Here is a 57671-nt window from a genome sequence, read left to right as displayed (position 1 = left end):
AGCTCCTACTGGAACTTCACCTAATTTCAACCCTATTTTTGCCTGCCTTATGGCTTCCAGCATAAAGTCTTTCATAAAATGCCTCAAAAGTTTAAGTATTTATTGTATTATGACACATATAAATTGAATAAATAAAATATAAATATAAAATAAGGATATACTATAAAAAACAATGGAAATCCTCATAAAATAAACGTCCTGCAAATATAATATTTACAAGACTTATGGTGCGCCCGAGAGGAGTCGAACCTCCGGCACGCGGTTTAGGAAACCGCTGCTCTATCCTACTGAGCTACGAGCGCATATATATAATCGCTACTTAACTATTTTATTATAGTTTATAATAATTGTCAATTTTTTTTAGTTAATAATTGAAAAATTAAATATATTAGTGATTATAACCTAATTATAAGGGAGGAAAAATATGATTAATGAATTAAAGAGTTTATTCTTAGCTGGGGTAGGTTCAGCTGCATATACCTATGAAAAAGCAGTAAATCTAATTTCCGAAATGGTGGAGAAAGGGAAAATAACAGTAGATGAGGGAAAACAATTATCCGAAGAATTAAAGAAAAATGCTTTAGCTAAAAAAGATCAAATAAAGCCATTAACCAAAAATGAAGTTATATCTATATTAAATAACATGAACTTTGCTTCCAAAGAAGATATCGCATCAATAAATGATAGATTAACTAAACTTGAAAATAAAATAAACAATAATGACTAAGGCCATTTCAGGCTTTAGTCATTTGAGCTAACTTATGAGAAAAATATATTCGCAAAGATTTAAGGAAATAATGAAGGTACTAGCTAAGTATGGTTTTAAATTCTTAATAGAAACTAAAACCTCCAATAAGAATAAATCTCCTGAAAACCTAAGAAAAGCTTTTGAGGAACTTGGACCTACCTTTATAAAAATAGGCCAAATACTTAGTTCAAGGCCAGACATATTGCCTTCATCCTACATTAAAGAACTTTCAAAGCTCCAAGATGATGTACTTCCAGAGAAGTATGAAGATATAGATATAGTATTTTTCAATGAATTTAATAAAAATATAAATGAATGCTTTTTATATTTTGAAAGAAATCCTATAGCCTCTGGATCAATTGCACAAGTACATAATGCAACTTTAAAAAATGGAGAAAAAGTCATTGTAAAAGTGCAGAGACCTGATATAAAACAAAAAATGGAAACAGATATATCCATATTGTATAAAATCATGAAACTTACTAAAAACAAATTTAAAGATGCACTAATAGATCCAGAAGAAGCTTTAAAAGAACTGCTCTCTTCCACTAGAAAAGAGCTGGATTTCAACCTCGAAGCAGACAACATGATAAGATTTAAAGAACTAAACAAAAACGTAAAATTTTGTTATGTTCCCTATATAATAAAAGATTTATGCGGAAGCAAAGTACTTACCATGGAAAAAATTTATGGATTTAAAATAAATAATATAGAAAAACTAGAAAAAGAGGAGTACTCCTTACAGGACTTAGGCAAAAAATTAGCCTTATGTTTTTTTAAACAAGTTTTCACAGATGGGTTCTTTCATGCAGATCCTCATCCAGGTAATTTATTGATACAAGATAACAAAATATGTTTTATTGATTTTGGAATAATGGGTTCCATTTCTCCTAGATTAAAATTACTTTTAAACGATGCAATTATGTCCATTGCATATAAAGACACGGATAAGCTTGTATCTGTAATTATGTCCATAGGTATAAAAAAGGAATTAACTGATAGAAATAAATTGTATGAAGATGTAGAACTGTTTCTGTCAAATTATCTGTTCACTTCTCTCAAAAACATAAAAATTTCCGTACTTATAACAGAAATCTTTAAATGTGCAAAAAACAATAATATCACTTTACCTAGGGATTTAATATTATTAGTAAAAAGCTTAATTATAGTAGAAGGCTTAGTAGCTGAAATAGCTCCTGACATAGAAATTTTAGATATAGCAATACCCTTTGTGAAAAACAATAATGAATTTTATTTTTTGAAAAACTTTGATCTAGAAAATATACTTATAGATTCTGGTAACTTCACAAAAAATTTTTTCAAACTTCCTATGAAAACTGTAGAATTAATAGACAGCATATTAAATGGAAGAGCTAAAATTCAACTAAAATTTAATAAAATAGATGATTCATTAAATCAATTAAATAAAATGGTAAATAGACTTTCTATCTCACTTATATTATGTTCTATGATTATAAGTTCTTCCTTAATTTTAAATTCAAATACAGGTCCAAAAATACATGCTGTACCTTTACTGCATGTTATAAACTTTTTATTTTTTATAGTAATCGGCATTACTCTAATAATTTCAATAATTAAATCTGGAAAACTTTAAAGAGAGATTCAACTTAGGATCTCTCCTTTTATTCCATTTAAAATTCTGTACATAAGATTATCTATCATTTCATTTAAATCTTTGTTTTTTTCATTTATCAATTCATAAATAGCAACAGAACAAATTGTCCCAAATAAATCATATGCTAAAAATAAAGAATTACATGTTTTTATGTATCCCTTCTCCATAGCATCATCTAAGTAAGATTGTATATATACTATGTATTTTCTTATATATTCCCTTAATTCCAATTGTCTTACTTCTTGGCCCCAAAGTTGGCTCATAACTACCTTAAAGAAATCCCTGTTTTCATAAACTAATCCCCACTGAACTTTACATACAATTTTTATTCTGTTTAAAGGGTTTGTTTCATTTTGGGATTCCTCTTCTATGCTTTTTCTTATTACATTCATGCCCTCTTCTATAATATATTTAAATATCTCTTCTTTACTTTTAAAATGATAGTATAATGTTCCCTTTGCTACTCCTGCATCTGCTGCTATAGCATCCATAGTAGCACCACTGTATCCATTCTTGGAAAAGACTTTTATAGCAGATTCAAAAATGGTTCTTTTAGTATTACTCATTAATACCACTCCAGATTTTTATTATATAACGGCTGACTGGTCAGTACAATTATATTCATTTACATTATACTTTTGTTGTTAAAATAACTCAATAGTTTTTAATACATTATTTTTACAAAAATTATTTCTATATTAACATTATAGTGTTAAAATAAGCTGTAAATAAAATGTTTTAAGGTAGGAAAAAATGATTAAATATTTTAATAGAAAAAGTAAAAAATATGAAATAGAAAAAGTAGCAGGAGGCACTTATTTAAATTGGACTTATTCTTCCCCTTGTGGAATGAAATTATTAGAGCTCATAATTAAGAAAAAAGTTTTTTCCAAATTATATGGGAACTTTTGCAATAGTAAATACAGCAAAAAGAAAATTAGTCAATTTATAAAAGATTTTAATATAGATATAAATGAATTTAGAGAAAACTATAAGAATTTTAGATGTTTTAATGACTTTTTTTCAAGATCTCTCAAAGATACTGCAAGACCTATTGATAGCAACAAAAATATATTAATATCTCCCGGAGATGGAAGATTAATAGTATATGAAAATATAGATTTAAACAAAATCGTTCAGATTAAAGGATATACATATAGTCTTTTTGATTTAATAGATGATCCCAAAATAGCTGCAAAATTTAAAAATGGTACCTGTTTAATATTAAGACTTTGCCCTACAGATTACCATAGATTTCATTTTATAGATTCCGGTATATGTGAATCTACACATAAAATTAAAGGTAATTACTATTCTGTAAATCCAATTGCCTTAAAAAATATTGCTAATCTTTTTTGTAAAAACAAAAGAGAGTGGAGCATATTTCATTCAGACAACTTCGGTGATGTACTCTATATAGAAGTAGGTGCTACCTGTGTAGGTTCTATAATTCAAACCTATTTGCCTGAAAGAACTATTAAAAAAGGTGATGAAAAAGGTTATTTTAAGTTCGGTGGATCTACAGTTATATTATTTTTTGAGCAGAACAAAGTAACTATAGATAAAGATTTGCTAAAACAATCAAATCTAGGGTATGAAACCAAAATACTTATGGGAGAGACTATAGGAACCAAATTTACTTACTAAGGATTATTTTATTTGTAGGCCTTTAATTTACAATACTTCCTAATTTTATAATGGACATTATAAAATTAGGAAGTATTGTATTATATTAAAATTTGAGTTACTATAGCAAATGTGAATAAAATACTATTTAATAAGAGGGTGAGGTGATTATAATAGAAAAAGATGTTTTTTCTTTAATAAGAACTAATTATAATAATTTATCTCCTACTCAAAAAAATATTGCGGATTATATCCTTTCAAATCCTGAAAAGGTTATTTTATATTCAATTAGCGATCTTGCAAGTGAGTGCAATACTAGTGAGCCAACTATATTTAGATTTTTAAAAAAAATCGGCTACGAATCGTATCAGGTTTTTAGAATTAAAGTAGCTCAGCAAATTTCAGATAATTCAACAAAATCTATATATGGAGAAATACAACCGGATGATGATATAAATACAGTCAAGAGAAAAGTCATAGATTTAACAACTGATTCCATAAATGATTTAAATAACATCGTGGATAAACAGCAGGTTAATTTATTTATTGATACCATCATTAAGGCTAAAGAAATTATTTTTTTTGGTGTAGGTGCCTCAAATATGATTGCTGGAGATGCATATCATAAATTTCTCCAACTTGGTTTTAACGTGAAATTTTGTAACGACCCACATATTATGAACATGATAGCTTCTCACTGCCATAAAGAAGACTTAATAGTTGCCATATCACATTCTGGAGAAAGCCGTGAAATAAAAGATGCTGTTGATTTTGCTAAAGAAAATAATGCTACAATTGCTTCTATAACTAGTTATCCGCATTCAGCTTTAGCTAAAAAATCAGACATACTATTATTGAGCTCTTCTCGTGAAACAGAGTATCGTTCAGATGCTATGATATCCAGAATAAATCAGCTTGTAATAATTGATATTTTGTATGTATCAGCAGTTTTACGTGTTGGCCAAAAATGTATAGATAGTATAAACAAATCAAGAGTTGCTGTGGCAAAAAACAAAACTTAAACGAAAAACTTATTTTACAATAATTAACTTTAATTATTGTAAAATAAGTTTTTTTATTGCTAAATTGCACCCTAAAATTTGATAAAAACTTAACTATTATTGACATAAAAATTTTGAGGTAGTATATTAATCATAGTAGTAAAATTACTACTATGATTAATATAAAAGTAGAAAAAATACTATCATGTTTATAAATTTAATTGTTTTTACCATCAAATTTATAAACTATATTTCTTAGTTTTAAGTAAACGTTTCATTAAAAACAAAATATATTTATAGATCAATTATTATTTAAATTGGAGGGAAAAAATATGGGAAAAAATGTTGGATTTATAGGACTTGGAATAATGGGAAGACCTATGGTATTAAATCTTATGAAGGCAGGCCATAAGGTAACTGTATACGATATAAACGAAAGTGCTGCTCAGAAGTTAGTACATGAAGGCGCAATTGGTGCCAAATCTCCAAAAGAAACAGCAGAAAATAAAGATATAATTTTTACAATGCTTCCAAATTCAAAACACGTAGAAGAGGTTGTTTTAGGTGAAAATGGTGTAATTGAAAGTGCAAAAAAAGGTTCAGTTATAATTGATATGAGTTCAATATCACCAGTAGTTTCAAAGAAAATTGCATGTAAAGTTAATAAAAAGGATATTGAAATGTTAGATGCTCCAGTAAGTGGAGGAGAAACAGGAGCTATAGATGGCACCCTTGCAATAATGGTAGGTGGAAGTGAAGAAGTTTTTGATAAAGTTAAAGATGTACTTCATGATATGGGAAAGACAATTACATTAGTTGGCGACAATGGCTGTGGCTGTACTGCAAAATTAGCTAATCAAATTATGGTAAACTTAAACATTGCTGCAATGAGTGAAGCACTAGTTTTTGCTGCAAAAGCAGGTATTGATGTTGAAAAAATGTATAACGCTATACGAGGTGGACTTGCTGGAAGTGCTGTATTAGATCAAAAAGTTCCAAGAATACTTGATAGGAACTTCATACCAGGTGGAAAAATTTCTATCAATCTTAAAGATATAACTAATGTCATGGAAACTGCACATGATATAGATGTTCCACTTCCTTTAACAGGCGAATTATTAGAAATATTCCATGCTCTTAAAGCAGATGGGAAAGAAAATGATGATCATGGCGGTATAGTTCAGTTTTATGAAAAAATCGCAAATGTTCAAGTTAAAAGGAGCTGAGATTATGAGTGATAATAAACTATTAGCTAAAGAAGCTTTTAATAATATACCTGAAGTAAGTACGGAAATTGTAGATAAAATGCTTAATAAAGAATTGAAAAATTTAAATAAAAAAATAGTAGTACTTGATGATGATCCAACAGGTGTACAAACTGTTCATGATATTTCAGTTTACACTGATTGGTCGTTAGACAGCATTGAAAGTGGCTTTAAAGAAAAAAATCCCATGTTTTTTATCTTAACAAATTCAAGAGGTTTTACTGCAGCTGAAACGGAAAAAGCACATAAGGAAATATCTTTAAATATTGCAAAAATGGCTAAAAAACTTAATAAAGATTATATTATAATTAGCAGATCAGATTCAACCCTTAGAGGACACTATCCTCTTGAAACAGAAATTTTAAAACAAACTGTAGAAGCAAATTCTGATGTTAAATTTGATGGAGAAGTATTAATGCCATTTTTTAAAGAAGGAGGTCGTTTCACCATTGGCAATGTTCATTATGTTCAAGATGGTGAATACTTAATACCAGCTGGTGAAACTGAATTTGCAAAAGACAGAACTTTTGGATATACAAAATCTCATTTAGGCGAATATATTGAAGAAAAAACAAAGGGCGCTTTTAAAGCAAAAGATACAACTTACATATCACTTGAGGATATTAGGGCTTTAAATATAGAAGGTATTACAAAACAATTGCTTGATGTGAAGAATTTCAATAAAGTAGTAGTGAATGCTGTAGATTATATAGATGTTAAAATATTTGCCACAGCTTTAGTAAAGGCAATAAAGTCAGGCAAAAACTTCATGTACAGAAGTGCAGCTGCTTTAACCAAAGTACTAGGTGGCGTAAGTAACAAAAACTTACTAACCAGAGATGAACTTATTAAAGTAGATTCTAAAAATGGAGGATTAATAATAGTTGGTTCTCATGTTAAAAAAACTACTGAACAGCTGGAAGAATTAGAGAAATGCCCATTCATAGAATTTATTGAATTTAACTGTCATCTTGTTTTAGATTCTGAAAAGTTTAAGGCAGAAGTACAAAGAATTATTGAAAAAACTGAAAAACTTATTGCATCTGGTAAAACTGCAGCAGTTTACACTTCAAGAAAGAGGATAGACCTTGGTGAAAATAAAAAAGAAGAAGAGTTAAAACTTTCTGTTAAAATTTCAGATGCAGTAACAAGTATTGTGAAAAAATTAAATGTAAGGCCTAATTATATTGTCGCTAAAGGTGGAATTACATCAAGCGACGTAGGAACAAAAGGTCTTAAAGTAAAAAGAGCAACCGTAGCCGGACAGATAAAACCAGGAATACCTGTTTGGACTACAGGAGCTGAGAGTAAATTTCCTGGTATATCATATGTTATATTTCCAGGGAACGTAGGAACTAAGACAACTTTAAAAGAAGCAGTTGAAATTTTAAATAAATAAGTTAAATAGAATTAGGAGAGAAAATATGTTAGTTAATATGAAACCGCTCCTTGAAGATGCAAGGTTAAAAAAGTATGCTGTCGGTTCATTTAATGTATATAACTATGAAACTATAAAAGGTGTAATCCAAGCTATAAAAAATCAAAAAACACCCGCTGTAATTGCTTTTGGTGAGAAGTATTTAAAAAATATGGATGTTCATTCTGTATATAACCTAGTGAACATCTTGTCAAAAAATATTGATGTACCTTTTGCCTTACATTTGGACCACTGTAAAAGTTTAGAAAACATATATAGGTCTATAAGGGCAGGATTTACTTCAGTAATGTATGATGGTTCAGCATTACCCTATGAAGAAAATATTACAAATACTTTAAAAGTAGTTGAAGTAGCTCATGCATGTAATGTATCCGTAGAAGCTGAGTTAGGTTCTTTAGCATCAGGATTAAATTCTCATGAAGGAAAACTAGATGATGAAGAAATTTATACAAATCCTGCCAAAGCACAGGATTTTGTAATAAGAACGGAAATTGATGCACTTGCAGTATCTATAGGAACAGTACATGGAATGTATAAAGGTGTTCCAAATATAAGGATAGATATCTTAAAAAAGATAAAAGAAAAAGTAAACATTCCATTTGTACTTCATGGAGGTTCAGGTACACCTGAAGAAAAATTAAGAGATTGTATAGCAAACGGAATATGTAAAGTAAATGTTAATACTGAAATATCAATGTATACTGTAGAAAAAATAAAACAAGCATTAAATGACGGTAAAAACTATCATTTATCTGATATATCCTTGATGGAGATAAATTTCGTTGAAGATATTGTAAGTAAGTATATGAAAATTTTTAGCTGATATTTAAACATTTAAGGAGAAACTAATTATGCTTAAATATAAATGGTGTGTATGCGACATGGATGGAACACTTCTCAATTCCAAGGAAGTTATATCAGAAGAAAATGAAGCGGCTTTAAAAAAGCTTCAAAAAAACGGAGTAGAAGTGATTATTGCTTCTGGAAGAATAGATCTTTTAATGAAGTCCTTTATAAAACAATTAAATTTAGAAGGAAATATAATATGTTGTAATGGAGGACTCATTAAGAATATAACGACAGGAGAAATTGTTTATTCAAAAACAATAGATAAAAATATAGTAAAAGAAATAATATTATATTGTTTTAAAAATGATATTGGTTTTCTAGTTTATACTAATAATATGGTATATTCCAGTAAGAAAAATTATAAGGTAGAGAACTATGAAAATATAAATAAATCTGTACCTCCTAGCTTGCAGATACCAATAGAATACATAGATAATTCTACAGTTGAATATCTAGAAAAAGCGGACGTATTTAAAGTTTTATTGATTTCTGATACTGAAGGTGTAAAATTATTAAAGGATTATTTTTCGAAATATAAAAGCCTTACTGCCGTTAGTTCGCTTGATTGTCTACTAGATATAATGGCGTCGAATATTTGTAAAGGCAGTGCATTAAAGATTTTATCTAAAAAATTCCGAATGGATTTAGACAAGGTTATTGTATTTGGTGACAATTATAATGACCTTGAGATGTTTGAATGTGCTGGAATGCCTATAGCTATGGGAAATGCTGTAGAAGCTATTAAGATGAAGGCAAAATATGTAACTAAGTCCAATAATGAATCTGGAATAGCCTATGCTATCAATAATTTTATATTAAACAAATAGTTTTATACAAAGCGGATAGTTAAATTTATCCGCTTTTGTATGTTACAAATTTAGAAAATATATAAAAGAAGTTTATGAATTAATACATTTTCTTTTTACAGGAATCCATACTTCACACTTATATTCCCCCTGATTTTTATCATTCCAAAGGTTTTTTTCAATACATGGACCTTCCACTTGTTCAAATCCAGAAGAAGGAAACCATTCAGAATATATACGTCTCCATATATCCTGTATAATCAAGTTATCTGGCGTAGTTCCATGACCCTCAAATACTGCCCATGTAAGTTTAGGTATCTCAAGTATGGTAAATTCTTCTGACATATCGGTTTTAGGTATTTCATATCCCATCATATATTTTCTTGTACCATCTTCTTTAAAGTCATAATGAAATCCATCCAATAAGGTACCTTTAGGATTACCTAGTATTTCATTAATTCTGTCATGTGTTCCATCTTCAAAAATCTTACTTATGAATTTCGGTATTTCTCTATAAGCGACATCATTAACTTTAGTTGTCATAAAACCTATTCCAAAAACTTTAAAAGCTTCCTTTTCTACTATTCTATAAATCATTTCACATTCTCCTTTTATTGATATTTGAAACGAGATTTTTGGAAAGGCTTTAATTTTCCCATTAAACTTTTTTAAAGATGATGGGGATATTCCATGAAGCCTTTGAAATGCTTTAGTAAACGCTTCTGGACTCTCATAACCATATTTTAATGCCACATCAATAACTTTTTTATCTGTTGAAGCTAATTCTTCTGCAGCAAGAGTTAGCCTGCGATTTCTTATATATTGGCTTACAGTGACCCCTGTTAATGCATAAAACATACGTTGAAAGTGATATCGTGATGAACATGCAACCTTTGATATATCTTCTATATTAAGTTCCATATCTAGATTGTTTTCAATATATTCAAGTGTATTATTTAGCAGCTTAATTGTCTCCAAAGATCTCATCTCCTTTTAAAATCATTATATAAGAACTATAGAATATACTCCTGTGTTTTTGTGCTTTACTTTGTCTTATGACATGAAACATACTTTTGCTTATTTATCCTTTATACCATATTCAAGGATATATTTAAAATACAAACATAAAAAACACTGTAAAATTCTTTTGAATAATACAGTGTTAAAATAATTGTTTACTTTTTTACGTAATTAGTACTAATCTTTTTCAGCAGCTTGTGCATCTGCTTTAGTAACATGAACTGTATTTCGCGGATGCTGAGGAGGTGCATAAATAGAATATACTTTAAGTGCCTTATCACCTGTATTGATAACATTGTGCCATGTACCAGCAGGTATCATTATTGCAAAGTCATCGTATACTTTTCTCTGAAAATTCAAATTGTATTTGCTTTTTCCCATTTTAACAAGCCCCTGACCTTCTTCAATACGTATAAATTGGTCAACATTTGGATGAATTTCCAAACCAATATCATCACCAACATTGATGCTCATTAATGTAACTTGCAAATGTTTTCCTGTCCATAAAGCAGTACGAAAAGTATTATTTTGCTTAGCTGCCTTATTAATATCAACTACAAAGGGCTGTGGTCCATAATCCTTCAATTGAATTGATCCATTACTCCTAGCTAATTGTGAAGATTCAAATCTTGAATCATATTTAATTTCATCATCAAAAGGAATATAGGGATCATTAAATCGCCTCAAATAATCCGGGTCATACAAAGGACACGGATAAGCATTATGCATTTGCGTATTAATGCAATCATAACATGGATACTTTCTATAATTATTATACATATTGTTCCTTTCTTTCATAGTCTTACGAAATTATAATATGCTCTAGGTGTTCAAAACGTGATTAAATATAAAACCCTTGGAATCACAGCATTTAGATTTCAAGGGTTTTGTGTTATTAGTATTCAGTTTTATTAAGTTAATAACATTAGACATTACTAAATAAAATAGTTATTCAGATTCTACTTAATATCAAACAAACATATTCAATATCAAAATACATATTAATCCTGTTACTGATAAAATGGTTGACAGCAAAGTCCAGGTTGAAAATGTTTCCTTCATACTGAAACCAAAGTATTCTTTAACCATCCAGAATCCTGCATCGTTTACATGAGAGGCTATTGCACTTCCACATCCGGTCGCAAGTGTTACTAAAGCCAAATTAACATGGCCACAGCTAGCAAGCATTGGAATAACTAAACCTGATGTTGATAAAGCCGCTACAGTTGCAGACCCTAATGAAATACGTAAGATTGCTGCAACTACCCATGCAAGTAGTATAGGCGATATAGAACTTCCGCTAAATAATGTAGCTATATATTTACCAACGCCTCCATCAATAAGTACTTGTTTAAAAGCGCCACCGCCGCCAATAATTAAAATCATCATCCCAATTGATGCAGCTGCAGCTGAGCAGGAAGCTCCCACCTGTTTAATTGGAATTTTTCTTCCTATTCCCATTGTATATACTGCAACTATTAAAGATATAAGCATTGCAGTATCTGGATTACCAATAAAGTTAACAACAGTAAAAAACGAATTTCCTTTAATTCCTGCTGTTTTTTGTATCATTGAAATTATTGTGGAAATCATCATCAAAATAACAGGAAACATTGCTGTTAATAAACTAATTCCAAAACCAGGTGTTTCTTCTATTTTAAATGTTTTTTGTTCGCCTAAAGATTCAATATTTCCGGTTTTTTCAAAAGCACTTGGTATAATTTTTTTAGCAACTTTAGTGAATACTGGTCCTGCCATAATAACACATGGTATTGCTACAATAATACCATATAATAAAACTGTTCCAATGTCTGCTCCATATGCTCCAGCTATTACTGTTGGTCCTGGATGTGGAGGTAGAAAGCTGTGTGTTACTAATAAAGCAGCAAGCATAGGAATGCCTAAATATATTGGAGGAATTTTTAATTCTCTTGCAATAGAAAATACAATTGGAATTAATAAAACTAATCCTACTTCAAAGAACATTGCTATACCAACAACAAATGAAGCAACTACAACAGCCCACTGAATTCGTTTTACACCAAACTTGTTAATTAAAGTCATGGCAATACGATGTGCTCCGCCTGAATCAGCAACTAATCTACCAAGCATGGCACCAAGACCAAATATTAAAGCTATATGGCCAAGCGTTCCACCCATACCGTTTTCAATGCTTGAAACAATTTTACCAAGTGGTATCCCTAACCCCAAAGCTACAGCAAATGAAACAATCAGCAGTGAAAGAAATGTGTTTAATTTAAATTTAGAAATTAATATAATTAAGAACAATACCCCTAATCCTACCATTAATAATGGCATAATATATTCCCCCTAACCTATTTAGTTTTTAAACATAAAACCATGATTACTTTTTAGTTAACGCTTTCTTACCAGCTTCAATAACCTCAATAATTTTATCTACATCATATACGCTTCCTCTCCAGGTTCCACCGCTGACAGATTGAAGTGCTGCCCACAATCTTGTATCATCTGGAAGATCTGCATCAGGTTTAAGATCTGGATGAGGCTTACGTGATTCTAATACTTTAGCTGCTTCTTCATAAGAAAGCTTGTTATCTTCAGTTCCAATGAAATTAATTGATCCCTCAAGTTTATTAGTATCAACTATTATTTCAATAACATCTTCATCTCTTAATTTTCCGATAGGACCTCCTGCTAATGCTTCAGGACCTACATGTCCAAAACAAGCACCTGTAGAAACACCAGAAAAACGTGCATCTGTGATTAGAGAAACATGTTTACCAAAAGATAAATGTTTTAAAGCAGAAGTTAACTGATATGTTTCTTCCATCCCAGTTCCCATTGGGCCTCCGCCCATCACAATCATTATGTCACCAGCCTTGATCTTTCCCGCATCTTTAAGTGCTTTAATAGCTGCCTTTTCAGATGTGAAGACTTTAACTTTTCCAGTATGTCTAAATACTCCATCATCACCTATAACTGATGGATCAATAGCCGTTGATTTTACTACTGAACCTTCAGGGGCAATGTTTCCTACAGGAAAAGTTACTGTTGATGTTAATCCTCTTTCTTTTGCCTGGCTTGGGTTCATGATAATTTCATCAGGATTAATTTTATCCACTTCAAGCAGACGTTTTCTGCACTCAGCACGTCTTTCGGATTTTTCCCACCAATCAAGGTTATCTCCAAGTGTTTCTCCTGTAACAGTAAGAACATCTTCATGCAGCAGACCAAGTTTTCTCAAATGAAGCATAACTTCAGGAACTCCACCTGCTAAGAATGCACTTACTGTTGGATAATTAACTGGTCCCATAGGAAGAACACTCACTAAACGAGGCACTTTCTTATTAATTCTTGCCCAATCTTCCACAGTAGGAATTTTGCAGTTAGCAGCATGTGCAATTGCTGGGAGGTGAAGAAGCAAGTTTGTTGATCCCCCAAAAGCAGCGTGAACTACCATAGCATTCTCAATTGCTTTATCTGTAATAATATTCTTTGTGGCTATTCCATTGTCTGCCATATCTAAAACTGCTTTAGCTGACTGTCTAGCGATTTCTTTCCATATTGGCTGACCAGAAGGTGCTAAAGCAGAATGGGGCAATGCTATTCCAAGTGCTTCAGCAATAACTTGAGAAGTACCAGCTGTGCCCAAGAACTGACATCCTCCACCAGCAGAAGCACAAGCATTACATCCACGTCGGCAAGCATCTTCTAATGAAAGTTCATTATTTGCAAATCTGACTCCAATAGTTTGAATAGTTCCTGCATCCTCTCCATCTATAGCTTTAAGTGTTGCACCGCCAGGAACAATAATAGTTGGCAAATCATGCATAGATACTAGTGCCATCATCATGGCAGGCAGTCCTTTGTCGCATGAAGCTACTCCCATTACCGCACGACGTGTTGGCAGTGAACGAATTAAACGGCGGCATACTATTGCCGAATCATTACGATAAGGTAGTGAATCAAACATTCCAGTTGTACCCTGACTACGACCATCACATGGATCTGTTACATATGCAGCATAAGGAACGCCTCCAAGTTTCTTTATTTCTTCAGCTGCTGCTCTCATTTGTAATCCTAATTCAAAGTGTCCTGTATGTAACCCTACAGCAATTGGAGTACCATCATTATCACGAATTCCTCCTTGATTACTAAGTATCAACACGTCACCGCCCAGGAGTTTAGATGGTTCCCATCCCATACCAGCATTTAAAGTCATTCCAAATATGTTTCCACTGGGTGAATCTTTTAGCAATTGCGGGGTAAGTGGAAGTGAACCTTTTGGTCCTTCTGCGTGAGTATTAATTTCATATAAAGACGAGTCTTCTTCACCATAAATTGATTTTAATGACATAATAACCATTCCTCTCTATAATTTAAAAATATTTTTGTAGATTAACCTTTAAAAATTGCAGTAGATTATTTTGGGATTATATGATCAATCTCTTTCATAAGCTTTTTAATTGAATTGGTTTGTTTTTCATCGGCCTGCAGAAGAGGAGTTTTGCAGTAGTCTTTAATATCCAAACCTTTTAACATCATGGCTTTTTTTACAATTGGAATAAAGCATTTACTGATTTCATATAAAGCTGCTAACTTATCAACACAATTTTGAATTTCAGCTGCTTTATCCATATTTTTCTCATTAACTGCTTTTACCCAATCTACAAAAATCTCTGGATAAAGATTGGAAAGTGCGCTAATACATCCGCTGCCACCAGAAAGAATATTACGTACAAAGTTTTCATCAAACCCTGAAAACACCTCAAAATCAGGGAACTCATTCTGTACTGTTTGAATTAATTTTCTAGTATGTCCCATTTCAGATACTGTATCTTTATAACCAACAATGTTGCTGTGCTTTCTCAGTAAATTAAGTGTTAATTCCGGCGATAAATCATGTCCTGTTCTGTCAGGGTAATTATATAAATAAATATTACCTTTTACAGATTCTGCTACTTTTCCATAGTAATATTCCAAACTTTCATCCGTTAGACTAAAGTAATATGGACTGATGATTATAATATCATCTGCTCCAGCATCAATAGCATAATTGGAAAGTTCAATTGTATCTTCTATTGTCATGCAGCCTGTCCCGATAATAAGTTTTGTCCTTTTATTTACATAGGAAACAGCAAGATCAATTAATTCCTTCCTTTGTTCAGTAGACATAGCATAGAACTCACCTGAACTTCCCATAATAAGCAGGCCGTCTATTCCTGCGCTTATGAGATAGTCATAAATATTTTTATTTGCCTGGATATCTAAGTTTCCATTAGTATCAAATGCAGTAACAACTGGTGTTATAAATCTAGCTTTTTTCATATATGTTTTCCCCCTTAGTAACAATTAGACTAAATACAAAGCCTAATTTGTAATTGTTTACATGTATTTCAAATAGTTAACTTAACTACTTAATAATTTATAAAAATAGTTAAAGCTTTTATCTATACTTAAGTAATAATTTAAAATTTTTAGTGATGACTTAATGACTTATGAGATTATTCCTTTTTCCATGTTTCCGTATATACAAACCTTATTTGCTTATACGAATGTTATAGTTAAATAATATCACAATTTTTTGTCATGTCAAGGTAATATTTGGACATTATTGTAGAATTAAAAAAAATAGATACATTTTTCTTGATATTTTAATTGAAGTGCTTTTATAGAAATATTTATTTTTATATGTGTAAATGGAGATTGAATATTACTAATAAGGCATTTATAATTGTTATTGTATAACAAAGTTTTATAAAAATTTGAATGGTGGTTGTAAATATGGCACATAAACCAACGGAAAGAGTGTTAAATATATTAAATCTTTTGTCAGTCAAGCCTAAAGGCTTAACATTAACAGAGATTTCTGAAGCAATTGATGTACCAAAAAGCACTCTTTATCCTATTATCCAGACAATGTTAGAACGTAATTTTCTTTCTCTTGAAAAAAGCTCTCTAAAATACTCAATAGGAATTTCCACTTTTTGTATCGGAGCATCCTATTCACGAAATAAAAACATGTTAGATTTTATACAAAAAATAATGAAGAACATTGTCAGTAATATCAATGAAACCTGTCAAATGGGCATTCTTGATGGGTACAATGTACTTTATATATTAAAAGAAGATCCTATAAAAGATATTGATATTCGACTTATTTCATATGTAGGGAAACGAATACCCGCTTATTGTACAGCATTAGGAAAAGCCCTATTAAGCGAATACAATATTGAAGAAATAAAAACACTTTATCCTGATGGCTTAAAACCCATTACCAAAAATACTATAACGGATTTTTCTGTTTTAGAAGAGGAATTAAAAAAGATTAGAGAAACTCATGTTGCAACAGAAGTTGAGGAAGTAACAGAATTTTTACGCTGCTACGCTGTTCCCCTGACCTCAAAAGGAAAAACAACCGCAGCTATCAGCATAAGTATTCCAACTTTCCGAGCTACTGAGGAGAAAAACAAACTGGCAATTGAATTATTATTAAAAGCAAAAGAACAAATTGATGCTGTTAATTTGAATTAAGCATTATTAGCACTAATAATGCTATTTAAATGAATTTGCTGAAACATCATATTACTTTAAAAGATTTTACGGTGTTTCAGTAAATTACTCAATTTTTAATGTTAGATTTTAATTATATATATAAATCCCAGCGTTCTTCTTTAACCAAATGATTTGTCCATGTAGTATTATCCATTGATTCGGTCAATTTAAATCCATAATTTCCATAAAGATAACGAGCTGTTTTAAGTACATCAGCAGTCCATAAAAATATATGTTTATAATTCTTGTCTTTACAAAAATTAATTGCAGTATCTAAAAGAATATGTCCTAATCCGCTATTTCTCATATTAGGTTCAACTAAAAACCATCTAAGCTGTGCTAATGAAGGATCAGTTTTGTCTGCAGCTATGGCTATTACACCTACAGGTTTATTATTTTGTTCTGCAATCCATATATTTTCTAAGTCTGAATTATACTTTCTATGAAATTCGATTAAATATTTCTTAACATAATCTCCAAATATATTAGAAAATCCAAACTCATTTTTATATAACTCTCTATGTTTTTCAATAATATATTCTATATCACTTACTCTATATGTTCTAATATTAAAAACTTCTTTACTATAAGATAGCGATTTTATAATATATCTCATTGAATTAACCAAATTTTCTTTTTCATTCTCATCTAAATGATCTATTAGTTTAGAGATTTGATTATCAGATTTTTTTGAAAGACTTGATAGAATATTCTTGCCGTTTTCCGTTAGTTTAAGAAAATTCAAACGTCCATCACTGGAACATTTTTCTTTAATGATTAGTTCATCAGATTTAAACCGATTTAAAATTCTGCTTAAATATCCCTTATCGATATCTAATTTATCAATTAAAATATTGGCAGTACATTCTTTAGTTTTATTAATCTCAAAAAGTATACGAGCTTCCGTTAATGAATATGAGCTATCTAATATATCTTGATTTAAAAGTCCCAATATATTTGTATAAAAGCGGCTAAAATTTCTTACTTCTGATATTGTATTTAAGTTTCTATGTTTCATAAAACCACCCCAATCTAATTTATTTATACTTGTAAATATAAGTATAAATAAATTAGTTGACTTAGTCAACTAATTTTATATAAGTAATCATTTTTATATCACATAATAAGAAGAATGCATGTCCCTCATTTTTTGTTTTCGAAACCTTTTTACCAAATTAACGGAATCAAACGATAAGGAGTCTTTATACAATATTCTTTATACCCTGGAAGATCTCGTAAAAGCACTTCTTCCTCATTTTTTATCCTGAATATATTCATTGGCACAGAAAGAAGAAAAGGTAGTACTGCCCAATAAGAACCAAGCGCAAGAGGAGTAATTAATAACATTAATAACATCCCTAAATACATTGGATTGCGAACTATAGAGTATGGTCCTGTTGTTATAACCTGCTGTTCTTTTTCGACCTGTATAATAGTAGAGGCATAGCTGTTTTGATTAAAAACAAAGATAATAAAAATATAACCTAATAAAACAATAATATTTGATATAATTACAATCCAAACAGGCACGCTTGACCAATGAAATCGGAAATCAATTCCAGGAATAATATAACCAACAAAAAACAAATTAAATATGGCTGGAGTTTTTTTCGTAGTATCTTTTTCTCTATACTTCATCCGTCTTGATAAAAGTTCCGGACTTTTCTTTAAAAAATAGGCAGCAATAAAAAATGTAATTATAGAAAATTCTAACCAATAAATCCATGCTTCCCAAAACATTAACGTACCTGCCGGAAGGAATAAAACAATTACCTCCTAATCATATTATAAAATTACCTCTATCCGCTTGCTCTATATTTTATACTTATATCCCATAAAATATTCTATACAGATATTTATGCAGTTGTATTTCATAGCAACAAACCCTGTTGAATAACAGCTATTTATTTTCTCTAAAAAGTTTTTAAATTTAAGATGTTGGATGAAGCCTGTGGTATTCTAGACACGAAAAAATAAAGAGTCAATATAAATGACTCTTTAAGACTCTTTTTAATCTATTCAACTGTTGTTTCAGCCTTATTTACAACATCTGAAAGTTGTTCAGTAGGTGAATCATAAGGATTATTCCAACCTCTGTTTATAACCAACTCAGTAAGCGCTGAGTGACCACCAACTACTTGATTAAGACTAGATGCGTAAAGTGCTCTTAATTCTGGTGTTGTACTTGTCATTGTTGCATTCAAATAAGCATCTGCTGCACCTTTAGCAGAAGAAAGCATACTTCCTGATATAACTTCGTCATTTATATCAGTAGTATTTTTAACTATGTTGTTTAAAATACTTGCCATATAATTTTACCTCCTTTATTTCCTTGTAACATCATTTTCATTAATAAATTGCTCCAACCCTTTAATTCTACCTTCAGCTGCCAATATACCTGATTTTGCTTGCTTTTTTAATTCATCATCTTTTATAAGTGATTGCATTGCTCGTGAAACTGCTAACCCATCACTCTCAAGCTTCAATAGTCCTGTTAATGAAAGTATTTCTCCTTCAGCAAGTTTTCTCATTTTCAAACCTCCATTCTATAGTTAATACATTGATTTCTCCATTAGTATGTGTAATTTATGTAATACTAAACATAGAACTAAGATTTATAATTTTTTACGTGGAAATACAAATACATTTTGAACAAACTTTATTACAAAGTATCACTCTTTATTTCAACCTTATATTAAAATACTTCGTCCAAAACTTTGGAGGTGAAATTATAATTTTAGATAAAATAAAAAACACTGAAAGTCAGTGTTTGGAATGGATTATGGTGCGTCAGAGAGGAGTCGAACCCCCGGCACGCTGGTTCGATTTTTAAAATTTATAACTTTTTAGTGTTTTTTACATTGCTTTAATTCCAATGGTTTAGGTGTTATTATATATTATTTAAAAGTACTATTTTTTATGTTCATTTAAAACTTTGGGGACAATATGGGGACAATTATCTATATATGCAATCACTGTGGTACCAATGGTTTATAAAAATATATTTATTTTATAACTACAACTTTAAATCTATAAATTTTATCTTATAACACATAATTTTATATATTGCATCTTCCACACAGCTTATATAGTTAGCATCAAATTACTTATAGGTATAATTCCATTTCTAATTATAAATTGCTCTTAAAATGGCTATATACGCAATATAAAAGGTACATATCATTTCGTTATCCACCTACACAAGTGGGATTTTCCTTTTGCAAGTTTTCAGTAATTAAAGTATATGATATAATTTAAAACGTAATAAGAAAAATTGTATAGGTACCTCTTCTTTATTTGTGGGTGGATTATGGTTAATAATGTCTGCGTATAAAGAAGAGGTGATGCAGTTTATGTCAGAAGGATACTTATTGTTATTCTTTAGTTTGTTTTCAATAACTGCTATTGTTATAGTAGCATTATCTAACAAAAATTCGGATATAAAAATTGAAAATAAAATTACTTTAAGACCTGATGAAATATCATCAAATACTAAAGTAAACATAAATAATTCCAAAAAAAATAATAGATAGGCTTCCTCAAACTCTATCTATTATTTAACCATTATATACAATTTTACTAAGCAGACTAAATTCATAATCCACCCTCTTATTACTAATATTATACCACAAATATATAAATACTATAACGTATATATTTTATTTTTACATATTCATATCTTTCATACAACTTGTGTAATCAATGTTAGTGTACTTAGTAATATAATTTAATTATACAGCTACTACAGCTCATATATTATTATTACTAAAATACAAAAAAATAACAGGTGGCTTTTGTAGTAGGCTACCTATTATTTAAATTTTCCGACTTAGCATATATACATTATTGTAATTTGAACATTTGTTTTGAAACTAAAAATTTCTATTAGTAGAGACCATTTTAAGTTTTAACTTAAATCAGATATTTTTTTTGTACAATTGAACTATATACATTATCTAATATTTCATACGTTTTTATAATATAATCATCACTTATGTCATGTATTTCTTTAATACTAGTTATTTCTATATCATCTGGCCAATATATATAAAATGTATCATCACTTAATTTACTTTTATAATCAGGTTCCAAACTTCTTAAAACTATTTTGCATTTTTCTATCATAGATTCAATAAACTTCTCACTAACTTCATAATCTACAAATTCAAGTGAGAGTTCACCATTCTCAGATATAACTAGCTTTTCACTTTTAGATTTATCAACATATTCATTTAACTTATTTTCATTGTCTTTAACTTCATTTAGCCCAATACCATTAAGATGCTCAGAAATACACTTTATCTTCAAATTGCAAAAATGTCTATTAGGGGTTAGATCTACAATTACTGTATTCATAAAATTCACCTCAAATTAACTTATCTTTTATTAAATTATATTCATCATTGAACTGGGCATATTCCACACAAATGGAAATTTTTAGATTATTTTCTTTAGAATCTTCAAAATATAATAATTGATAATTCGTAATAATTGATTTACCTTTAATTATTGCCTTTTTTACAGGATAAAATTCAACATCATCTTCATAAGCCTTCTTATACTTGCTTTCTATTTTTTTTATCTTTTCTGTTACATCAGTAATAATTCCTTGAAAATCTTCTATGCTCCTGTTCATTATTTCTAACCCTTTTTTACCAAAACTATTACATTCATACGTTGTTATTTTTTTTTGCATGCCATAATTACTTTCATAATTGTTAATATTTGTCACCATAGAAATACCCTCTTAGCAATTAATTGATCCTATATTTTTTTAAACTATCATTTGCTTTTTCCCACAATACTTTCATTTCTTTCATTAGTAACTCTTCATTTCTTGATAAGCTGTACTCTTTTATGTGAAATAAACACTCTTTTATTTTAGAATTTGAACATAATATCCAGCAAAGATTTTTTTCCATAATACTATCAATTTTATCATACACTTTTTCTGGTATTAAGTTAGAATATATATTTTGCCTCAATTGTAGTTCATTATATAAACTTAATAACGGACTTAGTATTCTATCCGATATCATTTTAATATCAATCAAATATTGCTTTTCTTTTTTTATTGATTTATAACTTACTGTCGAAGTTATTATAGAACCTATAATAGAACCTATAAATCCAGATATTAAGCTTAAAAATATAGGACTACTAAATATATTCAATTTAATTCTCCTCTTTTGAGCAAGCTATCTCTTCTTCTTTATGAGATTCCTTTTTTAAATGTCCTGAAATACGTTCTATAATACCTTTGCTTACTTTTAAATATTCTTCAATTGAATCAGAATCTAATTTAATATCATCCATGTTCATGTTATATAATAATGGTTGCGATAAACTACTGATAAATCTTATTAATGATTCTGTATTTAGTTCTAAACTAAGTTTTTGATCATCCCCTCTTCTAATTGTTAATATTATTTCATCTGGTTTAGAATGATTATACCCTATACTACTTTGTTTTATTTCAAAAGGGCCTCTTCTATGTTGAATACTATTATTCTTAAATTCATAAATTTTCTTTATAAATTTAAGTTTTTTATACATATCCAAATTTTCAATTTTATCTATGTCAATATCTTCTTCACTTTCAAACATTTCTATAAGATATTCATACATTATCTTATTATTTTTGAAAGATTCACTTAGTATATACTTAAACATTTTTTCAATATTTACTACATTATTGGTATCAATTAAATTTACTGTACTTTCAATTTCATATAATATATTATTTTCTTCTATAAAACTAATTAGCTCATTAATCTTATTTACCATTAAATTTTTATCCTTAACCATTTATATTCCTCCAACTATATAAAAAATATTTTATCAATAATAAACTAATTCTACATATTTTTTATTTTTCCTCTAATAATTTGAAAAAAACTCATATATTAGCCAAATTTTCCTGCAAGTACATATGGAATACTTTTTAATTAGTACTAACGCTTTAGTATAATAAAATTTTTTTGCTATAAGTGAGGTTAGCATTTTATGAATCCCCTATCATTCAAATAGCCTTATGATGTACATTCCAACCGCACCTAACTTTGATATGTAATTTATAACCTCTTTTCTTCTCCTATAAGCGGTACTGCTAAGTCCTCCATACATTCCATTAGCTATCTAGTTTACTATTTGTTATAAGTAATTCTTAACCACTACATCAAGACGTGAATGTCCAAGGTTTTCAGAAGTACTTCTGAGAGCCTTTTTATTATATCTACGCCCGGATCCATCTCTGCAGATATAGTCAAGCTTTTTCTCTTTTAATCCCTGAAGTACCTCCATATATTTATGCTGTGCAAAATACCTCCTGCAACTATGTACATCCATTGCATGATGTATCTTTTCAAACACAGTGGCTTGTCCTAGTTTTTCTGCCTTTTCCTTGGCTTTAAGAATAATATTATATGTGCCACGTAAAGGATGTATAAACCTCCCACGGCCATTCTTAGTCATAACGCGGTATTCCTTCTTAGATTTAAAATCTAGTATTACATTTTCCTCTTCATCCTTTATGATTTGCTCTGGTTTAATTTTAGCTACTTCACTTCTTCTAAGTCCTGTAGCCTTGCAAAACTCTTTTACCTCTTTATTGTTTTTTTCAGAGAAGTGCTTATCATATTCCACATCATGCCTACTACGTTTTATCCTTAATCTATCACCTCTTTTGCTTGGCAATTTAATTTCAAAACTGTACGTATGACATCCGAAAATTTTTGCTAAAGATGCAGCCTTAAGGCGGGTAGTATACCCACTTTCTCCTTTGTCTATACTCTCCTTTAGCCATTCTCCCACATGATCCCGAGGAATATTATCAAGTATCTTATATTCCTTTTCAGGATGCTTTTCACGCTCCCAAGTAGCAAAATTTAATGCATGTTTTTTATAATTATCACATGTTGACTTGCTGTAAATACCAGGTGCGCGGATTGAATTTTGCTTTACTCCAAGAAATAAATCTGCCTCCTTTTGTTTCCGTTTGGCCTTATGCCTAGATTGTCCAAAACACTTTAGACTATCAATGCGCTTAAGAATTTGGAATTTTAAACTTGCCATTATATTAACCTCCCTGTATACAAAAATAATGCTTGTAGAGATCAAACCCCTTTACCCTCGTTATGCATTTTTAACATAAGGAGTCGCAGTATATATGGATGTCTTTCTCAAGGACATCCACCTGCAATTAAATCTTTGACTTAGATTACTGGTATAGATCTGTTTCTAGCTTTCGCTGTATGTGCCTAAGTACCAGCATACCTTATCATGTGTTCAAATTTATTTATCTGTGTAAACAGTGAATAAAAAAGTCTTGCATTAAGCATATATGCAAACCCACCCCTTCACTGGAATTCTGTTTTAAAAATCTTTGCCGTAGTGTTACTGCGGTTTACTCCCTCATTTTGCGTGCGGGAGTAAACCGCATGCGGATTTGATTTTCCCCTTAAGTAATGTACTAGAATTTAATTGTTTAAATAACTCGCCTAGAATCTAAAACAAAAGGACGGCTCCAAACATCAATTAAACAACCAATCCTAACTATCTTTTATTTTTTCAAATTCAATTTATTTGCTCTATTAAAAATTGCTTAAATATATTTTTCATGTTAGTTAAATAAACCAATTTATTTTATGTTACCTCTTCCATAAGGCATAATATTTTTTTATTCATATCTATTATGTGCTATTTTCGAATACTTTTTTAAATACTTTCTAAATTTTATGATGCTATAACAGCATGATGTTAGAATGACATCTTATAGAATGATTATGCGGTGAAACATGAATGAGAAAACTACATTGTACTTAGAACTAGTCCTAAAAAAGAATGTTCAAATTCAACTTATAAATAATAGTGAAAATCAAAACTTATCTAACTTAGTAAATGAACTTTTAAAACAATGGTATAAAAAGTAAGAAGCAAAAGAGTAATGTTAACTCCTTTGCTTCTTCAAAGCATAATAAAAAGGTACCCAACAAATTGGATACCTTTTTATTAATTCTATTTCTGTGGTTGAAAATCTACTTGATTTAATGACATTATTGTAATTATATCTCCCTCATTTAAATTTGCAGTTACCTGTTGTACCCCTCCTTGTCCTAAAACTTCATTTACTTTAGGCATACCATCTTTATAAACTACGAAGTTACCAGAACCATTTTTAGGAGTTACTAAATATCTTCCACTGCCAATGTCTTCTCCTACTACCCACCTGCCACTGCATAATGACGTTGCTTTATACTCTGTAACAAATGTAGCTGTCACAGGTTCAAAATGTGTCTTATTTATACTTTCTAATTGAATTTGTTCACCTTTTACAAGTTTAACTCTTACTTTAGAAACTCCCATATTGTCTGCACTGCCTAATACTTCATTCACTGTTAAAGTTGGTTCTGACGCATTTTGAATTATAAAATTGCCTGATCCATCTGCTGGGATTGCATCATATAACCCTTCTTCTATATCTTTCCCTACTGTAAATGTGCCTGCTCCTAAATCTGTTGCTTTTCCTTGAACTTGTCTTTGCTTAACTTCCTGTTGCTTAGCAGATGGTTGGCTTGTATTTTTACTATTAGAAGTTTTTGCATTTGATGTAGCATTATTTGATGTATTAGATTGTTTTCCGCCTCCTAATGCTGATCCAATACAGCCTAGTATAATAATTACGATTACTATACTTATTATCTTATGCTTCATAAAGAAATTCCTCTGATCCTTACCGCAATGTGGACATTTTTTAACCCCTTTTGCAATATCAGTTCCACAAGCCTTACACTTTGTCATATTTTTATTTTCCAATGTAAATCCCCCCTAATTATGTAATTTTAATTATATTGTAACAAAATATTCATATTATGTCTATTATGTCATAAAAAATAAAACCTATTAAGGTCTGACAAGCTTACCATAAATCCATTAAAACTATTCTTTTACTTTCTATAAATAATCCATAAGAAGATCCTAAGCACTCCTAAAAAAGAGTGCTTATTTTAATTTTTACAATATAATATACAATTAATAGAGCAATCCCAACTATGCATCCCCATTTAATAGAATTTTTGTTATTTTTATTTCTTTTATTAAACAGCTTATTGCCTGTATATCCCATTGCAAATGACATAATTATATATACAATCATAATACCTCCTAAAATAGTGGCTTAGGAAGATGCGTTATAAACTTCTGATACCCGCCCTTAGTTCTTATAAGATTTAGGCTACAATATTGCTTTAAATTTAGAAGATCATCTAATTCAAAAGGTTTCATTTCATCTGCCAATTCATTAAATACCTTTTTATCGCATCCTTGCAATAACATATAACTTGCACCAGATCCCTTAATCTCACTTTTTAAGTCTGGAGTTAACTGGTCTAAATAATGAGCTGATATAATAATTTTTGTGCCAAACTTACGTAATTGAGACAATACATCTGTAATTACTCCCATGGCTGTTGGAGCTTGATATATTTCATCATAAATTATATTACATCTGCTTGGTTTTTCATGTAATGCTCCTCTTAGTTTAGTAGCAAGCATTACTTTACTTGTAAAGAAAGTAGTAAGCACATTTTTAACCATAGTATTATTAAACTTACTCTCTGGCATTTCTATAAGTATTGTTTTCCCTTCTTCCATAGCCTTTACAAAATCAATGTTGTTTTCAGAACTCATATTGAACATATATTTGCAGTATATATTCTCTTTTAATAGGCTAACCCTGTCCAATATACCATCTATCTCATTACGCTTAGTTCCAACTACTTCTCTTCTAATAACTTCTTTAGTTTTTCTGTCAGTTTCAGTTTCTACCTTGTCTATGCTCTCAAGAGCCTCAACCATATCTTCAAAATATTTAATGCCATCTTCACTTAAATTTTTATTAACATAGTCAATTAGTTCATGCCTATAGATATGCTTTTCAAGGCATCTTATAACGTCACCTACTCCAGTTTCATTATGGAGATAAACTATATTAGCTGCAGCATTTAAAACCCTTCTCATGTTACCTGTTAAGGGTAAACCATCTTTATTCATGGAATTAATTAAAGCTAGTGTCTGCTCTGCTTTCATATTAGCAGTTTCAAATCTATTGAATTCATTCTCCCCCTCGTACTGCACCTCATTAAATGCAAATGCCTGAAAGCACTCTTCTTTAGTTAAATCTAATTCAATAACATCTTTAGAATTTACAGCTTTTTTAACAGCATTACTAAGTTCACAATTTTTAACATAATCTATAACTATATTAGATTCATGGACCTTATTTGCACATCTACATAAATTAGCAATAAAATTTGTTTTTCCTGCACCCTGGGGAGCTAATAACATAAGGGCTAAATTAGCAGAATTATATTCCGTAGGTAGAAATGTATTAAAACTTTTACTATTGTATGTGGCAGCTCCTAATTCTATATTTCCTTTTTGTAATTCTTCTGGTACATGGCTTTCTAGAACATCAACTTTAGTACTAATCTTATGCCTTTGCAGTAGATCTCTACCTGGTACCTGAATTAAATTATTGCACTCAGCTGTGCTCATTCTATTTGCAGATATTTTTCTAAATTTATAACTGCCTATATTGATTTTAGTTTTATCCTTTAGCTTTTTATATTTAAGAGAATTATCCTGGGTTAAAGTTTGGTAGCTTCCCACTACTGCTAAAGCATTATTATGCTCCCTTAATTTATCATTGCTTTTGCTGCACACTACTATTTGAGTATTAATTACTGTAGTAGTTTCTTTTTTATGTGTAAATCTGCTTAAATTATCTAATTTACTGATAGATGTTACTGCAACTTCTGGATGAACCTTTTTAGGTTTTTTCCCTTCATCTAAAACTTTGTTAAAAATATCAAATATGCAATCAATAATCTTTATGGATCCAATTAAAATATACTTAGATAAAAAAGCTAAATTTAATTTTTCTTTATCTACAGGTAAATCCTTTTTTACTTTTCTTATTGTTTGATTATATATGCCTTTCCATCTAGCCTGTGATGTTGGAATAAAGTTGTATAATATGTCTACTTTATCTCCTTTTTCCATAATGTCTTTTACATTTAAGATGTTGCTAAGAGGTTCATTAGTCTTTTTATTGTATTTAAGGCTTAAGGCATCCTCTTTAGAATAAAATAGTTCATATTTGCCGCCTTCTGGTTCTAAAATATAATCCACTTGTTTTACTTTAGCTCTCTTCCAAACTTCACAGCATTTTTCAATAAATAATTTTTTATATCTTTCAGGGACTACTAGATAAAACTTGCAATCATCTGAAGTTATACTGATAATAAATGAAACTTTTTCAGGAAGTTGATAGGTAATTTTTAGACCTGATTTTTTTATATCACTTTGTAATCTTTGATATGGCAATCTGTACATGTTAGCTATAGTCAAAGCTATAAGCTCTGTATCATAGTTTCTATTAGAAATCGAGGGTGTTATTTGAAGTGTTACATATTTAGGCTTGATTATTTCAAAGTATTCACTTAATTTTATTGTTTTAGGTTTTGAAAACTTAGAAATGAAATTTATCATAAATACATGCCTCCTATTTGAAATATTGGAGGTTTATCGTTTTGCAATCTTATGTATCTTTATAGTGATGCATTAATAGCTTGAATAACTCCATAAGCTAGAATACTTCCAGTAGCTATTTTTTTACCTTTATTCCACCCTATTAGCCATGCCATAATAGAAACTAAGCACAGCATTAAGCATATCTCTAAGCTGTGTGCAACTAGACCTGACCACATCATCCAGGCTAATTGTTTCGGATGAAATAAATAGTATGTTACTTTTGCCATAGTTTTAAAAAAGTCTCCAGTGGTTTCACAAAATTCTTTTATAGATTTTATAGTTCCTTCATTCTCAGATGATGCCAGTATTAAAAATTGATTTATACTCATAGTTTTTATCATAATACCGCCTGCCTTTAGAATAATCCTGTAACAAACTTAAAAGCTGATGGAAGTCCATAATCAGCACCTACTATTAATAATCCATACGCAACTTCTTTCCATGTTCCCTCGCCTTTAGCTGCCATTTTAGCTAATACCCTATAACTATATAATAGTGCTAGTCCTGCTACTATCTTTTGAATTATTCCAACTAATTTCCAAAACCCAGGTTCTAAAGCTGTAGATCCACTGGCTGCCATAACTTTTTCAGAATAAAGTATTAATGCTAATGTAGTTGATGCAACCTTAAAATATTTATCATTTATTTCTTTCTGATTACACCTTTCATGTTCCAAATATTCTGGAATAGAATATACTTTCTTTCTTTTTAATGGATTCAACATTAAAGATACCTCCAAATTGAATAAAAATAGATCCGCTGTTAAAAATACTAAATAGTAAATTATAGGGAGTGATTTGATTATGGAATTTTTATTTTTTTGCTCAACAACATACGTTATATTAGAATTAGTTCAAGTTGCTGCAGGCGTAAAATAAATTGTAAACATTTTGTAAAAGCAGATGCAATCCACAATAAAACAGGAAACTTTTCTAAAATAGAATCATACACTACTGGTGTGTAAGCTTTGTAGGCGGCTACGAAGTAACGCTTATGAAGCTGGAGCATTAGTAGTGACTTTGGATAAGTCTGTCCCTCAAGGATAGGCTTTTTTATATATTTCTTAACTTTTCTCATCTGTTTTTTTCTTTTCTTCTAAGTATTTAATATAATGCTCAATGGCATCTTTAACAAAATCGCTTTTTTCTTCAAGTGCATTAACATAGGTATATAATTTCATATCTCTATTAGTCTTCTTAAAACTTACTGTTATTCTTAGCAACTTTTACAACCCCTTTCCGCTTTCTTTATTAATAATATATGCAGAGATTCAGTAAATATTGCTTGTCTGCATATAAAAGCTTTAAATAAATTTTTTATCTATGTTTACAGTTTGATATATAAAAAAATAAGGCTTAATTACTAGCCTCACTTTTTTCTTCATACCAAATATCTTCTATTCTCTTATTTAAAGCTTCAGAAATTTTAAATGCAGTTTCCATATTGCCTTGTACAATATTTCTTTCAATAGGTGAATATGTTCTAGGGTTCATTTTTAATACATTACTACAAAATTCTTTTTGATTCATCATATATTCTTTCATGCGAATTTCCTTAAGCCTATTTTTAACCATGTAAACCACCTCATATCATTAGCTTATGTAAATATTCTACATAATGTTTGCATTTCCTTTTATAACGTTTAGTAATTAATTATTGAACTATATTGCAAAAAGGCATATAATAAAAATATAGATTAGTAATTAATTATTAAACGGAGGTTTTATATATGCCTAAAGTAACAATAAAATCATTACAGGAGAAAATAAAGGAATTAGAACTTATTAACGAATGTCAAAGTAACGAAATAGATAAGCTTACTGCTGAAATAGATACTTTAAAAAACAATAAAAACATGGTTTCTATAGAAGAATATGCTCTCCTACTCAAGCAACTAGAAGATCAAAAACAGACTACTGCTGAATATAAGGAATTATATGCAAACTTAAACAAAGAAAAGGTGAAACTTAAAAATAAACTTAAAAATTTTGAAAAAAAAGTAAAACCAAATGCAAGAAATGCAGGTAGAAAAGCCTTCTCCAATAAAAAAGTAATTAAAAAAATATACTCTATGTATCTTGACGGCAAGAGCTTGCAACAAGTTTCACATGAATTAAATCGTACAGGAATTAAAACTAATCAAGGAAAAGAATGGTCTAAGAGTTCCATTAGATTTATATTATTAAATTCTAAAAATGTAATTAATGGATTTATTGGTGAGGATATTTATAATAGTGCAGTTAAATTACTGAACGATAATAAAAAAACGCCCTAGGCTTTTACACCTAAGGTTAAAAACAAGTTTTTGAAAAATTTCATAAACCGAGATTCATGCGAGGAAAAAAGCTCATACGGTCTTCGCGAGAAATGTCGAAAGGATTTACAGCCCCCTACCCATCAGCGTTCCAAGAGCCTATATTTTTGTTAGCTTCATTGAATAATAACTTTTGTCGAATTGAATAAATTATGAATAATTGAATATATAATCTTGCATATAGGGTATATACTATTCTCCTCTTACTGTCTTCATATCATGATGATGTTTACACAATGACCTACCATTGAACCTCTTGTTAAGCTAGTGGCTACCTCCTACATATTATTTAATGCCATTCTTATTTTAGTAACTATATGGCTTCCTGCTTGATCAAAGAATTCATCGTTTCCAACATTACCTTTAAAATAAAAGTTATTTGTCATATTTATAGATTTACCACCTAATAAACCTTTTGTTTCTTGTGCTGTGTAAACATGTTCTCCACCTTTTAAATTCCTAAATTGTCTACTCGTAACCAGTTCTGCTCCATTTTCTGCTAGCTCTGCAACACCTTTGTTTGCTGAATTTGTACCACTCGCATATCCAACATAGCTTCCACCTCCGGCCAATGCTTTTACACCTGGAACATTATATACTGAACCATAATCGTGCTGAATAAGTCGAATCCCTGCTGCTATATTGCTTATTGGATCATATATATTGTCCATACCGGGTAAATGCCAATCACTCATGTTTTCGCCTGTTAATTGCATAAGACCTCGTGAAGGATCACCATGTTGTGCATTATAGTCCCAAAGATTTATACTGTTTGGATCTCCGCCACTTTCATGCTGGATAATTTCCTGTAATGGTCCCATCCAGTCACTTGAAACTCCAGTGAGTGCCATGGCTAACTGAATCCACTGTCCTATATTTCCGCCTCCACTAAGGAAGCCTACTCCATACTGCATAATTCCTTGTAATGTACTTCCTAGTCCTTTTAAATCTCCCATATTTATAAAATTAGATACTATATTGCTTATAGCTCCACCCAAAGTTCCATTTGCTAGACTTGCTATATCTCCAAATACTGTTTTGATTACATCTGCTATATTGCTGCTCTTTAATTTATTTATAAATCCTTGCATAAAGTTAATACCTACATCACCCATTTTTCTACTTGGGGAATGTATTCCAAATATATCTTTAACACCTTGAAGTATTTTTGTAGCTAAGTCTTGTGCTGTAGCAACTGCATTGCTTGTTTGGCTAGATATACCTGCACTTAGCTCTTGTATTGCGTTAACTCCTAGGGTATTACTTGAAGTTACAAAATTATTAATAGGTACTGTCATATTAGTTGCCATATCTGTTATACCTTTTGTAATAACTGGTGTAGTATTTATAACTCCTTGGTTCATGCCAGTAATAAAATCAGGCATCCAGTTTCCATACTCTGTGAGTGGTCCTTCATCTGGTTTACTAAAATGAAGTATCTTTTTAATTGTATTTGCTATGTTCTGAGCACCTTGCTTTACTGATGCAATTTTATCTTGTATTCCTTGGACAAATCCTTGTATCATATCATGAGCCCACCCCTTGAATTTAGAAGGAAGTGTGCCAAACCATGCAAATACTATATTTACTTGATTTCTAAACCAAACATTTTTATTATATAAGGTTACTAATGCGACTACTAGTCCAGCAATTGCAGTTATTATTAGTACTATAGGATTTAAATTCATTACAAAGTTTAAAGCTGCCTGTGCTATTGATGTAACTCTTTCTGCTGCCGCTACTGCAAGAGTTGCTGTTTTGTATATGCCAGCTTTAAGTGCATTGGCTGCCCATAATGCGCCCTGTTTTACTATTCCTGCTGTCATTAGTGCTATATCTCTAGCTGCACTAAGTGCACTTTTCCCTATTCCAAGTAAACTAGAACCTAAAGTTTTTGCTAATAGGCCAGCTTTAGAAAATCCTGTACCAATGCCAAGTCCTATTTTTTTTACTGCATCTGCAGCATATAGTCCAGTAATTTTTAAATCTGTAAATGTTATTCCTAGTGCCTTCGTAGCTTTAGTTATCCCTAAAATTCCAACTGTTGCTGTTAAAAATTTTCCTTGTACACTATTAAAAAAATTATCTACAAATTGTTTTACCTGTGTCCAATGATTAATAATTAAATATGCTCCTGCTGCTACTGCTGCAATTATAGCAATAAATCCTAAAGCCCCACCTGGTACACTAAATATTGTTGTAAATAATTTTCCTACTTTGCTTAAATCTTTTAGTTTCTGTATTCCTTCACTGATACCACTTATAGCATTTTGCATTTTTATAGCTTCTTGTATAAACTTTGTTGCTACAAATGCTCCAGCTAAACCAGATAACAAAGTTTTAGTTGCTATCATATGATTTGATACAAAATTTACTAAATCTCTTACTCCATAAATAACACTATTTATTGTATATTTTAAAGTTTCTAATGGCTTACTATCTACACCAGAGAATAAAGTCTTTAACCCGCTTGTTTGAGCTAAATTTCCTAAACTATTAACTAAACTCTGTACTGGAGTTTTAGCACTATTAGCAATACTTGTTATTGTATTACCTATGTCTCTAAACACACTTCCAATTTCCTTTAATCCACCACTATTGAACATCAATAAAAGTTTATTTAAATATGGAAGAAAACCAGTTGCAATACTGGCTCCTGCCTGTTCTATACTGCCTTTAGCAATTCTCATTTGATTGGCAAATGTTTGTTGAGTTTTCGCAAAATCACCATGTTTATCAGCTGTAACACTCATTAAATAGTTATATCTTAATGTTACCTGTTCAGCTTGGCTCATGCTTTCATAACTCTTTTTTATTCCCTCTTTTAATGCAAATGCTTTTAAATTTGCAACATCCATATTTATGCCTATTTCTTTTAATGGCTCAGTCTCACCACTTATTCCAGAACGGATTTTCTCAAATGCTAGTTCCGGATCTAAGTTATCAAAACTAGCCATATCTCCAGCTAATCCAACTAAATTTTCACTCATTTTTGTAAGTGAACTTCCAGTTATGCCAGAGCTTTTCATCATAGCGCCTAAATATCCCGTAAATTGTTTAGCTTGTAATTGGTTTAATCCAAATGCGTTTAAGGCAATTTTACTCCAATTATTTATTTGTGCTGCACCACTTCCGAAAGTCTGGTCTACTACATTCTGAACCTCAACAAGATCGCTAGCTAATTCAACTGACTTTTTTGCAAATTCAGCAATTCCAAGTCCCGCTACAGTTTCTGCAACTTTAGTTTTAATATTTCCAAAACTTTCAGATACACCACTTTTTAGTTTTGATATTTCATTCTGTGTGTGTTGAATTTGTCTTTGGAATTCCTTCGTACTCTTAACTGTTTCTAGTAAGGTAGGACTAAATAAATCTTTTAAATTTAGTATCGTTGCTATAGTTCTAGACATATTCTACCTCCTTTTCATTAATTTTTAATATCATAAAAGCCCTCTAAATTAAAGTTGTTGGAGATCTAATATATCTATTGGTCAAAATACTCTTACTCCATTTCATGAATAATTCTCCTTTTGCATAAAATAAAAAAAGCGCGGGAACAACCGACTTATTTTTAAGTTGGTTAAATTCCCGCGCCTAATATTCTGGCTTCCACATATAAAATGTGGGGTACTTCAATATTTATCTTTATATTTATTATATCATAAGCCTCCTTTCAAAACCAGTAATACCAGACATTTGCATGACTTTAATCTTATTTATTTTAGCAACTTTTTGTTTCTTTGTCATAGAGCCACCTTCTCAAATATTTCAGTTGTTTTCTAAGATTGTCTCATATGCTTAAATTTGTTTTCAGATTTTTAAATTTTTTCAAACTAATTTTCAAATTTTAGGACGTGTTTCAAGATTAGGATTGGGCATACGGTCTTCGCGAGGGTGCCTATTTTTTTAACCTGGGGGATGTCTGCCTATGATATATATATCATACCATTTGTCAATATAACCTAACCATTCAGCTTTTCTATATTGCCTACCCGTTGTATCTTTTTCTATTCTTCTCTTACACTCTTCCTTACTAGCTCCCATAAAAATTGTAACCGCTCCTATCTCTTTTATAATATGTTCTCTCTTATACTCGTCTTCTACATAAAATACAAGACATTACCTTAACATTTGTTATCAATCTATTGGATTATTACTTTCCTGATATACTCTTTCTCTTTAGGCAGTACATTACTTTTTATTACTTTTTTGTGTGCATACTTTTTTATTTTTGTGTGCACAACTTTATTCCCAGCTCTTTACTGCATTGATAGATGCACCTTATTGGCTATGTCTTTATATTTCATCCCGTTTATATATAATCTTTTTTAACTTGCTTTATTTTATCTGTCATACTTACCACTTATTTTTATGTATAGAAAAAGCCACATACTACAGATTTAATCTATAATATATGACTCTTAATATAACTTTATTTAATTATGTATTATGCACTTACAAGCATAGTAATTCCTATAGCTATTGATATTATAGCTGGCCATATTTTTTTCCACTTATATTCTAATATAATAGATCCCAACATAAGAAATATCAAACTAATTGCTAAAATTAAGCTTCCGTTTACTGAAAGTATAGTTGTTTTATCAAATGTTTTACCAATCATATTAGCATTTATAACCATAATAGGTGCAATTGCTAACACAACAGAAACAATTGCTATAATTTCTTTGTTAAAATTATTTATTTTATTATTAAGCTCACTTATTTTATTATCTAATCCTTTTCTAAGTCCATATATTTCTTTGATTTTCATATACAATACTTTTTCAGATCTTTTTTTTACGTCAGGATTATATTGTATAATTCCATCATAGTTATTATATACAATGTCATCTAAGCTATCCATAAATGTCTTTTTCTGCTCAACCATATCGCTTTCATTACAGCCACTAACTCTATTAAAATTTTTCCATTCTAGTAGTACCTTATAACTTTTTATATAAATAATCCTAGCACAATATAAATATACCAATAAATCTCTCGTCCCGTATTTATTGGTATATTCTTTTATTTCCTTTAAAAATGATTTTATATTAAAACAATAAGGATAATTAACAACATTGTTTATAATCATTGGTAAATTAAGATCATATCCATATAATGCGAAAATAATATCATCTACTTCTTTTGTTGTTATTTTATTTTGAACTTTTATAGCAACTTTCTCTAATTCTGAAAATTTTTCATCAATGTCATCTTCCATAGCGCCATCTCCTTTTGTCTAATATTTCCATAAAAGAAAGTAATATCCTTTATATTTCGTATGTCATTATTCTACATATGTTTCATTATAATATCAACCTATTAGCCTATCAGAATAATCATCTATCGGCTTAGGAGCATCTATACTTTTAAAAGCAAATTCCCCCGATTTCTTATACATAAAATAAAAAAATTGAGAGTAATGATTTACACCATATATATCTGTTGTAGAAAACTTAAGATAATATTCTCCTTCTGGATAATCTATAAATATTAATCTTAATGTCACTTCTCCACTAACTCTAAGATTAAATGGCATATCAACCATTCCTTGTATTACTTCTTTTCTATCATTACATAGATCTATTATAACATTTGTGCAAGTGCCCATGCCTACATTAATGATCTTAATTGCATTCTCATATATAAATGGTACAAATCCGCTTAATTGAATCTTATACTCTTCTTTAAGTTCTAACCAGTGGGAAACAGTTTTATCAAATATTAAATAACCAGAAGGCAAATTATAACTTATATTATACTTTTCATCATCTTCTCTATTACTTTCTTCTTTAAATGGAGCTTCGACATTGATATAAGGAATAACATCTACTCTTTTTAATTCCAACTGTAATTCAAACATGCTCCTATTATTTTCATCATTTTGCCTTATTGTTAGATATATTGCTATAAGCGTGGCTAATCCTCCAGTTCCGCCTCCAACAATCCCAGACCAAAATGTAAGCCAATCATGATTATATAATCCTTTAAGTGGCATAAAAATCCATATTAGTAGTATTGCCACTGCTTCTGTTGCAAAAAATATCAACAATACTTTAAAAAATGGAAATTTCATAATTCCAACATTATCCTTACATTTCTTTTTATTATTCATAACCTTACTGCCTCCTTTTAAGTAATATTTCTATAAAAAAAGGCAATATCCTTTATGCTACATATATTCATCCTCATATAAAAAAATGAGTACCAGTTTTTATCCTGATACTCTAAGCTATTAATCTTTGTTCTGGTAAGTAGCTTAACTCAATCATTAAGTTACATTTTCCTTTACATATCTGATATATATCTTTATAATATGCGCCTTTATCCACTTCTTCTGATATTACATGTTCTATAAGATTTTCAAGATTATATATTACATCTAATACCCTTTTAGTTGCCTTTTCTCTGCTTTTAGTAGGTATACCTACTCATTTATTTACTAGCTTACTATAAGTCATATACAGCTTGCCTGCGTTTTTACTACCTTGTGATACTGCAAGTGGAATAAGCTTGGTCATTATTACATCTGTCTCATTTCTCCTGCATAGTTTACCTTTGATACGAGTTTCTTTCCATTCACTAGATAATTTTTCTCTTATAAAGGCTTCCATTTTGTTAAAAGCTTCTATATATTTAAGTTTCCATTTTAGAGCCTTTTCACCTTTTATATACATAGCAACTAAAGAAAATCCGTCTCTAGTTAAAAGATATTCTGTTTGTTTCCTATTTTGAGTATCAGCATACTGAGATCTAATCATATAATTAGATGCGTGGTGTTCTCCACCTATCTCAAGTAATTGTTTGTATAGACCTTTGTTTCTAGTTTTTCCTTTTGAGATTCTTCCTTCTATAATGTAAATTATTTCTTTATGTTCCTTTTCAAAAGCTCTTGCAATAATTCTACTGCTAACTAAAACTTTCTCTCCTTTTGTAAATAGCCCCAAATCAACTAATTCGTTCATATTAAACCCTCCCATGATCTATTTATCTAGGAGCAGCTGGAACTTACCCAGCTTAGTCCCCCCCTAGGAAGGTGGCAGGTAATTATCCTGCAATCCATAACTTGTCTATGTTATTTATTATCACAACTTAACAAGTTTTTAATCACTTTTATTTAGAAAAATTTTATATTTGTCTTATCCTGCCCTTAACTTTCTTATATTTTCTATAATTCATCAATTCCAACGTATCAGAAAAGGAGGGGCATTCGTCTTTACCTCTCCTGAATCTCTTTTTACTATTCTGTTGTTTTAACCTTTTGCGTATATCTAGCTGCTGTGTGCTTTTAATATCTTTTCTATTTTCTTAGGACACCTATATGTTATATCTATATCCTTAGAATTTCTTTAAAAATATAAAAACGAATAGCAAAATGTTATTCTACTACCTCTATAACATCACTTATTTTACATTTTAGAGCTTCACATATTTTTAAAATAGTCTTAGTAGTTACATGATCTCCTTTATTCAATCTATTCATAAGATCCGAAGTTCCCCCTATAGCTTCTTTAAAATCCTTCTTCTTCATGTCTTTATCTATTAACGTTTTCCATAATGGCTTATAACTTATTCTCAATATTATCACCCTTTAATCATATTATTTTACTTAAATTATAGCACTAAATAGCTGTTATTCATATATAATATATCTGCTTTTTTAGATATTTTTATCTGTTATAACTTCGCTAAAGATGTATTTAGCGAAGTTATAAAAAATCATAAGATATATCTCTATCCATTGATAGTACTAGCATTACAGTATATTAGTACCCTTTCTATTTTAATTTATAATTGTTGTATAGTTAATTCAAAAGTACATAAATATTAATATTTGCTAACTTCCATTTTTTAAAATCATATAATTATAAGTCTTAATGTTAAAGCTCCCATATAAGCATTTTAAGCTATATTTGCATACTTTAAGTATAATTTGTATAGCTATCTCTTATTTATCCTCTACAGTTTTTGAATTTTCAGTACAAGTCAAATTGACCACTACTAAATATTAAATTTTCTAGTTATTATTAGAAACCCCAACGTTGATGTTTCTCGACATTAATGTCGAACCCTTCAAAATTGACGGCACCTTCACCTTTAAGGACTGCGAAATTTTTCGCACTCCTTAATTAAGGTTTGCAGAATTAGGCGAACCTTTTTTATAAATGGAAGGTTGTCAGATTTCTGACAAAAGTTCCATTTATAAATAATTGTTTTCGCAGGAATCTGCAGAAACAGAAAAAACGCTTCTACCAATATTATAGCAAAAGCGATCTTATATTTTACCGTTCTGCCAATGTTGTCAAAACGGTACCGTTCATCAGATTTCTGCAAAACGGTTTTGTCAATACTGTCAAAAGTGATAATAAAAAAGAATTCACATTTTACGAACTCCTTTTCCTATCAAGCTGAACTATCAAAGTATCATCTATAAAATCTGGCACTCGGAACCTTCCTACTTTATATATATAAGTTTTCTTATAACGTCTATATAGCTTCAATGCTCCTCCATAATCAGTTATCATGTATATGTCTCTGACCTTCATATCTCTTTTATCTAATATTTTATGACAAGTAGTCTTGATCCTTACGTCTGATATATCAAAAGTATATCCTAATGCAAGTAAAAAAGCTTCATTTTCAGTCAATACCATATTTATTCACACTCCAACTTTAGTATTAATTTTTTTATTAAAGAAACCTTATATATTATCTTTTGAGGTATAATATTAAATTCTTTAGCTATAAATTTGCTGGTTTTTCTTTCAATATATTTTAAAATAACTATTCTTCTATCTGCTTCACTTAAGCTATCTAAAAATAAATCTATTATATTAATCTTTTTAACATAATTTTGCTTTAACTCCTCCAGCCTTTTGACATTCTCAATAGATTCAGAACATTCGTTGTATTCGTCTATATCTAAATCTATATTTTTAACTGCAGCTTTAAAAGACTTATATTTGCTTATAAAATTTTCTTGATCTGTACTAAACTTATTCATGTTATATAATTCTCCTTAGCTCATATGATTTTTTATTATGTTAGAAATTACGCATCCATTTATCACAAAGGAACAATTGGCATTCGGTCTTGCTCACAGTCCCCTTAAACTTTTGAGGTAGGGGGCATCCTTTATACCCTTTAGGTTTTGACATTTTAAATGCCTTAACTGAATTTGACCTAGTTATTAATAAATTGCTTAATGTCCTTTCTTATTATCTGCCTTTTTAATCCAATACCTCTCTTGCGCTGCTTTTACTTTGTCCTTATTCTTTTTCCTCCAATTCTTCATATATTCGTTTCTAGCCTGTTTTGCTCTATCTTCCAACTTAGCCTACCTCGCAATCTTTAAACAAAATAAAATGGCCACAGAAACACATCCATAACCTTAAATAAAAGGTTTATGAGATATTTTCCTGCGGTCATTATTTCTAATGCCTTACACCACTATAGGTGCAGTACTTTTAATATTCATCTCTATATTTATTATAACATATATTTTACTCCTGTTTTTTACATAAATTACTTATCATGTTTTTGCATCCATTGCTACTTTGATTATAGTGTTTGTACTATGCTGGCCAGTTTCATTACGTTCTTAATCATATATTCATACTCTGTAAATGCAGTTTACTTCTTTTATCCTCAGTTGTATTACATTCAAATTTCCCACAAAACTTATATTCAAAACTATTATTAACTATCTTCTTTTTGATTAAAGCATTTAATTTAGATATATCTGTATATGCCCCTATCTGGAAGCTATTAGATTTACATAAAAAGCCATTATCATTAAATGTAACTGTACTATATCCTTTTACTCCTGTTGTGTATCCATTGGCAAATTCAAAAAAGTTTGCAACTAATATTTTTTTATTATTATCAACTATTCGCTCTAATTCTCTAAACTTTTTTTCATATGCTAAAACAGTTCTAAATAACATATGTTCTACCTTTTCAAAGGTATTGCATTGTTTGATTTTCTTATATAAATCAGTACGTATAAAACTTTTCCATGACTTATATCCACTTGGTAAATTTAAATATGCTAATATACTTAAAAATATGGGACTGCCATCAAGATATGTGTTTTCTATGTCACAGAAGCCCTCATATTCCTCAAACACATAGGCGTGTATTAATTCATGAGCTATTGTATCTTTTATCCTTTGCTTGAAATACCTTTTTCCCCAATTGCTTTCCGTGTAATCTTTTATTATTTCCAAATTGATAAATATGTGATGCTTATATCTATAATTGCCTACTGGTTCATTTTCATAACATCCCATAACTATACTATCCATTTCTTTTATTGCTATATCAACATCACCATGTAATAATTTTATATGTTTTCTAGGAAACATTTTCTTCTTCAAAGTCTTATATACCTGTTTAAGCAGCTTGTCTAGTAATAGTTGATCCTTTATTCCGTCCATTTAGCGCCTCCATAATTTTTTAAATTCATATAAGCCTTTTATGCTTGGCTCTACATTTATTCTTTCGCATCCTCTGACATATTCTAATAGTATATAAATACTCACATATACCACCTTACTTAATTTTTATTTTCAAGGAATACATAAACCCGTCTATATTTACAATTATCATTTTTACTTTTACATTCATGGGTTACTCTTAGTATCTTGTGATGAATTTTTAAATCATCAATTATACTAGCTTTTTCCATATCATTTTCATAAGAAATAGTTACCTTTGTCATACACAAACCTCCTTATCTCGCTATATGAATTGTAGATAAGTGCCTATTTCACTTAAATAATTAAGTCCAGTCGCTCCCAGGACAACTCCTTCTTTAAAAAGTATTTCAGATTCTGCAGACATAACACCTGTACTTGCATCTACTAAATCGTCAATTAAACTTTTATATTCCTCTGGAACAACCTTACTTAATTTTTCTGAAAGTTCTTCTACTTTATCTGAATACTCCCTATGTTCTTTTGCTAAATTAGTATTCTTCTTTAATACTTCCTGAAAATCATCAGTAACCTTCATGTATTCTCTTTCGATAGTGCCATTTACAACATTTTTTAATGTATTTAATAACGTTTTACTCATTTTGTTATTCCTCCTTGACAGTTTTTACTCAAGGTTGTAAACTAATAATTGTTCAGATTACAAGCTTAGCTCCTTGAGCAAGCTTTTATTTTTTACCTATTTTTAGGTTTTTGCCTTATATTTTTTGAATTTTCACTTAATTTACTATGCATTATATCAACATCACCTGCAAGTATTTCTCCAATGTACTTTTTCAGCTCAATATCATTACACTGCAGATATTTAACCTTTACCCTATTTATAAATACAATTAATAGCTTGTCCTCCATTCAGACCTCCTATTTTATACATAGATCTGTAATTAATTGATACTTTGGTATCCACGCTAGTTTTATTGTTCCAGTCCTACCGTTTCGCTGTTTTTCGATTATAGCCTCTATAATGCCTTTATCATCAGTATTTGGATTATAATACTCATCCCTATAAAGAGAAATAACTATGTCTGTATCCTGTTCTATTGAACCAGATTCCCGTAAATCTGAAAGTATAGGTCTATGGTCATTTCTTCCCTCTGGCGCTCTGCTTAACTGCGCCAGTGCAACAATCACTACATTTAATTCTTTGGCCATAAGCTTTAGCTGTCTGGATATCTTGCTTACCTCTTGAACCCTGTTATCTGACTTTTCAGCTCCATCAATAAGTGTCAAATAATCTATTACAACAACATCTAAGCTGCTTTGTAATTTTCTCTTTTTACACTCTGCTTTTATGCCATTTAGTGAATATATTTTATCATATATCCTTAAACCAGAATTTACTATAATCCCGCTTTCTTGGCTTACCCTAGTCCACTCTTTATCTGTTAACTTACCTGATTTAATATTATTCATTTGAATTAAAGCTTTAGCTGCTAATGCTCTTTCCAACAACTGTTCCTTCGACATTTCTAGTGAAAAAAAGCTTATATTATGATGTTTAGCTATATTCAAAGCTATGTTTATTGCAAAAGCGGTTTTACCCATTGAAGGCCTAGCGGATACAACTATGAAATCACTTTTATTTAATCCGTTGAGGGTTTTATCTAATACCTTATAGCCTGTTTCTATTCCCTGTATAGATCCACCATTTAGATATCTTTTTTCAAGACTGTCCAGCACATTTACCATAGGCTTGTCTAATTTTCCATTATCTACATTAATTTTGCTTTCAAACTCTAAACTTAGATCCTGTAATTCTCTTACTATGCCCTTTATGTCTGCATCTGTTTTCTCTATTCTTGTTGTATCTTTTTTCAACACTGCAAGTAATTTTCTAGCATTAGAATACTTTTTTATTATCTCAGCATATGATTTTATACTTTCAGCCTGCAGCGTCTGACCTGTAAGCTGTGAAATATAAGTTATTCCACCAACTAAACTCAATTTTGAATTTAAATTCTCTGCAATAGTAGTTATATTAACATCTTTGCTATTTGTATATAATCTCACAATAGCGGAATATAGCAACCTATGGCTATCCTTAAAAAAATCATCACTTTTCAATAAGTCTATGCAATCACATAAATTATCAGGTTTAATGATTACAGATCCCAGTAAATCTCTTTCAGCTTGTATATTATAAAGTTTCATGTTTTATCATCCTCCTATTTTATAAATCATATTATTTAATTTCTTGAAATGCCCCTGCATTTGGTCTACACCCATTACTAATATTTGATTTACTTTTTTCTTTAAACTGCTTAGATTTTAAATATTCATCATAGTTACATTTATTAGTGCCTTCATCCATAAACGTACTTATTCCATTTTTTCTATTAAGAAAATCCTTTAAGCTCCATTTGTAATTAAAATAGAAATCACTCTGGAGTATTTGTGAATAGGTATCTATTGCTTGTCTTATTTCTTCATCTGAATGTGTTTTTAAAACTTTACCTATTGCATTTTCCATATCTTTAGTTAATTTTTTATGAGTTATTATCTTTTTGCTATTCCAATAATCAAAAATCGTAGTATATATATTAGATTTATTTTTAGATATATTTCTAGAAGATGTATCCTCAACCGTATCCTTAACCGTATCCTTAGTATCTGTTATGTTAGTGTTTTCAATACTTTCACCGTATTCTGAACCGTTCTCTGAACCGTATCCTATTTCTATTAAATAAATTATACTTTTGCTATTTTTACCCTTGCTCTTGTGTATCCATCTAATAAACCCATCATTCTCTAAATCTAATAAAATTCTTTGCAGTTTTTTTCTACTCACATTACATTCATTTTCAACTATTGAATAACTAAAATAACATTCATTTCTTTTTAATCCTTGATATTCTTCTTGATAATTAGTTCTGAATATAATCCATGATAAAACCATATATTTGCTTTTATCTTCAAAAAATATTTTTCTTGCTGCTCCATCAAATCGCTTAAAAAATATATTTTCACTAGAGTTCACGTCACCACCTACTTATTAGCCTTTTGCACATCATTACTAAATATGCTTTCCAATTAAACTTTCCATCCACTCATCAACCTTTGCCTTTATGAATAATATTTTCTTTCCGTTGAAGATTACTGGTGCATCTGACTTATGACAAAGAGTATAAGCTTTATTTCTGCCTAAATTGTACTCATTGCAAAATTCAGATATTGTCATAACTTTTTTAATATCAGGTCTATTTTCTAAAATTTTATACTCAGCCATTTATGTTCCTCCTTATCATATCTAAAACATACTCTCTTAAACACTTATATTATAAGGCTTTAGAGCTGTTGCGGCCTTTCGAATTTTTTTGTAATTTTTTTTATTATTTTTTGAAATTTTCTTCAAAAAATTTTAAATTTTTCTTTCACTTATTGCTACTTTTAGCAACGGCAATTAAGCCACAAGTTCTATCTATACATGCTAAATTGATAAGTGTAGCTCCTTTGTCTATTTTATTTAGCTTGTACACTTTTTAATTAAAAGATTACCGTATAAATATACTTCTTTGATAGGCTTTTCAGCCTATTCATCAGATGTTTTCTTAAGTTTTCTTAAGTTTTCTGATTAAGTATTCAAGTTCTTCATTACTTAATATCTCAGCGACTGCTTGTGCAAGTGCTTCACCATACTTCTTTTCTAATAAAGTTCTATCTTTTGGAAGAATCATTGTAACTAATGGTCTATTATCATTTTCCATATCTTTCACCTCAGAGCTAGTATGTCCATTTAATGGAAAAGTAATTCAATTAATCTTCAATTCTCTCATAGTCTTCTGTAGATATTTCTCTTATATATTCTTCATATAACAATTTCGTTATTTTTTGTTCCATGTACGGGATCCTTTCTGGATTCATAACAACTACTTTTATTTTTCTCTCTTTCCTATTTGCCATATCTTTTCACCTCAGAGCTTATTGTTCCCCCTTAAAGAAAAAGTAATGTAACTAATCTTGAATTTTCTTATAGTCTTCTGTAGAAGCTTCCCTAATGTATTCATCATATAGAAATTTAATTAGCCTTTCTTGTGCAATTGGAATACATTCAGGATTGTCAATAATTACTTTTATACCTTTTTCCTGCTGTTGCTTTACCATACTTTATCACCTCAGGACTATTATTCCTCCAAGTAGAAAAGTAATGTACTTATGGTACTATTTTTTGTCTTGATTTAGAATATCTGAATAAACCTCTTCTGTTAAAAATGTACATGCTTTAACAATATTAGATCTAAGTTTTTTTATCTCTTCATCCTTTAATTCCAGCATCTTCTCCAGCTCTGCAATTTTTCTTCTCTGCTTTCTTTCTAATGGAGTTGGAATATCTCTTTCATCAAATCCTGTTTCATTTTCCATAGCCTCTATTGCTGCAATAGGAAATCTATTACGATTAGTCTTCAGATGTGGAATTAGTCCTGCATTGTTATCCTCATATATTTTCGTTAGACTTACTTGCCATCTGTCTGCAAGTTGCTGCGGTTTTAATACTGATACATTGTTTTCCACTTAAATAATCCTCCTCGTGTTTCATGCTCTATTTCCAAAAATAGTATATTTTTCTATTTGAAAATAATTAATTTATATAATTTGCTTATTTTTCCTCCTCGCTGAAAAATGTTTTCTTTGGATCTAGATCAAGAATTTCACACATCTTAAGAGCCAATTTTACTTTTGGTTCAGCATCTCCTTTTTCTATTAATCTTAAATATTGAGGTGTAATTCCTAACTCTTTAGCAAATTTACCTGATTTAATTCCTTTCTCAACTCTTCTACCTGCTATTTTATATAGCATGATTGATGCCTCCTTTGTTCCAATATTGCAGAATTATTTTATATTTTCATTATATTATTCAATATTGGATATGTCAATAACCTTTTCAAATAATTGTTGCATTTATGGAGATTTTATTTTACTATATAAATTATAGGAGGCGCTTTAATTGGGATTAAATGAAATAATAAAAATTGGTGATAAAATAAAAAGTTATAGGAAAAACTTAAAACTGACTCAAGCTGACATGGCTCATAAATTAAATATACCACGTTCAACATATGCACATTATGAAAATAATACTAGAGAACCTGATATAGACATTCTTAATGAAATAGCTAAAACTCTTAATGTTGATATAACTGATTTAATTTCATATGAATTTGAAGAAAAAATGAATGCTGAAGTGTCTAAAGATATTGATAATATAATGAAAAAATATCCTAAACATAAAGAAAAAATTTTAGATATTAGAAGAACTATGGATAACATAATAATAGCTGAATTTTACAAGGCAGTTACTTTCAAAGATAATAAAATAACTAATAAAACATTATCAAATAATTTAGAACTTTATCGTGAACTAATATGGACAATATTTGAATTTTCTAATGAAAGTTTCATAGCTAATAGTAATATTATTGAAAACAAAGACTTTTACAAACTTTATAGTGAAAAAGATAAAAAAATAAAGACTATTAATGATATTTTAGATAAGATATTTACAAATTACTTAATAAGATATGGCTTAGTAGATGACGGACCTAAAGAAAGTGACCTTAAATTTGATAGAGATCCTAACTTACCATAAACTAACTGACTAATAATTAATAAGGCTCAATTTTAAAATCCGGTCTTTACCAAAATGGTAAATGAGCCAACCGACCAATAGTCCCTTACCTGATGTACGAAATTCACACTTTTGAACGTGGAATTTCCCACCTTAAGGTTTATTGGTTTTAAATCAATATATTGTATATCTGAAATTTTGACACACAAAGAGAATATCACTCATGTTCCTATAGGTTCTCGCCACAAAGGCGAATACTTGGGATTTCCCAAGTAAGTGCGAATCCAATACTGAAGTTTTTGGACACCATATCCGTAAACCAAATGTTTACATAAGGTCGGATTTAAAATCTATGCTTTATATATTCAAATATGACGTACCCCTGTCTCAAATTTGCAGCACCCCTTTAAAGGGGAATTGCACAACAATGGGGCAAAAACACACCGTTCGATTTAAAATCAGTCGGTATAGGTTATTCTGCTATTATAGTTACCCTCCATATGAGGGGATACACAAATTAATTTCTGAACAATAAATTAATTGACACCCAAATGGGGTTTAGTGATTTAAAATCGGGAAACTATTAGCTAAAATAGCAACTTCGATATTATTTCATTCGTACTATATGAATGGGTGTCTTACTAGGTTTCTTGGAAAAATCCAAATAACTCACGTGAATTTACACTTGAGTAGTTTTCCTCTTTAAAGACTAAAACCTTGATGTTACTAGTGTGACATAAAATGTCACACATATAGTTCCACCCCAGCGGCGGACATTGTGTCCGTTGGTGACAATAAATTAACTGACGACGAAATTCGTGGTCACATGAAAGGAAGATGATACAATGGCCACTAAAACTAACTGTGTTAGGAATGGTAAAAAATATTATAGACTTCGTGTTGATTTAGGTCGTGATTCTGATGGAAACAGAATTAGGAAAACATTTTATGGCAAATCTAAAAAAGAGGCAGAGGATAAACTCGAAGAATATAAGAATGGATTAAATAGCGGATTAACCAATGATTACGATAAACTCACTCTAGGTAATGTATGTAAACTATGGCTATTTGAAAAAATCAAAAATACAGTTAAGCCCTCAACATTTGAACGATATGAGGGTGTTTATAGGATTTATATAAAACCTTCACCATTATATCCTATAAAGTTAAAAGGCCTTAAATCACTTGATATACAGCGTTATTATAATGATTTATTTAATAGCGGTAAGAGCTCCAGTATAATTAAAAACTTAGATAAGCTGCTTAAATCTTTTTTTAATTACTGTATTGACGAAGGATACATTGTGAGAAACTATTGTATTGGGAAATCCATCACTATCCCTGAAAGCAATTCAGTAAATGAAAATAAAAAAGATGATATAACCGTATTCACAGTAGATGAACAAAATCAATTTATAAATGCAGTACAAGATCATAGATTAAAAGCTTTGTTTCTTCTAGATTTAGGTACCGGCCTACGTGAAGGTGAAATATTAGGGTTAAAATGGAGTGATATATACTTTGAGAATTGTACTTTATCAGTCAAAAGAGCTATAAAAGGCGTTACTCTTATTGAAGGTACTAAAAGGCACTACCACCTTATTGAACAAACTCCTAAAACTAAAAATAGCATTAGGACTATTCCTTTTCCTGAAAATCTTATACCAATATTAGAAAAACACCAATTACAGCAAAAAGAGGAGAAGATTAAAGCAGGTCCGGCCTATACAAAAAATGATTATGTATTTTGTACCGAACTAGGCTTACCTATAGATCCACGTAATTTAAGACGTTCCTATGAGAGAGTATTAAAAAATAATAATATACCATATAAAAAATTTCATAGCTTAAGACATACTTTCGCTACACGTCTATTTGAAAATAATGTGCCGCTCAAAACAGTTCAAATGTTACTAGGTCACAGCAATATAAATATAACCGCTAATATTTATACTCATGTAATGCCACCTGAAAAATTCAAAGCAATTGATAAAATAAATTCTATATTTAATGTAAAATGAAATACCCCATTGAAAACTTTGGGGACAAAATGGGGACAATTATCTAAATTTAGATAAAATAAAAAACACTGAAAGTCAGTGTTTTTAATGGATTATGGTGCGTCAGAGAGGAGTCGAACCCCCGGCACGCTGGTTCGTAGCCAACTGCTCTATCCAACTGAGCTACTGACGCAAATTAACAGTGTTATATTAACACAAATACCAATTAAAATCAAGGCTATTTACTATATCAAGTTAAAATTTATATACCTATCCTAGTAAATAAAAAAAGAAGTAACCATTTTAATGGATAACTTCCTTAAGTAACTATATTTAAGCCATTATTAAAAGTATAATGGCGGAGAAAGAGGGATTTGAACCCTCGCACCGGTTACCCGATCTACGCCCTTAGCAGGGGCGCCTCTTCAGCCACTTGAGTATTTCTCCATGCCCTACGTTTAAATATAATTATTATATGGCGGAAAGAAAGGGATTCGAACCCTTGGTACGGTCACCCGTACGCCGGTTTTCAAGACCGGTGCCTTAAACCAACTCGACCATCTTTCCTAGACCAACATGACAAGTATTATTATAACAACAGTCTACATATATGTCAACATTTTTTTATCTTTTATATTGAATTTTTATATAAAAAATTCAATATAACTACTTTTTATCTAAAATAAGCCTGATAATTCATGTGATTTTCTCTGTATTTAGTATACTAAAGGAGATATAATGAACTATTTCATTATATCTCTCAATATACCCAAAATACTCTCACAATATCTTATTTTAAAGATATTGTATTTTATAAGATAATTTTATTTTATTACTTCTTTTCCACCCATATATGGTCTTAATATTTCAGGAATTATAACACTTCCATCTTCTTGCTGATAGTTTTCTAATATAGCTGCAACTGTTCTACCTATAGCAACTCCTGATCCATTTAAAGTATGTACATACCTTGGTTTGTCTTTTGGAGTTTCCTTATATTTTATATTAGCACGTCTTGCCTGGAAATCCTCAAAATTACTACAGCTTGATATTTCTACATATCTATCGTAACTTGGCATCCAAACCTCTATATCATACTTAAGTGCTGCAGTAAAACCCAAGTCTCCCTTACATATTCTAACTACTCTATATGGAATTTTCAGTCCTTTAAGTACATCTTCTGCATCATTAGTAAGCTTTTCAAGCTCATCATAAGATTCTTCAGGTTTTGTGAATTTAACCATTTCAACTTTATTAAATTGATGTTGTCTTATTATTCCTCTTGTATCTCTTCCTGCTGATCCTGCTTCTGCTCTAAAGCATGCACTATATGCAACATATTTCAATGGCAAATCTTCTCCTTTTAAAACCTCATCTCTATGAAAATTAGTTACTGGTACTTCTGCAGTTGGAATTAAAAAGTAATCATTATTTGATATTCTAAAAGCATCTTCTTCAAATTTAGGAAGCTGACCTGTACCAGTCATACTAGTCCTATTTACCATATAAGGAGGTAATATTTCTGTATATCCATGCTTTTCTGTATGAAAATCCAAATAATAAGTTATTATAGCTCTTTCAAGTTTAGCTCCTAACCCCTTGTAAAATGTAAATCTAGAACCTGATACCTTTCCACCTCTTTCAAAGTCAAGTATATCAAGATCTGTACCTATATCCCAATGAGCTTTAGGTTTAAAGTCAAACTTAGTAGGCTCTGACCATTTTCTAATTTCTACATTATCTTCATCTGATTTTCCTTCTGGAACTGCAGGATTAGGAATATTAGGTATCCTAAGCATTATGTACTCTATCTTTCCATTTAATTCTGATAATTCAGTATCATACTGTTTTATGTTATCTGATACATGCTTCATTTCAGCAACTAAATCATCTGCATTTTCACCATTTCTTTTCATTTTAGCTATCTGAGCTGAATCTTGATTTCTTTTATTCTTTAAAGCTTCTACTTCAACTAGGATTTTTCTTCTCTTCTCATCTAAAGCTATTACTTCATCGATAGTTGCTGGATCGAAATCTTCTCCTCTATTTGAAAGTTGTTTTTTTACTTCCTCTGGATTGTTTCTTATTCTTTTTAAATCTAACATATTTTATAAATCCTCCCTAATCATCTATATAGTTTCCTATAATATAAAAAGAGCCTTTACGTACCCTAAAGGGACGAAAGACTCCGTGTTGCCACCCTATTTAATTAACAAATTAATGCTAATTCTCTCTAATTTATAACGGTATTACCGAACTGTTTTATCAGTACTTCCAAGGTGGATTCACAATATTATGATATCAGCTTACACCAAGACACTGACTCTCTTAAATCATTTTAAAGCTACTAACCTCTTCATCAGTTAATTTTTAATTAAATATATATTTTTTTCTAATGCTAAATTTACATATATACTAAATATATTTCCACTATTTATTATAACCAAGATATTAAAAATAATAAAGGTAAATTTGAAATTATTTTGTAATTTTATTAACATTCTTAGTGCAAATTATATCCACCTTCGTATTTAGTATATTTTTGCAAATTATATCTCCAATTTTTATAGGTGCCCCAACATGTATTCTAGCTAAAACTTTTGAGCATTCAAGCCACAGGCTTTTATCTAGTGGCTTAGAGCTCTTTACTGGCACTACGTTGCAATTACACCCTTTTATTCTAACTATAGTAGTAAATATATCACACTTATTATCTTCTTTTAATTTCAAATTTTCTTCTCCGCTATATAAATTTTCATTAATATCCTCTCTATCTTTAATATCTATACATTGCCTATCGAATTTAGTACCTGTTCTCTCCTTTATCAATTCTAACTCCCCCAATTACATTTCATCAAACTCCTTTATTCTACCTACCATGATATTGGAATTTTTAGAATCTTTAACTATATCAGTCATTTTTTTATTAGTCTCCCTTGCAAGAATTGATGCTACTTCATAAAGGCACCTAGTCCCTCTACAATCTCCAAAAGTTGCACCTGTCCTTCTCTTTATACCTTCTATAGTACGTGCCCCCAATGGTCTACTTATGGCATCTATTATTTCACCCTCTGTTACCTTATTACAATAACATATTACCTTTCCATATTTTCTATTTAGTTTTATTATTTTTTTTCTTTCCTCATTAGAAAGTTCTCTAAATTTATAGAATTCCCTCCTCTTATCCACAAAATCCTTTTTCAAGCGGCAATTTAGTTTGTTTACTACTGTCTTGCACACTATATTTGCAATTGAAGGTGTCATTGTAACCTGCCCATAATGTTTTCCTATTATTTTAATATAATCTTCATCAATTAAACTATCGTCTATAATCAAAAAATCATCATAAAAATGTGAATTATAAAAATCGCCAATGTTTTCCTGTGATAAATCTTTTATAAAACCACTTATTTTTTGTAGTCCCTCTTCACAACTTATTTTTTCATAATTCTTTAATCCGACTAATAATTTATTTTCTTTTCCGGGGATAATGCATGTTTTATTATCCCCATCTCCTATTGTAGAAATTATATTATTATAGGGTTTGCTTAACTTTTTTTCTACGGAAAAATATTCTAAATATTTTACATTTTGATTTACCCTATTTTCTCTATCTATACTATAATTTTTACCTGGGGTCGTATTTAGTACCATATTACATGTAAATTTATTTTTATTGGTCACTACCTTAAAACCTTTGGATATACTTTCTATATCCAAAACTTCTTCACCTAACTTAAAATTGACCCCATTATCACAAGCAATTTCACCATAGGAAATAGCTAAATCATAGGGTGATATAATCCCCGTATTTTTAGAATAAATAGCTTTCTTTATATTTTTTCCTAAATTCGGCTCTATCTTCCGTACTTCTTCTCCATCTAACAATTGTATGTTTTCCATGCCCCTATTCAAAGCTTTATTATACATACAAATTAACTTTTTCTCACTTTCTTTAGTATCTGCTAACAGTAAATATCCCTTCTTCTCAAAGAAAATATTAAACTTAGATGCCAAGTCAGACATAATCTTACTACCAGCAAATTCAAGTTTTGATAATGATATATCTTCACATTCCAATCCATCATACACTATAGAATAATCTATAGGTGCTACATCATTAGCAATATCATAATCTTTTTCAATCAATGCTATATTTAAATTATACTTTGAAAGTTCATAGGAAACTGCACATCCTATTATTCCCCCACCTAATATAATCACATCATAATCCATGTTAATCTCCCCTTCAAAGAAATCTTTATTTTAATAATCTAAAAATAGCCCTGTTTCTACTACTTTATATTAAACTCTATTTACCTAGTGAATTCAATATATCTCCAAGTTTTTTAATATTATCTCCATATCCTGACCAATCACCATTTTTCTGTGCACTTAATGCATTTTCGTACAAATCCTTAGCCTGTTTTATCTTTTCCTGATTATCGTTATTAGTAGGAACTAGCTGACTTTGAGTAGAGCTATTTCCTTGCAATTGATTATTTTGATTGTAGTTAAATATCTGCTGCAAAGCATCATCTATACTTTGGGCTAATATTATTTTATCACCATAAGATACTACGACCCTTTTCATCTCTGGTATACTATCTTTGCCACTGGCTCTAAGATACATAGGTTCTATATAAACCAAAGAATTATTTATAGGAACTATCATGGTATCACCAAATTGAACCTTAGACCCATCTTTATTCCAAAGTGACAGTTGAGTAGATATAGTCGTATCCTGATTTAATTTTTGTTTAAACAAGTATGGGCTATATATCGTCTTCTCTGGAGGGAATTTATATAGAATCATCTTTCCATAGTTTTTTCCATCCATCCTAGCTCCAAATAAAGCTACCATATTGTCCTTATCTCTCATATTAAAATATTGCAGCAATATCATTTCTTCTTTATTAGCACCTGGAAGTTTCATAACAACATAAGGAGACTCCATTAGATTCTTTTCGCCACTAACCTGTTTTTGGTTCTTAGCTACTTCCCATAAATCTTCTCCACTATAAAATACTCCTGGATCTGTTACATGATATTTCCCAAGTACACTACATTGAATATTAAACAAATCCTTTGGATATTTAAAATGCTTAACTATATCAGGTGATAGTTGATTCATATTTTTAAATAAGTTAGGGAATATTTTTGCATAGCTTTTTATTATAGGATCAGTTTTATCCACTATATAAAAATTTACGTCTCCATTTAAAGCATCTACAGTAACCTTCACAGAATTTCTCATATAATTTACATCATTCTGAGGTTGTGAAAAAGGATATCTATTTGAAACAGTGTATCCATCTAATATCCAATATAGCTTTCCTCCACTTGCAACTATATAAGGATCTGAGTCATAGTTTAAAAAAGGTGCTATTTTATTGACTCTATCAACTATATTCCTATTTATCAATATCTTACTTTCTTTTGATATATCTCTAGATAATAAGAAATTTAAATCCTTTTGATTTATTGCAAATAATAATCTATTTAGAAATCCTAATTTTATTCCATCTGTTCCATTATAAATATTAGTTGCATTATTACTTCCTTTGGGATAATCAAATTCACCTATTTTGGTATTAACTACTGCATAGTTATCCGTTTTTTCGCCAAAATATATTCTTGGATTTCCAATTTTTATATCAGTAGAATTATTAGGTGGCATATCTTTTATGACAAAGTTAGGCTGCCCTTCTGAAGTTACAGAATTAACTTTATTCATAACTATTCCATAACCATGGGTATATATAAGATGTCTATTTTGCCATGTATTTGGATCTATTGCCTTGCTGTTTATTTCCCTTGCACCTACAAAAACTTGATTAAATTTCCCGTTTATATTATATCTATCTATATCAATATTATTAAAGTTATAATAATATCTTATAATTTGAACTTGATTATAAAATTCAAGTGTAGGATCAAAAGAATTTATTCTTATATTATTTATCGTATCCATATTATTTTCTATATCCTTTGAAGTTAAATCATCCTTAACTTCAAAAGACCTAGTATCCACATTATCAATATTAAATGCACTACGGGTATAATCTATATTATATTTTATATATGGACTTTCTAAAGTTTTTTGATTGGATTTAACCACAAAATTTTGAACCACAAAAGCCATTAAATTTCCACTTATAATTAAAACTATTATTACAACTATAGATGCCACTATAGGTTTAATTTTAACTCTGATTATACTAATAAATATAACTATAGCAGCAATAAAAGATGCTACTGCAATAATTTTGTAGAACAACAAACTTACATGAGCATCTGTATAACTTGCACCAAATGCTACTCCATTTTGACTATAAACAAGGTTAATACACTTTAAAATATACCCTATTGATATACACAATATTATAAGAGCAGCTAAAACTGCCAATTGTTTTCCTGCAAATCTAGTAAGTCCACTATCTAATATATTTATTTTACCAAAATTTTTCTTAAAATTTCGTGATACAAACCTATCTTTCATACTTAATATAAAGTATGTAAAAAGAGTTATCAATCCTAATAAAATAAATAGGCTTACAAGTGCACTGTATATGGATTGTATAAGCGGTAATTTAAATATATAAAAAGAAATATCCAAATTTAAAATTGGGTCTTTTTTGTTAAAAGGTACTGAATTTGTGAATTGTAAAATTCTATACCAATAAGCTGATGCAAATACATAAGAAGCTAAAAAAGACACAATTAAATCAATAAAAAAAACTATTTTTCTCTCAATTTTAACTTTACTACTTTTTACCTCAACAACTTTTCTATACTTTATAATGCTTATCCTTAAGCTTTTATAATATAACCATATTCCTATAAAGCTTATAATAAATAAAGGTATCATAAGCTTACATACCGCTACAAGTTTGGTAAAATAAACAGATAAGTATCCTACTTGTTTATACCACTGTATATTTATTACGAAATTTACGATATTATTTAAAAATGAAATACACAATACTAAAACTAAAATAAAAATACCTATTGCCATTTTCCTCTTCATAATACAACCACCTCTTTTATAAATATAAAAACTCTTAGCTATGGATTAGTCAGAAATAATATACTTTTTCTCTTTCAATTCCCTTTTTATATTCTTAATTATGTCATCGTTTTCTGCAACTATAGTATGTAAATGCACACCTCCTGTTAATATCAATAGTGGTTCTGCTTTATACTGTTTTATTTTATTTATAAAATTTTCAACATCATATAAATTTTTTATCATAAGCATACTTTTTATTTCACCATAAAGGGGATGCTCTACTATTACATCCTGTACTTTACCCCCAAATTTAACTATAGTTTTAAGTTCATCCTCTATTTCATTTGTTTCGTGTGAAACTGCTATTACAGCCTTAACTAAATTTTTTTCTGCTTTTGGAATCAGATAACCATCTGGAGTTGCTATTATATCTTTACCTTCTGCCCTTAAAATTGCTATATCTTTAACTATTATTTGCCTAGTAACCCCTAATTTTTCTGCCAAAATATGCCCTTTTTGAGGTTTATCATTTTTTTCAAGAATTTCTTTAATATATATTCTTCTTTTTTTTGAATCCATCTTAACCTCCACTAATACACTTATACATTAATTATATCATAAAAATTGGAATAAATTTATACACATAAAATACTTATAAATTAAAAAATTTGACTTATAAGTTTAATTTCTTTTATCACAATACTTTAATATCTTCAACTCCAAATTATTATTATGAATATCGTTATTATGATGATTTTCTATCAGATAAAATAACTTTTCATTATACTCTATCTTTTTTAATAGATCTACTCCTATTTTACTATGATTGTAATATACATTTATCTTTGGCTTTTGAGAAAATTTTCTTAATTTTCCTTTTGAAATTCTATCCATTGATACTATAAATGATTTGTCTACTAGATTTAACTTTCTATGTATCTTGCCTATATCATGCAAGAGAGCAGCCTTTAGTAGCAATTTTTCATCTAATTTACCTTGCTTACTATTACAAATACGCTCTACATCATATGCTACTTTTACACAATGTTTTTGTTCATTTACGGACAGTTTATTAAACAACTTTAATTCTTCTATGCTTAAAATATTTTTTATAAACCTACTATCCTGTTCATTAATTTTAGAAGTTAATGCCCAATAAAATTGCTTTATTCTATAAAATATCAATATAAATCTCCTCCAACTAATACACTATTTAAAGTGTACCATAATACGGACAAAAAATAAAAGAACTACATAAAACTATGTAGTTCTTTTCATGGTGGACCTTCAGGGACTCGAACCCCGGACCCACCGGTTATGAGCCGGTTGCTCTAACCAACTGAGCTAAAGATCCTTATTACCTGGCAGCGACCTATTCTCCCACAGGGCTTCCCCTGCAGTACCATCGGCACCCTGAAGCTTAACCTTCCTGTTCGGTATGGAAAGGGGTGTTACCTTCACGTCATTACCACCAGATTATCATCGAAAATTGCTATAAGCTTCTCATATCTTCGTCAAGTCTTTCATTGCGGTGCTCATTTACACAAGTAAACTCTACTCCTCATTCAAGCCTTTCCTCAATCTGATCGCTTCTATCAATTTTCTTATATATTAGTTTTTAAGAGTTCAAATTACTCTGTCCTCTCAAAATTGCACAGTAAACTTTTTTTCTTTCGTTTTTATTTGGTCAAGCCCTCGACCTATTAGTATCAGTCAGCTTAACAGGTTGCCCTGCTTACACCTCTGACCTATCTCCTCGTGTTC

At 29.9% G+C, this 57671-nt stretch carries 64 protein-coding genes, 5 tRNA genes, 1 rRNA gene and 1 other annotated feature (1 of these 71 running past the window's edge); of the genes, 13 read left to right on the top strand and 57 right to left on the bottom strand.

The window, feature by feature from the left end; translation table 11 throughout:
• Positions 1–75: the beginning of a nucleoside deaminase gene (locus CLCOS_RS10490; RefSeq protein WP_063601845.1), read on the bottom strand. The gene continues 363 nt to the left of window position 1, outside the view; the window shows 75 of its 438 coding nt (coding positions 1–75); the start codon lies at positions 73–75; the stop codon falls past the left edge of the window.
• A gap of 150 nt (positions 76–225) precedes the next feature.
• A tRNA-Arg gene (locus CLCOS_RS10485) sits at positions 226–302 on the bottom strand.
• 122 nt (positions 303–424) lie between these two features.
• Here CLCOS_RS10485 and CLCOS_RS10480 point away from each other — a divergent pair.
• Positions 425–727 (top strand): phasin family protein, encoded by a 303-nt coding sequence (locus CLCOS_RS10480; RefSeq protein WP_063601844.1) that lies wholly within the window; start codon positions 425–427, stop codon positions 725–727.
• Positions 728–797: 70 nt separating this feature from the next.
• On the top strand, positions 798–2363 hold the full coding sequence (locus tag CLCOS_RS10475) for an ABC1 kinase family protein (RefSeq protein WP_430392612.1): 1566 nt from the start codon (positions 798–800) through the stop codon (positions 2361–2363).
• A gap of 8 nt (positions 2364–2371) precedes the next feature.
• Here CLCOS_RS10475 and CLCOS_RS10470 read toward each other — a convergent pair whose 3' ends face one another.
• Entirely contained in the window at positions 2372–2950 is a 579-nt protein-coding gene (locus CLCOS_RS10470) for a TetR/AcrR family transcriptional regulator (protein WP_013236777.1), read from the bottom strand.
• 187 nt (positions 2951–3137) lie between these two features.
• On the opposite strand from CLCOS_RS10470, the gene CLCOS_RS10465 reads away from it, so the two are divergent.
• From CLCOS_RS10465 to CLCOS_RS10440, 6 genes are all read left to right on the top strand, one after another.
• On the top strand, positions 3138–4031 hold the full coding sequence (locus CLCOS_RS10465) for a phosphatidylserine decarboxylase (RefSeq protein WP_063601842.1): 894 nt from the start codon (positions 3138–3140) through the stop codon (positions 4029–4031).
• 143 nt (positions 4032–4174) lie between these two features.
• On the top strand, positions 4175–5032 hold the full coding sequence (locus tag CLCOS_RS10460; RefSeq protein WP_023162512.1) for a MurR/RpiR family transcriptional regulator: 858 nt from the start codon (positions 4175–4177) through the stop codon (positions 5030–5032).
• Between the two features lie 311 nt (positions 5033–5343).
• Complete coding sequence (gene garR, locus CLCOS_RS10455; protein WP_063601841.1) at positions 5344–6237, top strand: 2-hydroxy-3-oxopropionate reductase; 894 nt, start codon at positions 5344–5346, stop codon at positions 6235–6237.
• A 4-nt stretch (positions 6238–6241) separates the two neighbouring features.
• On the top strand, positions 6242–7675 hold the full coding sequence (locus tag CLCOS_RS10450) for a four-carbon acid sugar kinase family protein (protein ID WP_063601840.1): 1434 nt from the start codon (positions 6242–6244) through the stop codon (positions 7673–7675).
• A gap of 25 nt (positions 7676–7700) precedes the next feature.
• Entirely contained in the window at positions 7701–8537 is an 837-nt protein-coding gene (locus CLCOS_RS10445; protein WP_063601839.1) for a class II fructose-bisphosphate aldolase, read from the top strand.
• A 28-nt stretch (positions 8538–8565) separates the two neighbouring features.
• Positions 8566–9390: a Cof-type HAD-IIB family hydrolase gene (locus tag CLCOS_RS10440; protein WP_063601838.1), complete on the top strand. Its 825-nt coding sequence runs from the start codon at positions 8566–8568 to the stop codon at positions 9388–9390.
• Between the two features lie 72 nt (positions 9391–9462).
• On the opposite strand, the gene CLCOS_RS10435 is transcribed toward CLCOS_RS10440, so the two are convergent.
• The 5 genes from CLCOS_RS10435 to CLCOS_RS10415 form a co-directional block, all read right to left on the bottom strand.
• Positions 9463–10356 (bottom strand): AraC family transcriptional regulator, encoded by an 894-nt coding sequence (locus CLCOS_RS10435; RefSeq protein WP_242866967.1) that lies wholly within the window; start codon positions 10354–10356, stop codon positions 9463–9465.
• A gap of 210 nt (positions 10357–10566) precedes the next feature.
• Positions 10567–11169 (bottom strand): cupin domain-containing protein, encoded by a 603-nt coding sequence (locus CLCOS_RS10430; protein WP_063601836.1) that lies wholly within the window; start codon positions 11167–11169, stop codon positions 10567–10569.
• A 189-nt stretch (positions 11170–11358) separates the two neighbouring features.
• A complete protein-coding gene (locus CLCOS_RS10425) occupies positions 11359–12708 on the bottom strand; it encodes a GntP family permease (protein ID WP_063601835.1) in 1350 nt (449 codons plus the stop codon).
• A gap of 46 nt (positions 12709–12754) precedes the next feature.
• Positions 12755–14728, bottom strand: a complete 1974-nt coding sequence (locus CLCOS_RS10420; protein ID WP_063601834.1) for a YjhG/YagF family D-xylonate dehydratase — start codon at positions 14726–14728, stop codon at positions 12755–12757.
• A gap of 65 nt (positions 14729–14793) precedes the next feature.
• The gene (locus tag CLCOS_RS10415) at positions 14794–15699 is read right to left on the bottom strand and encodes a dihydrodipicolinate synthase family protein (protein ID WP_063601833.1); all 906 of its coding nucleotides are present in this window, start codon (positions 15697–15699) and stop codon (positions 14794–14796) included.
• A 456-nt stretch (positions 15700–16155) separates the two neighbouring features.
• Between CLCOS_RS10415 and CLCOS_RS10410 the strand changes: the two genes are divergently transcribed.
• Positions 16156–16905 carry an IclR family transcriptional regulator gene (locus tag CLCOS_RS10410; protein ID WP_063601832.1) on the top strand — a complete coding sequence of 250 codons (750 nt, stop codon included), beginning with the start codon at positions 16156–16158 and terminating at the stop codon, positions 16903–16905.
• A gap of 112 nt (positions 16906–17017) precedes the next feature.
• Here CLCOS_RS10410 and CLCOS_RS10405 read toward each other — a convergent pair whose 3' ends face one another.
• The 4 genes from CLCOS_RS10405 to CLCOS_RS10390 all read right to left on the bottom strand — a co-directional run bounded on the left by CLCOS_RS10405 (position 17018) and on the right by CLCOS_RS10390 (position 19457).
• Positions 17018–17944 (bottom strand): bifunctional helix-turn-helix transcriptional regulator/GNAT family N-acetyltransferase, encoded by a 927-nt coding sequence (locus CLCOS_RS10405; RefSeq protein WP_063601831.1) that lies wholly within the window; start codon positions 17942–17944, stop codon positions 17018–17020.
• Positions 17945–18093: 149 nt separating this feature from the next.
• Entirely contained in the window at positions 18094–18666 is a 573-nt protein-coding gene (locus CLCOS_RS10400) for a methyltransferase family protein (protein ID WP_242866965.1), read from the bottom strand.
• A 275-nt stretch (positions 18667–18941) separates the two neighbouring features.
• On the bottom strand, positions 18942–19235 hold the full coding sequence (locus CLCOS_RS10395; RefSeq protein ID WP_063601829.1) for a spore coat protein: 294 nt from the start codon (positions 19233–19235) through the stop codon (positions 18942–18944).
• A 15-nt stretch (positions 19236–19250) separates the two neighbouring features.
• The gene (locus tag CLCOS_RS10390) at positions 19251–19457 is read right to left on the bottom strand and encodes a hypothetical protein (RefSeq protein ID WP_013236762.1); all 207 of its coding nucleotides are present in this window, start codon (positions 19455–19457) and stop codon (positions 19251–19253) included.
• A 768-nt stretch (positions 19458–20225) separates the two neighbouring features.
• Between CLCOS_RS10390 and CLCOS_RS10385 the strand changes: the two genes are divergently transcribed.
• The gene (locus tag CLCOS_RS10385) at positions 20226–20459 is read left to right on the top strand and encodes a hypothetical protein (RefSeq protein WP_242872332.1); all 234 of its coding nucleotides are present in this window, start codon (positions 20226–20228) and stop codon (positions 20457–20459) included.
• Between the two features lie 379 nt (positions 20460–20838).
• Here the strand turns inward: CLCOS_RS10385 and CLCOS_RS10380 are convergent, their stop codons facing one another.
• From CLCOS_RS10380 to CLCOS_RS10330, 13 genes are all read right to left on the bottom strand, one after another.
• Positions 20839–21282, bottom strand: coding sequence for a hypothetical protein (locus tag CLCOS_RS10380; RefSeq protein ID WP_063601828.1), 444 nt, complete (start codon positions 21280–21282; stop codon positions 20839–20841).
• 10 nt (positions 21283–21292) lie between these two features.
• Complete coding sequence (locus tag CLCOS_RS10375; RefSeq protein ID WP_063601827.1) at positions 21293–21661, bottom strand: hypothetical protein; 369 nt, start codon at positions 21659–21661, stop codon at positions 21293–21295.
• 19 nt (positions 21662–21680) lie between these two features.
• The gene (locus tag CLCOS_RS10370) at positions 21681–22100 is read right to left on the bottom strand and encodes a hypothetical protein (RefSeq protein WP_063601826.1); all 420 of its coding nucleotides are present in this window, start codon (positions 22098–22100) and stop codon (positions 21681–21683) included.
• Position 22101: 1 nt separating this feature from the next.
• Positions 22102–22734, bottom strand: coding sequence for a hypothetical protein (locus CLCOS_RS10365; protein ID WP_063601825.1), 633 nt, complete (start codon positions 22732–22734; stop codon positions 22102–22104).
• Between the two features lie 345 nt (positions 22735–23079).
• Entirely contained in the window at positions 23080–24000 is a 921-nt protein-coding gene (locus CLCOS_RS10360) for a hypothetical protein (RefSeq protein ID WP_063601824.1), read from the bottom strand.
• A gap of 942 nt (positions 24001–24942) precedes the next feature.
• A complete protein-coding gene (locus CLCOS_RS10355; protein ID WP_063601823.1) occupies positions 24943–25740 on the bottom strand; it encodes a zinc ribbon domain-containing protein in 798 nt (265 codons plus the stop codon).
• A gap of 172 nt (positions 25741–25912) precedes the next feature.
• Positions 25913–26080 carry a hypothetical protein gene (locus CLCOS_RS22470; protein ID WP_192847925.1) on the bottom strand — a complete coding sequence of 56 codons (168 nt, stop codon included), beginning with the start codon at positions 26078–26080 and terminating at the stop codon, positions 25913–25915.
• An 8-nt stretch (positions 26081–26088) separates the two neighbouring features.
• Positions 26089–28476, bottom strand: coding sequence for a hypothetical protein (locus tag CLCOS_RS10350; protein WP_063601822.1), 2388 nt, complete (start codon positions 28474–28476; stop codon positions 26089–26091).
• 59 nt (positions 28477–28535) lie between these two features.
• Positions 28536–28859, bottom strand: coding sequence for a hypothetical protein (locus CLCOS_RS10345; RefSeq protein ID WP_063601821.1), 324 nt, complete (start codon positions 28857–28859; stop codon positions 28536–28538).
• Between the two features lie 14 nt (positions 28860–28873).
• Positions 28874–29242 (bottom strand): hypothetical protein, encoded by a 369-nt coding sequence (locus CLCOS_RS10340; RefSeq protein ID WP_063601820.1) that lies wholly within the window; start codon positions 29240–29242, stop codon positions 28874–28876.
• Positions 29243–29355: 113 nt separating this feature from the next.
• A complete protein-coding gene (locus CLCOS_RS10335) occupies positions 29356–29595 on the bottom strand; it encodes a hypothetical protein (protein WP_063601819.1) in 240 nt (79 codons plus the stop codon).
• Positions 29582–29740 (bottom strand): hypothetical protein, encoded by a 159-nt coding sequence (locus CLCOS_RS22465; protein ID WP_192847924.1) that lies wholly within the window; start codon positions 29738–29740, stop codon positions 29582–29584. Before CLCOS_RS22465 ends, CLCOS_RS10335 begins: the two co-directional genes overlap by 14 nt.
• Positions 29741–29873: 133 nt before the next feature.
• Entirely contained in the window at positions 29874–30092 is a 219-nt protein-coding gene (locus CLCOS_RS10330) for a helix-turn-helix transcriptional regulator (protein ID WP_063601818.1), read from the bottom strand.
• Between the two features lie 155 nt (positions 30093–30247).
• On the opposite strand from CLCOS_RS10330, the gene CLCOS_RS10325 reads away from it, so the two are divergent.
• On the top strand, positions 30248–30793 hold the full coding sequence (locus CLCOS_RS10325; RefSeq protein WP_063601817.1) for a recombinase family protein: 546 nt from the start codon (positions 30248–30250) through the stop codon (positions 30791–30793).
• A 317-nt stretch (positions 30794–31110) separates the two neighbouring features.
• Here the strand turns inward: CLCOS_RS10325 and CLCOS_RS10320 are convergent, their stop codons facing one another.
• The 21 genes from CLCOS_RS10320 to CLCOS_RS10255 form a co-directional block, all read right to left on the bottom strand.
• Entirely contained in the window at positions 31111–34242 is a 3132-nt protein-coding gene (locus tag CLCOS_RS10320) for a transglycosylase SLT domain-containing protein (RefSeq protein ID WP_063601816.1), read from the bottom strand.
• A gap of 496 nt (positions 34243–34738) precedes the next feature.
• Positions 34739–34876, bottom strand: coding sequence for a hypothetical protein (locus CLCOS_RS22460; protein WP_156496387.1), 138 nt, complete (start codon positions 34874–34876; stop codon positions 34739–34741).
• Positions 34877–35279: 403 nt separating this feature from the next.
• Positions 35280–36056 carry a hypothetical protein gene (locus CLCOS_RS10315; RefSeq protein WP_063601815.1) on the bottom strand — a complete coding sequence of 259 codons (777 nt, stop codon included), beginning with the start codon at positions 36054–36056 and terminating at the stop codon, positions 35280–35282.
• A 93-nt stretch (positions 36057–36149) separates the two neighbouring features.
• On the bottom strand, positions 36150–36950 hold the full coding sequence (locus CLCOS_RS10310) for a hypothetical protein (protein WP_063601814.1): 801 nt from the start codon (positions 36948–36950) through the stop codon (positions 36150–36152).
• 316 nt (positions 36951–37266) lie between these two features.
• Positions 37267–37800, bottom strand: a complete 534-nt coding sequence (locus tag CLCOS_RS10305) for a Rha family transcriptional regulator (protein WP_242866963.1) — start codon at positions 37798–37800, stop codon at positions 37267–37269.
• A 413-nt stretch (positions 37801–38213) separates the two neighbouring features.
• Entirely contained in the window at positions 38214–38414 is a 201-nt protein-coding gene (locus CLCOS_RS10300) for a helix-turn-helix domain-containing protein (protein ID WP_063601813.1), read from the bottom strand.
• Between the two features lie 805 nt (positions 38415–39219).
• Positions 39220–39489 (bottom strand): hypothetical protein, encoded by a 270-nt coding sequence (locus tag CLCOS_RS10295; RefSeq protein WP_063601812.1) that lies wholly within the window; start codon positions 39487–39489, stop codon positions 39220–39222.
• Between the two features lie 2 nt (positions 39490–39491).
• The gene (locus CLCOS_RS10290) at positions 39492–39839 is read right to left on the bottom strand and encodes a hypothetical protein (RefSeq protein WP_063601811.1); all 348 of its coding nucleotides are present in this window, start codon (positions 39837–39839) and stop codon (positions 39492–39494) included.
• A gap of 198 nt (positions 39840–40037) precedes the next feature.
• Complete coding sequence (locus CLCOS_RS22975) at positions 40038–40166, bottom strand: hypothetical protein (protein WP_275507169.1); 129 nt, start codon at positions 40164–40166, stop codon at positions 40038–40040.
• 274 nt (positions 40167–40440) lie between these two features.
• Positions 40441–41274, bottom strand: a complete 834-nt coding sequence (locus CLCOS_RS10285) for a hypothetical protein (RefSeq protein ID WP_063601810.1) — start codon at positions 41272–41274, stop codon at positions 40441–40443.
• A gap of 119 nt (positions 41275–41393) precedes the next feature.
• Entirely contained in the window at positions 41394–41558 is a 165-nt protein-coding gene (locus CLCOS_RS22455; protein WP_156496386.1) for a hypothetical protein, read from the bottom strand.
• A gap of 20 nt (positions 41559–41578) precedes the next feature.
• Positions 41579–41914: a hypothetical protein gene (locus CLCOS_RS10280; protein WP_063601809.1), complete on the bottom strand. Its 336-nt coding sequence runs from the start codon at positions 41912–41914 to the stop codon at positions 41579–41581.
• Between the two features lie 92 nt (positions 41915–42006).
• Complete coding sequence (locus CLCOS_RS22450) at positions 42007–42183, bottom strand: hypothetical protein (protein ID WP_156496385.1); 177 nt, start codon at positions 42181–42183, stop codon at positions 42007–42009.
• A gap of 9 nt (positions 42184–42192) precedes the next feature.
• Entirely contained in the window at positions 42193–43482 is a 1290-nt protein-coding gene (dnaB, locus tag CLCOS_RS10275) for a replicative DNA helicase (protein ID WP_063601808.1), read from the bottom strand.
• Positions 43483–43513: 31 nt separating this feature from the next.
• The gene (locus CLCOS_RS10270; RefSeq protein ID WP_063601807.1) at positions 43514–44308 is read right to left on the bottom strand and encodes a hypothetical protein; all 795 of its coding nucleotides are present in this window, start codon (positions 44306–44308) and stop codon (positions 43514–43516) included.
• A gap of 36 nt (positions 44309–44344) precedes the next feature.
• A complete protein-coding gene (locus CLCOS_RS10265) occupies positions 44345–44557 on the bottom strand; it encodes a helix-turn-helix domain-containing protein (protein ID WP_063601806.1) in 213 nt (70 codons plus the stop codon).
• Positions 44558–44879: 322 nt separating this feature from the next.
• The gene (locus CLCOS_RS22445) at positions 44880–45035 is read right to left on the bottom strand and encodes a hypothetical protein (protein ID WP_192847923.1); all 156 of its coding nucleotides are present in this window, start codon (positions 45033–45035) and stop codon (positions 44880–44882) included.
• Positions 45036–45084: 49 nt separating this feature from the next.
• Positions 45085–45231 carry a hypothetical protein gene (locus CLCOS_RS22440; protein WP_156496384.1) on the bottom strand — a complete coding sequence of 49 codons (147 nt, stop codon included), beginning with the start codon at positions 45229–45231 and terminating at the stop codon, positions 45085–45087.
• Between the two features lie 51 nt (positions 45232–45282).
• Positions 45283–45432 (bottom strand): hypothetical protein, encoded by a 150-nt coding sequence (locus tag CLCOS_RS22435; RefSeq protein ID WP_156496383.1) that lies wholly within the window; start codon positions 45430–45432, stop codon positions 45283–45285.
• A 57-nt stretch (positions 45433–45489) separates the two neighbouring features.
• Positions 45490–45840, bottom strand: a complete 351-nt coding sequence (locus CLCOS_RS10260; protein ID WP_063601805.1) for a hypothetical protein — start codon at positions 45838–45840, stop codon at positions 45490–45492.
• Between the two features lie 85 nt (positions 45841–45925).
• Complete coding sequence (locus CLCOS_RS10255) at positions 45926–46126, bottom strand: helix-turn-helix transcriptional regulator (protein WP_082853579.1); 201 nt, start codon at positions 46124–46126, stop codon at positions 45926–45928.
• 148 nt (positions 46127–46274) lie between these two features.
• Here CLCOS_RS10255 and CLCOS_RS10250 point away from each other — a divergent pair, with 148 nt between their 5' ends.
• Together CLCOS_RS10250 and CLCOS_RS10245 are read left to right on the top strand one after the other, a co-directional pair.
• Complete coding sequence (locus CLCOS_RS10250) at positions 46275–46916, top strand: helix-turn-helix domain-containing protein (protein ID WP_063601803.1); 642 nt, start codon at positions 46275–46277, stop codon at positions 46914–46916.
• Between the two features lie 824 nt (positions 46917–47740).
• Positions 47741–48916: a tyrosine-type recombinase/integrase gene (locus tag CLCOS_RS10245; RefSeq protein ID WP_063601802.1), complete on the top strand. Its 1176-nt coding sequence runs from the start codon at positions 47741–47743 to the stop codon at positions 48914–48916.
• Positions 48917–49011: 95 nt separating this feature from the next.
• Here the strand turns inward: CLCOS_RS10245 and CLCOS_RS10240 are convergent.
• The 11 genes from CLCOS_RS10240 to rrf form a co-directional block, all read right to left on the bottom strand.
• Positions 49012–49088 (bottom strand) — tRNA-Arg (locus tag CLCOS_RS10240).
• 163 nt (positions 49089–49251) lie between these two features.
• A tRNA-Ser gene (locus CLCOS_RS10235) sits at positions 49252–49342 on the bottom strand.
• A 29-nt stretch (positions 49343–49371) separates the two neighbouring features.
• A tRNA-Ser gene (locus CLCOS_RS10230) sits at positions 49372–49462 on the bottom strand.
• A gap of 257 nt (positions 49463–49719) precedes the next feature.
• On the bottom strand, positions 49720–51000 hold the full coding sequence (serS, locus tag CLCOS_RS10225; RefSeq protein ID WP_063601801.1) for a serine--tRNA ligase: 1281 nt from the start codon (positions 50998–51000) through the stop codon (positions 49720–49722).
• 66 nt (positions 51001–51066) lie between these two features.
• Positions 51067–51264: a binding site (T-box leader), on the bottom strand.
• A 109-nt stretch (positions 51265–51373) separates the two neighbouring features.
• A complete protein-coding gene (locus CLCOS_RS10220) occupies positions 51374–51724 on the bottom strand; it encodes a DUF1667 domain-containing protein (protein ID WP_063601800.1) in 351 nt (116 codons plus the stop codon).
• A gap of 15 nt (positions 51725–51739) precedes the next feature.
• Positions 51740–53131, bottom strand: a complete 1392-nt coding sequence (locus CLCOS_RS10215; protein WP_063601799.1) for an FAD-dependent oxidoreductase — start codon at positions 53129–53131, stop codon at positions 51740–51742.
• A 76-nt stretch (positions 53132–53207) separates the two neighbouring features.
• A complete protein-coding gene (locus tag CLCOS_RS10210; RefSeq protein ID WP_063601798.1) occupies positions 53208–55925 on the bottom strand; it encodes a UPF0182 family protein in 2718 nt (905 codons plus the stop codon).
• A 45-nt stretch (positions 55926–55970) separates the two neighbouring features.
• Complete coding sequence (locus CLCOS_RS10205) at positions 55971–56486, bottom strand: transcription repressor NadR (protein ID WP_013236723.1); 516 nt, start codon at positions 56484–56486, stop codon at positions 55971–55973.
• 102 nt (positions 56487–56588) lie between these two features.
• Positions 56589–57092, bottom strand: coding sequence for an HD domain-containing protein (locus CLCOS_RS10200; RefSeq protein WP_063601797.1), 504 nt, complete (start codon positions 57090–57092; stop codon positions 56589–56591).
• A 92-nt stretch (positions 57093–57184) separates the two neighbouring features.
• Positions 57185–57261: transfer RNA gene (locus CLCOS_RS10195), tRNA-Ile, on the bottom strand.
• Between the two features lie 5 nt (positions 57262–57266).
• Positions 57267–57383 (bottom strand): 5S ribosomal RNA (gene rrf / locus CLCOS_RS10190).
• Positions 57384–57671: the final 288 nt, after the last annotated feature.

The organism is Clostridium coskatii, from assembly GCF_001675205.1.
Taxonomy (GTDB): domain Bacteria; phylum Bacillota; class Clostridia; order Clostridiales; family Clostridiaceae; genus Clostridium_B; species Clostridium_B ljungdahlii.
Note: the sequence above shows the minus strand (reverse complement) of the source record. Positions and strands in the feature narration are given on the sequence as shown.

Excerpts from the sequence above, each read along its gene's own strand:
- CLCOS_RS10345 (WP_063601821.1), bottom strand. The coding sequence starts at position 28,859 with ATGATAAAAACTATGAGTATAAATCAATTTTTAATACTGGCATCATCT.
- CLCOS_RS10280 (WP_063601809.1), bottom strand. The coding sequence starts at position 41,914 with ATGAGTAAAACGTTATTAAATACATTAAAAAATGTTGTAAATGGCACT.
- CLCOS_RS10350 (WP_063601822.1), bottom strand. The coding sequence starts at position 28,476 with ATGATAAATTTCATTTCTAAGTTTTCAAAACCTAAAACAATAAAATTA.
- CLCOS_RS22455 (WP_156496386.1), bottom strand. The coding sequence starts at position 41,558 with ATGACAAAGGTAACTATTTCTTATGAAAATGATATGGAAAAAGCTAGT.
- CLCOS_RS10305 (WP_242866963.1), bottom strand. The coding sequence starts at position 37,800 with ATGAACGAATTAGTTGATTTGGGGCTATTTACAAAAGGAGAGAAAGTT.
- CLCOS_RS10410 (WP_063601832.1), top strand. The coding sequence starts at position 16,156 with ATGGCACATAAACCAACGGAAAGAGTGTTAAATATATTAAATCTTTTG.
- CLCOS_RS10255 (WP_082853579.1), bottom strand. The coding sequence starts at position 46,126 with ATGCTATATAAAATAGCAGGTAGAAGAGTTGAGAAAGGAATTAAATCA.
- CLCOS_RS10430 (WP_063601836.1), bottom strand. The coding sequence starts at position 11,169 with ATGTATAATAATTATAGAAAGTATCCATGTTATGATTGCATTAATACG.
- CLCOS_RS10470 (WP_013236777.1), bottom strand. The coding sequence starts at position 2,950 with ATGAGTAATACTAAAAGAACCATTTTTGAATCTGCTATAAAAGTCTTT.
- CLCOS_RS10320 (WP_063601816.1), bottom strand. The coding sequence starts at position 34,242 with ATGTCTAGAACTATAGCAACGATACTAAATTTAAAAGATTTATTTAGT.
- CLCOS_RS10420 (WP_063601834.1), bottom strand. The coding sequence starts at position 14,728 with ATGTCATTAAAATCAATTTATGGTGAAGAAGACTCGTCTTTATATGAA.
- CLCOS_RS10435 (WP_242866967.1), bottom strand. The coding sequence starts at position 10,356 with ATGAGATCTTTGGAGACAATTAAGCTGCTAAATAATACACTTGAATAT.
- CLCOS_RS10375 (WP_063601827.1), bottom strand. The coding sequence starts at position 21,661 with ATGGTGACAAATATTAACAATTATGAAAGTAATTATGGCATGCAAAAA.
- CLCOS_RS22440 (WP_156496384.1), bottom strand. The coding sequence starts at position 45,231 with ATGGCAAATAGGAAAGAGAGAAAAATAAAAGTAGTTGTTATGAATCCA.
- CLCOS_RS10335 (WP_063601819.1), bottom strand. The coding sequence starts at position 29,595 with ATGAGAAAAGTTAAGAAATATATAAAAAAGCCTATCCTTGAGGGACAG.
- CLCOS_RS10390 (WP_013236762.1), bottom strand. The coding sequence starts at position 19,457 with ATGAGAAAACTTGCTGAAGGAGAAATACTTTCATTAACAGGACTATTG.
- CLCOS_RS10445 (WP_063601839.1), top strand. The coding sequence starts at position 7,701 with ATGTTAGTTAATATGAAACCGCTCCTTGAAGATGCAAGGTTAAAAAAG.
- CLCOS_RS10425 (WP_063601835.1), bottom strand. The coding sequence starts at position 12,708 with ATGCCATTATTAATGGTAGGATTAGGGGTATTGTTCTTAATTATATTA.
- CLCOS_RS10400 (WP_242866965.1), bottom strand. The coding sequence starts at position 18,666 with ATGTTTTGGGAAGCATGGATTTATTGGTTAGAATTTTCTATAATTACA.
- CLCOS_RS10465 (WP_063601842.1), top strand. The coding sequence starts at position 3,138 with ATGATTAAATATTTTAATAGAAAAAGTAAAAAATATGAAATAGAAAAA.
- CLCOS_RS10475 (WP_430392612.1), top strand. The coding sequence starts at position 798 with ATGAAGGTACTAGCTAAGTATGGTTTTAAATTCTTAATAGAAACTAAA.
- CLCOS_RS10480 (WP_063601844.1), top strand. The coding sequence starts at position 425 with ATGATTAATGAATTAAAGAGTTTATTCTTAGCTGGGGTAGGTTCAGCT.
- CLCOS_RS10395 (WP_063601829.1), bottom strand. The coding sequence starts at position 19,235 with ATGGCAAGTATTTTAAACAACATAGTTAAAAATACTACTGATATAAAT.
- CLCOS_RS10295 (WP_063601812.1), bottom strand. The coding sequence starts at position 39,489 with ATGGTATTGACTGAAAATGAAGCTTTTTTACTTGCATTAGGATATACT.
- CLCOS_RS10380 (WP_063601828.1), bottom strand. The coding sequence starts at position 21,282 with ATGAATACAGTAATTGTAGATCTAACCCCTAATAGACATTTTTGCAAT.
- CLCOS_RS22450 (WP_156496385.1), bottom strand. The coding sequence starts at position 42,183 with ATGGAGGACAAGCTATTAATTGTATTTATAAATAGGGTAAAGGTTAAA.
- CLCOS_RS10340 (WP_063601820.1), bottom strand. The coding sequence starts at position 29,242 with ATGTTGAATCCATTAAAAAGAAAGAAAGTATATTCTATTCCAGAATAT.
- dnaB (WP_063601808.1), bottom strand. The coding sequence starts at position 43,482 with ATGAAACTTTATAATATACAAGCTGAAAGAGATTTACTGGGATCTGTA.
- CLCOS_RS22470 (WP_192847925.1), bottom strand. The coding sequence starts at position 26,080 with ATGATTGTATATATAATTATGTCATTTGCAATGGGATATACAGGCAAT.
- CLCOS_RS22435 (WP_156496383.1), bottom strand. The coding sequence starts at position 45,432 with ATGGTAAAGCAACAGCAGGAAAAAGGTATAAAAGTAATTATTGACAAT.
- CLCOS_RS10290 (WP_063601811.1), bottom strand. The coding sequence starts at position 39,839 with ATGAATAAGTTTAGTACAGATCAAGAAAATTTTATAAGCAAATATAAG.
- CLCOS_RS10285 (WP_063601810.1), bottom strand. The coding sequence starts at position 41,274 with ATGGACGGAATAAAGGATCAACTATTACTAGACAAGCTGCTTAAACAG.
- CLCOS_RS10405 (WP_063601831.1), bottom strand. The coding sequence starts at position 17,944 with ATGAAACATAGAAACTTAAATACAATATCAGAAGTAAGAAATTTTAGC.
- CLCOS_RS10210 (WP_063601798.1), bottom strand. The coding sequence starts at position 55,925 with ATGAAGAGGAAAATGGCAATAGGTATTTTTATTTTAGTTTTAGTATTG.
- CLCOS_RS10310 (WP_063601814.1), bottom strand. The coding sequence starts at position 36,950 with ATGAATAATAAAAAGAAATGTAAGGATAATGTTGGAATTATGAAATTT.
- garR (WP_063601841.1), top strand. The coding sequence starts at position 5,344 with ATGGGAAAAAATGTTGGATTTATAGGACTTGGAATAATGGGAAGACCT.
- CLCOS_RS10330 (WP_063601818.1), bottom strand. The coding sequence starts at position 30,092 with ATGGTTAAAAATAGGCTTAAGGAAATTCGCATGAAAGAATATATGATG.
- CLCOS_RS10215 (WP_063601799.1), bottom strand. The coding sequence starts at position 53,131 with ATGGATTATGATGTGATTATATTAGGTGGGGGAATAATAGGATGTGCA.
- CLCOS_RS22460 (WP_156496387.1), bottom strand. The coding sequence starts at position 34,876 with ATGGGAGCTAGTAAGGAAGAGTGTAAGAGAAGAATAGAAAAAGATACA.
- CLCOS_RS10365 (WP_063601825.1), bottom strand. The coding sequence starts at position 22,734 with ATGGTTAAGGATAAAAATTTAATGGTAAATAAGATTAATGAGCTAATT.
- CLCOS_RS10315 (WP_063601815.1), bottom strand. The coding sequence starts at position 36,056 with ATGGAAGATGACATTGATGAAAAATTTTCAGAATTAGAGAAAGTTGCT.
- CLCOS_RS10450 (WP_063601840.1), top strand. The coding sequence starts at position 6,242 with ATGAGTGATAATAAACTATTAGCTAAAGAAGCTTTTAATAATATACCT.
- CLCOS_RS10415 (WP_063601833.1), bottom strand. The coding sequence starts at position 15,699 with ATGAAAAAAGCTAGATTTATAACACCAGTTGTTACTGCATTTGATACT.
- CLCOS_RS10360 (WP_063601824.1), bottom strand. The coding sequence starts at position 24,000 with ATGGCAAGTTTAAAATTCCAAATTCTTAAGCGCATTGATAGTCTAAAG.
- CLCOS_RS10440 (WP_063601838.1), top strand. The coding sequence starts at position 8,566 with ATGCTTAAATATAAATGGTGTGTATGCGACATGGATGGAACACTTCTC.
- CLCOS_RS10265 (WP_063601806.1), bottom strand. The coding sequence starts at position 44,557 with ATGGCTGAGTATAAAATTTTAGAAAATAGACCTGATATTAAAAAAGTT.
- CLCOS_RS22445 (WP_192847923.1), bottom strand. The coding sequence starts at position 45,035 with ATGGAAAATGATAATAGACCATTAGTTACAATGATTCTTCCAAAAGAT.
- serS (WP_063601801.1), bottom strand. The coding sequence starts at position 51,000 with ATGTTAGATTTAAAAAGAATAAGAAACAATCCAGAGGAAGTAAAAAAA.
- CLCOS_RS10245 (WP_063601802.1), top strand. The coding sequence starts at position 47,741 with ATGGCCACTAAAACTAACTGTGTTAGGAATGGTAAAAAATATTATAGA.
- CLCOS_RS10205 (WP_013236723.1), bottom strand. The coding sequence starts at position 56,486 with ATGGATTCAAAAAAAAGAAGAATATATATTAAAGAAATTCTTGAAAAA.
- CLCOS_RS10325 (WP_063601817.1), top strand. The coding sequence starts at position 30,248 with ATGCCTAAAGTAACAATAAAATCATTACAGGAGAAAATAAAGGAATTA.